Here is a 54565-nt window from a genome sequence, read left to right as displayed (position 1 = left end):
CGCCCCACAGCAGGGACCCGGCGACGAAGACCCCGCCGTAGGCGGCGAGGACGCGGGCGAAGTCGCCCTGCGGCTGGAGGGTGGCGACGAACCCGTACAGGCCGAGGGCGATCACCCCGGCGCCGATCCAGGCCCGGCCCTTGTGCTCCCGTACCCCCTGCCAGACCAGCCAGGCGCCCCCGATCTCCAGGAGGGCGGCGAGGGCGAAGAGGGCGGCGGAGCGGGCGATCGGCATGGCTCGAAGCCTACGCACGGGGGCGGGGCGGGGCCGCCGGGCGAATGGCGGACGGCTCGCCCTCATTCGTGTGATGGTCCGATCGGCGGTCGGGCGGGGTGGCTACGGTCCGCGCGAGGAGGTGGTGGCGGTGCGCCGTGGTGCCGTACGCAGTGTGGTGGTGGCGGGCTTGCTGGTGCTGTGCGGGGCAGGGCCGGCGGGTGCCCGGCCGGGTTCGGACGAGGAGGCCGACGTGGCCTACCACGGACGGGTCCGGCTGGCGCACGGGCAGCTGAAGGTGTGGATGGTGCCGCAGAACGAGGGGCCGGCCGAGGTGCCGAACGCGACCGTGCGGGTGCGGCTGTCCGCGGACCTCGCGGACCGGCACGAGCTGTCCGAGGGGTGCGCGCGGGTGGGCCGGCGGGAGGTGGTGTGCGAGACGGGCCCGCTGCCGCGGCACGGGCGGGGACGCCACATCGCGCTGCTGCTCGGGCTGCGGGAGCGGCCGGCGGAGGTGGCCGTGCGGATCGACACCCTGTGGGACGGCGGCACGGCCGACCGCAACCACGCCAACAACGAGCACGTGGTGCTGGCCCTCGACACGGGCGACCCGTACGCCTTCTGAACCGAACGGGGTCAGACGGTGGCGCCGTTGCCGAACTCGGCCACGGCGTCGCCGACGATCCGCTCCAGGCGGGAGTGGTGGGCTCCGCGCCAGTAGACGCGCTCGCAGTCGGCGCACTGGGCGAAGACGTCGTACGAGCGCTGCGTGCCGTGCTCCAGCCGGTCGCCCACGCTGTCCTTGTCGGCTTCCCGGAGCGGGCCGTTGCAGGCGGTGCAGCGGCTCCAGGGCGCGAGCTCGGGGGCGAACCGGCCGAGGACGTCGCGCAGTTGGTCGTCGGGGTTGTCGCTGTAGACGTACGCGCCGGCGAAGATCTCGCGGCGGCGCAGCAGTCCGCGGTCGCGGGAGAGCAGGACGCGCTGCTCGGCGGCGGAGCGGGTGGCGAGGGCGGGGTCGCCGATGTCCTCGTTCTCGTAGGCGGCGTCGACGCCGAGCAGGCGCAGGCGGCGGGCGAGGGTGCCGAGGTGGACGTCGAGGAGGAAGCGCAGCGGGGCGCCGGTGACCTGCTGGGGCCGGTCGATGCCGAACACCTCGACCGATTCGCCGGCTCGGGGCACGTACGAGACGGTGACCTCCTGCCCGTCCACGAGCAGCCGGCCCACTTCGGTGAGGGGGACGCCGGCGGATTCGACGACGTGTCCGAGGCTGGAGGCGCCGTCGGTGGCGGTCGGTACGCGGTCGACGCGCCGGCTGGGCGGGGCGAAGAGGCGCAGCTCGGGCGCGAGGGTGAGGTGGATGCCGGGACCGTTCACGGTCCCAGCATGCCATTGGGGGCCGGGGCGGCGCGGCCGAATTTCGGAGGGGGCTCAGGTGGTGGCGGCGGCCTCGTCGTAGGCCTCGCGGTGGGCGCTGACCTCGTCGAAGTGGTTCTCGGCCCACTGTTTGACGGAGGAGAGGAGGCAGCCGAGGCTGCCGCCGAGTTCGGTGAGGCGGTAGTCGACGCGGACGGGGACGGTCGCGGTGACGGTGCGGGTGACGATGCCGTCGCGTTCGAGGGAGCGGAGGGTCTGGGTCAGCATCTTCTGGCTGACGCCGGGGATCTTGCGGCCGAGTTCGCTGTAGCGCATGGAGCCCTGTTCGGCCTGGCCGAGGGCGCTGAGGACGAGGCCGACCCACTTGTCGCTGATGCGGGCCAGGAGCTGGCTGGTGGGGCACTCCTTGACGAAGGCGTCGTAGGCGGCGCGGGCCTCCTCGCGGAGGGCGGCGGCGGTGCGGGTGGCCATGGGGTGCCCACTTCCGGGTCGGGTACGCACTCCGCAGTGCGCACTTACGAAAAGAGAGTACCTCTCCATAAGTTAGTGGTCATCGGGAACGGCCGAACGAACACGACGGGGAGAGAACGATGAGCGAGCAGCAGCAGACCCAGACCCAGACCCAGACCCAGACCCGGACCCGGACCCGCACCCGGATCCGGACCATGCGGGCGGCGGTCGTCAGCACCTTCGGCGGGCCGGAGCGGGTGGAACTGGCCGAGGTGGCGGTTCCGGAGCCGGGGGCCGGCCAGGTCCGGGTCCGGGTCCGGGCCGCCGGGGTGAACCCCGTCGACGGCGCCGTCCGGGCGGGCGTCTTCGGCGGGGCCGGGCAGCGGCTCGGGCTCGGCTGGGACGTGGCGGGCGAGATCGACGCGGTCGGCGCCGGCGTGGACGGCTGGACGGAGGGCCGCCGGGTGGTCGGGCTGCACTACGGCCCGGTGAAGCCGCTCGGCACGCACGCCGAGTACGCGGTGCTCGACGCCTCGGCGGTGGCGGCGGCCCCGGAGTCGGTGGACGACGCGGCCGCGGCGGCGCTGCCGCTGAGCGGCCTGACGGCGGCCCGGGCCGTGGACCTGCTGGGGCTCGCCCCGGGCGACTCGGTGCTGATCACCGGCGCGGCCGGCCTGGTCGGCGGCCTCGCGGTGCAGCTGGCGGCGCGGGCGGGGCTGGTGGTGACGGCGCTGGCGGGCGCGGGGGACGAGGAGTTCGTGCGCTCGCTCGGCGCGGCGGAGTTCGTGGCCCGGGGTTCGGCGCCGGCCGGTCCGGTGGACGGGGTGCTGGACACGGCGGTGCTGGGCGCTCCGGCGCTGGCCTCCGTCCGCGACGGCGGCGCGTACGTCGGCCTCATCCCGGGCGCGGCGCCGGCCGCGGAGCGGGGGATCCGGGTGGCGGAGCAGGAGGTCGCCCCGGACGGCGCGCTGCTGGCCCGGCTGTCCGCCCTGGTGGACGCGGGCGCGCTGACGCTCCGGGTGGCGGACACCTTCCCCCTCGCGGAGGCTGCGAAGGCCCACGAAGCCCTGGCCGTCCCGGGCACCCGGGGTCGCGTGGTCCTGACCCCCTGACGCGCTCCGCCCCCCGCGCTCCGCCCCCCGCGCTCCGCCCCCCGCGCTCCGCCCCCCGGGCTGCGCCCGGACCCGCTTTCCCGGGGGCTCCGCCCCCAGACCTCCGCGCCTCAAACGCCGGCGAGGCTGAGATCGTCGGCGGGGCTGGAACGTCCAGCCCCGCCGGCGTTTGAGGCGAGAACGGGTGAAGGGGCGCCGTGTACATGGCGGCGATCAAGCCCTTCCGGTACCTGGGCGTGTACCCGGCGCTGGTCAAGGCGATCGGCCGCACGTGGCAGGAGAACGCTGCCGTGCGCGGCGAGGCCTGAAGGCCCCGGCCGCCCCGGGCAGGGCCGCCAGGGCCAGGCGAGGCGGTGCAGCCGGTGGCCGTTCTCGTGGAGGCGTTGGGAGGAGTCCGCAGCCCGGCCGTGGAGGCCGTCCTTGCGGTCGCTGTGGCCCTGCCCTGATTCCGCACGGCGCTGCCTCGTTGGCCCGGCAGCGGCCTCGGCGCTGTGTCAGTGGCCAGGAAGGGCGAGAGGGCGAGGTGCCGGCTCCCGCGCGGTGGTGGCGTGATTGACGGCCGCGATCAGGTGGGGCAGTCCCTGGGGGCCGGCATATTGCGCAGAAATTCATCGGAATGGGGCTCGTCGCGGTTGCTGCGCGGTCTGCAATTCGTATGGATGGGAATTTACGAAATTCAGGCCGCTCTGCGCCCGGCGCGAACCAATTGCACGACACGGGGTCAAGGTGGATCCACGTGCGCTGGCCATGGCAATCTGCTTGCCAGCGCAAGGGTTTCGAGCGGAGGTACACGGCCCGTGGGTGTCAATGTCAATCCCACCGTCAGCAGGCGCAGGCTGGGATCGGAGCTCCGTCGGCTCCGGGAGATGAGGGGCATGACGACGCCGCAGGTGGCCGAGAGCCTGCTGATCTCCCAGCCCAAGATCAGTCTCATGGAGAACGGCCGCCGCCTCATCAAGCCGCGAGACGTGCGCGATCTCTGCGGGCTGTACGGAGTCCAGGACCAGCGGCTTGTCGACCAGTTGATGCGGCTGGCCAGGGAATCGGGGCAGCAGGGCTGGTGGAATTCCTACGGCGATATCCCGTACGGCGCCTACATCGGCCTGGAGGCCGAGGCCGCAGCGATCCGGTGCTTCGAGCCCCTGGTGATCCCCGGCCTGCTGCAGACCCCCGCCTACGCTCGGGCGGTCATTGCAGGAACGATCCCTCAGGCCACCGCCGAACAGGCCGCCATGCGTCTCCAGGTGCGGCTGCGGCGCCAGCGCAGGCTGGGCGTCCCGGACAATCCGCTGCGCTTATGGGCCGTACTGGACGAGTCGGCACTGCGGCGCCTCGTAGGCAGCCGCGAGGTCATGCGCGAGCAACTGGAGCATCTGACCCACCTCGGAGCCCAGCCGCACATCACCGTGCAGGTCCTCCCCCACGACGCGGGCGCGCATCCCGGTGTCTCTGGACAGTTCGCGCTGCTGGAGTTCGCCGACGCCACCGACGTGAGCGTGGTGTATTTGGAAAGGTTCACCAGCGATCTCTATTTGGAGAAACGATCCGACGTCAGGATCTACAGCGATATGTATGCCCACCTGCAGGCCCAGGCACTGAGCCCGGACAGTACCCGTCACTTCATCGACGAAGCCATCAAGCTGTATGTCGCCACGGAATCCTGGGGAGACGCCCGCACGCCCTTCCCGCCGAAGCCGTGAGCGTCGTGCGGTACGCGTCCTGAGACAGAGGACCGAGCCCCTGGACGACGTGTCCAGGGGCTCGGCTTCGGGCGCTGTCGAGACGGATCGGTCAGAGGCGCGAGGCTGTCACACCGGCCTTGTGCCGGCTAGTGCTGTCGACGAGCCGTACCTCGGCGGGTTCTCTTCATCGCGAAGACCGCCGAGCCTCCGACGAATACCAGGGCGGCTGCGGAAGCGGCCATGACGCCGGTCCCGCTGCTCGTGCTGGTAGCGGCGAGGTCGGGCGACGCCGGCTTCGGCTGCCGGGCCGTGGCGGCGCTCACGTGGGCGAAGTTGACGTTCTTGGCCGCCTGGCCGGGAAGCATGTGGCCCAGGGCGTCGTCGAGGCCGCCCGGCAGGAAGTCGGCCCACGGGGGCTTGCCCTGGTCGTGGTCGTCGGGACCGTGGCCGGGCTTGCCCTGGTCGTGGTCGTCGGGACCGTGACCCTGCTCGCCCTCACCCTCATCGTCGTGGTCGTAGTCGTCGCGACCGTGTTCGCCCTCGTCGCCGCCGTCGTGGTGGCCGTGATGGCCGTGGTCGTGATCGCCAGAGTCACCCTTCTCGCCCTTGTCGCCGCGAGGGCCCTTGGGTCCGGCGGGTCCGGTGGGTCCTACGGGTCCGGTGGGTCCGGCGGGTCCGGCGGGTCCGGCAGAACCGGTGGGTCCGGCGGGTCCGGCAGAACCGGTGGGTCCGGCGGGTCCGGCGGGTCCGGCAGAACCGGTGGGTCCGGCGGGTCCGGCGGGTCCGGCAGAACCGGTGGGTCCGGCGGGTCCGGCAGGTCCGGCAGAACCGGTCGGTCCGGCGGGTCCGGCGGGTCCGGAGGGTCCGGGTGCGCCGTCGGGTCCGGGTGCGCCGGGGCTACCGGTGGGGCCGGCGGGTCCGGCGGGTCCGGAGGGTCCGGGTGCGCCGTCGGGTCCGGGTGCGCCGGGGCTACCGGTGGGGCCGGCGGGTCCGGCAGGTCCGGAGGGTCCGGGTGCGCCGTCGGGTCCGGGTGCGCCGGGGCTGCCGGTGGGACCGGGCGAGCCCGTCGGCCCGGGCGGCCCGGCCGGGCCGGTCGGGCCGGGAGACCCGGTGGGGCCGGGGCTGCCGGTGGGGCCGGGAGGTCCGGGCGGGCCGGAAGGTCCGGGCGGGCCGGCGGCGCAGGTCGGCACCGTAATGGTGTTGTTGTCCATCGTGACCGCGGCCTCACGCGCCAGGGCGCGGCCTTCGATCACGGCGCTGTTGTTCAGCGTGATGGACTGCATGGCCAGGATGGTGCCCTTGAACTGGGTGGTCGTGCCGAGGGTGGCGGAGGTGCCCACCTGCCAGAACACGTTGCAGGCATTTGCTCCGTTGATGAAGGCCACGGAACTCGACGAAGCCGTGGTCAGGGTCGAGGGGATCCGGAAGATGAAGACGGAGTTGGGGTCGCCCTGGCCGTCGAGGGTGACCGTCCCGGTGAGTTGCAGGGACGGCGGGGACGCCGGGGCCGTGTAGACGCCGGGCGCCAGCGTGAGTCCGCCGATCTCGTCCGAAGCGAGAATGGTCCCGGGCCCCCGGCCTGCCGCGTCGTCGTAGGCGACGACGAGGTCGGACTTCGCCTGAGCGGCGGCGGCGTTGGGGGCTACGCGAATCACTCCGTTGACGATGCCGGGAGGGAAGCCGGTCACCGACGTGCCCGGATAGAGCCCCAGGTCACCGTCGATGACCGTGTCGTTCGTGTTGGTGACCGTAGAGCCGGCCAGGACCCCGTAACTGGCGGTGGTCCCCAGCAGCACGGGGGCTTCTGCGGCGTGGGCGAGGGTCGGGATCAGGGTGGCCGCTAGGAGCGCTGTGGGGAGCAGGGCGAAGGCCCCCCGTTTGAGCAGTTTGTGGTGGGGACTTGTGTCGGGTGGAGCCGACCGGATGGCGTCCAACGCCATGGCAGGACCTTTCTTGTTGCTTCGGGTCTCAGTCCCCCGTAGGAGGATCCCGAGCGCCCGCGACGATGGCTGCTGAGGGCCGCAGGCCCCCTATCGGCGCCGGTGCGAAGGCTCACCCCGAGCGGGAGCCGCAGACCGTCCCTTCCAGAGATGTGATGCGCCGTCACATGAGAGTATTCACGCATATTTCGCGGCAATAGACCGCAAATCGGGAAAAATGGTCTGCATGGGTGACGCGACGTCAGGGACCCGTGTGCGTTGAACGGCCATGCAAATCTGTTGGGCCGTCAGAGCGGAGCGCGTCGGACGCATCCGAGAGGCCCGCCGCCGCTACCTCGACGGGCAGCAGCGCAAGGAGAACTTCGGGACCGGGGCGGCGGCCGGCAGCCGGGCTGCCGAGGTCGACGCCGAGCTGCGGCACGGCGCGTAGGTCGTCCTCAGCGCGACCGAGGAGATGCCCGCCGGCTACGCGCAGAAATGGCTGGACGCGAATTCCGCCGGCCCGACGACCGCTCTCCGGTGCGAGGCCACGGTCCGCAACCACATCACCGCCCGCCTCGGACGGCGCGAGCTGCGCTCACTCGACGACCGCCTGCTGCCCGAGAAGGGTGGCCCCGACCGCCTGACGGGCGGCTTCCGGTCCGGGGCGGGCCGCCCACGCGGAAGGCCGCCCACCGTGGATGAGATCCCGGGTCAGGGCCAGACGAGGCAGTAGGCCTGATGGCCGTTCTCGTGGAGGCGGTGGGAGAAGTCCTGCCACTCGTGCAGCAGCTGGTAGACGTTGAAGGCGTCGCGCGGGCCGCCCCGGTCGGGGACCGTCGACCAGATGAAGGCGGCCGCGCCCACCGACTCCTCGCCCACCCCGCGCAGCGGGTCCACCACCGTCATGGGCAGCTTGACCACCGCGTAGTCGGGGTGCAGGACGACGAGCTCCAGCGGGGGCACCTTGTGCAGGGGTATGCCCTCGATGCCGGTCAGGACCATCGCGGCCATGGTCTCCGGCTTGATCTTGGTGAACATGCCGCCCATGCCGAGCTCGTCGCCGCCCAGCTCCTCCGGCCGCATCGTCTGCGGTACCCGCGCGGCCGTGGCGCCGTCGGGGGCGCCGAAGTACTTGTACGTCACCCCCATGCCGCGGCCCTTGGGCAGGCCGCCGGTGTCCTCCGCGTCGTCCTCGCCGCCGGGCGCCCGGCCCGGACCGGGCCCCGGTGCGGGATCGGCGGCCTCGGCCGCGCGCCGACGGTGCTTGCCGCGGCGGCGGGCTTCGCGGGCGCGCTGCGGGTCGAGGCCGTCGGTACCCTCGCCCGGTCCACCACCGCGTTGCATATCTCCACCCGACACGTATTGCCTGCCCCGGCCCCGCGGCCCCCGCCACGCAGCCTGATCATCATGGCAGTGACCTCCCCCGCGGCGGCGCGGTGAAACGCCCGTCCGCAAGTCTGTCGCGGCCTCTGAGACCATGGCTGGTGTGAGCTACCCGTACCCGTATGAAGCCCCAGTTTCGCAGACGCTCTTCGAGCGCGCGTCCCTCGTGACCCCCGGCGGCGTGAACTCTCCCGTGCGCGCCTTCCGCGCCGTGGGCGGTACGCCCCGGTTCATGGTGTCCGGTACCGGTCCCTACCTGACCGATGCCGACGGGCGCGAGTACGTCGACCTGGTCTGCTCGTGGGGGCCGATGATCCTCGGCCACTCCCACCCCGAGGTGATCGAGGCGGTGCAGGCGGCGGTCGCCCGCGGCACCTCCTTCGGCACGCCCGGCGAGGGCGAGGTCGCCCTCGCCGAGGAGATCGTCGCCCGTATCGAGCCCGTCGAGCAGGTCCGCCTGGTGTCCTCGGGCACCGAGGCGACCATGTCGGCGATCCGGCTGGCCCGCGGCTTCACCGGCCGCGCCAAGGTCGTCAAGTTCGCCGGCTGCTACCACGGACACGTCGACGCGCTGCTGGCCGCCGCCGGTTCCGGGCTGGCCACCTTCGCCCTGCCCGACACCCCCGGTGTCACGGGCGCGCAGGCCGGCGACACGATCGTGCTCCCCTACAACGACCTGGAAGCCGTGCGGGCCGCCTTCGCCGCGCACCCGGGCGAGATCGCCTGCGTGATCACCGAGGCCGCGCCCGGCAACATGGGCGTCGTCACCCCGGCCGAGGGCTTCAACCAGGGCCTCGCCGACCTGTGCCGCGAGAACGGCGCGCTGTACATCTCCGACGAGGTGATGACCGGTTTCCGGACCTCCCGCGCCGGCTGGTACGGGGTGGACGGGGTCAAGCCCGACCTGATGACCTTCGGCAAGGTCATGGGCGGCGGCTTCCCGGCCGCGGCCTTCGGCGGCCGCGCGGACGTCATGGGGCACCTGGCCCCGGCCGGCCCGGTCTACCAGGCGGGCACGCTCTCCGGTAACCCGATCGCCACCGCCGCCGGCCTCGCGCAGCTGCGGCTGCTGGACGCGGCGGCGTACGAGAAGGTCGACGCGGTCTCGAAGGAGATCCAGGGCCTGGTGACGGCGGCGCTGGCGAAGGAGGGCGTGGCGCACCGGCTCCAGACGGCGTCGAACATGTTCTCGGTGTTCTTCACCGCGGACCCGGTCCGCAACTACGACGAGGCGAAGACGCAGGAAGGGTTCCGCTTCAACGCGTTCTTCCACTCGATGCTGTCGCAGGGCGTGTACCTGCCGCCGTCGGCGTTCGAGTCCTGGTTCGTGTCCACGGCCCACGACGAGCGGGCGGTCGAGCGGATCGCGGCCGCGCTGCCGGCCGCCGCGCGCGCCGCCGCGGAGGCGACCGCATGAGCGACATCACCGTCGTCCACGTGGTGCGGCACGGAGAGGTGCACAACCCGGAGGGCGTCCTGTACGGCCGCCGGGCCGGCTACCACCTCTCCGAGCTGGGCCGGCAGATGGCCGACCGGGTCGCCGAGCACCTCCAGGACCGGGACGTCACCTACGTGGTGGCCTCGCCGCTGGAGCGGGCGCAGGAGACGGCCGCGCCGATCGCGAAGGTGCACGGCCTGGAGCTGGCCACCGACGGCCGGCTGATCGAGGCGGGCAACGTCTTCGAGGGCAAGACCTTCGGCGTCGGTGACGGCGCGCTGCGCAAGCCCGGCAACTGGAAGCACCTGACGAACCCGTTCAAGCCGTCGTGGGGCGAGCCGTACGTCGAGCAGGTCGTGCGGATGATGAGCGCGATCGAGGCGGCGCGGGACGCGGCGCGCGGGCACGAGGCGGTGGCGGTGAGCCACCAGCTGCCGATCTGGATCGTACGGAGCTTCGCGGAGCGGCGGCGGCTGTGGCACGACCCGCGGCGGCGCCAGTGCACGCTCGCTTCGCTGACGTCGTTCACGTACCAGGACGACAAGCTGGTGTCGGTCGGGTACAGCGAGCCGGCGCGGGACCTCGTTCCCGTACACCTCCTCGCGGGGGCGAAGCCGGTCAAGGGCAAGTCGAAGGCCTTCGGGGCCTAGGAGTCCGCGCCCCCGGCCAGGCCCCGGCCCGCCCCCGGGGGGCTGGCGGAACCTTTCCGCCAGCCCCTGACCAGGGCCTTAACACCCCGTCGGGGGGTGCGGAAGATCCGCAAATCGGTCATGCGAAACTTTTCACATGAGCCTTAGCCGCGCGCGTTCACCTCGAACCAGCTGCCGCTCGACCAGCGGCCGCGCCGTCCTGCTGACCGCGATCACCCTCGCGAGCGCCCTGACCCTGTCCGCGTGCGGCGATTCGGACGGCGGCGGCAAGTCGGCCGGGTCCGCCGGCGGGAACTACGTGACCGGCCCCAGCGGCATCTCCACCGTCGCCAAGGCCGACCGCGTCGACGCCCCCAAGCTCGACGGGGAGACCGTCGAGGGCAAGACGCTCGACACGACCGCCCTCAAGGGCAAGGTCGTCGTCCTCAACGTCTGGGGCTCCTGGTGCCCGCCCTGCCGCGCCGAGGCCCCGTACTTCGCGAAGGTCTCCAAGGACATGGCCGACGGCGGCAAGGACGTCGCGTTCGTCGGCATCAACACCCGCGACAACAGCAAGCAGAACGCCGCCGCCTTCGAAGAGAACTTCGGGATCACCTACCCGAGCCTCTACGACCCGGACGGCAAGCTGATGCTCCGCTTCCCCAAGGGCACGCTCAACGCGCAGTCCATCCCCTCGACGATCGTCCTCGACAAGCAGGGCAAGATCGCCGCCCGCACCCTCGTCGCGGTCAACGAGGAGCAGCTGCGCTCGATGATCGACCCGCTCCTCGCGGAGCAGTGACCGCGTGACACCGCACCTCCCGCTGGCCGCCGAGGCGATCGGCGCCAACACCACGGTCCTGAACGGGGCGCTGCTGCTGGCCCTGCCGATCGCGTTGTTCGCCGGGCTGATCTCGTTCTTCTCGCCGTGCGTGCTCCCGCTCGTCCCCGGCTACCTCTCCTACGTCACCGGCGTCAGCGGTGCCGACCTCGCCGAGGCCCGGCGCGGCCGGATGCTGGCCGGGGCGAGCCTGTTCGTCCTCGGCTTCACCGCCGTGTTCGTCTCGACGGGCGCGCTCTTCGGGCAGTTCGGCGACGTCTTCCAGGGTGAGAACAAGGAGGTCATCACCCGGGTGATGGGCGGCCTGGTGATCGTCCTCGGCCTCTTCTTCATGGGCGCGATCCCGGGCCTGACGATGCGGGAGTTCCGCTTCCACAGGAAGCCGACGGCGGGCCTGGTCGGCGCGCCCCTGCTGGGCGTGCTCTTCGGCGTCGGCTGGACGCCGTGCATGGGCCCGACCCTCGCCGCCGTCCAGACGCTCTCCATCGACCAGGCCACCGCCGGGCGCGGCGCGCTGCTGACGGCCGTCTACTGCCTCGGTCTCGGCCTGCCCTTCATCCTCGCCGCGCTCGCCTTCCGCAAGGCGCTCGGCGCTTTCGGCTGGGTGAAGAAGCACTATGCATGGGTGATGCGGATCGGCGGCGGCATGCTGATCCTGACCGGCCTGCTGCTCGTCACGGGGATGTGGACCGGCATCGTGAACGAGATGCAGAGCTGGACCCAAGGCTTCACGGTGGGGATCTGAGGACTACACGGACATGAGTACGACCGACAAGGCGCCCGTGGAGGCGCCCACGGACAGCGTCACGGACAAGGACACGGACGGCGACTCCGTCGACGCCGCCGCCGGAGCGCAGCTCTCCACGGCGCCCGTCGAGGAGAGCGCGGCCGCCCCCGCCGGCATCGGGGTGATCGGCTGGGCCCGCTGGTTCTGGCGCCAGCTCACCTCCATGCGGGTGGCGCTGATCCTGCTGTTCCTGCTCTCCCTCGGCTCCATCCCGGGCTCCCTCGTCCCCCAGACGCAGGTGGACCCGATGAAGGTCGCCGACTGGAAGCAGAAGCACGAGTTCTGGGTGCCGGTCGCCGAGAAGCTCCAGCTCTTCGACGTCTACAGCTCGGTGTGGTTCTCCGCGATCTACATCCTGCTGTTCGTGTCGCTGATCGGCTGCATCGTGCCGCGCACCTGGCAGTTCGTCGGCCAGCTCACCGGCCGCCCGCCGGGCGCGCCGCGCCACCTGAAGCGGCTGCCGGCATACGCGACGTGGCGCACGGAGGCCTCCCCGGCGGAGGTGCTCACCGCGGGGAAGGCCCTGCTCCGCAAGCGGGGTTTCCGTACGGAGCCCGTCGGCGACGCCGTCGCCGCCGAGAAGGGCTATCTGCGCGAGGCCGGGAACCTGGCCTTCCACATCGCCCTGATCGTGATGCTCGTGGCCTTCGCGGCCGGCCAGCTCTTCAAGTCCGAGGGCGGCAAGCTCGTCCTGCGCGGCAAGGGCTTCTCGAACACGCTCACCCAGTACGACGACTTCAAATCCGGCAGCCTCTTCTCCTCCGACAACCTCCCGCCGTTCTCGTTCACCCTGGACAAGTTCGACGCGAGCTACGAGAAGACCGGCCCGCAGAAGGGCACCCCGCGCGACTTCAAGGCGTACGTCACCTACAGCGAGGGCGCGCACGGGGAGCCGGAGAAGGCCGAGATCGAGGTCAACAAGCCGCTGGAGATCGACGGCTCCAAGATCTTCCTGCTGGGCCACGGCTACGCGCCGGTCATCTCGGTGACCGACCCCACCGGCAAGGTGATCTACAAGGACGCCGTGCCGATGCTGCCCTTCGACGCCAACCTGAGCTCCTCGGGCGCGGTCAAGGTCCCGGACGGCTACCGCAACAAGAACGGCGACAAGGAACAGCTCGGCTTCAACGCCATGTTCGTGCCGACCTTCGCGGGCGAGGGCAAGGGCACGATGCTCTCGCAGTTCCCGGCCCTGGACTTCCCGGTCCTCGCCCTCAGCGCCTACCACGGCAGCCTCGGCGTCGACGCGGGCCTCCCGCAGAACGTGTACCAGCTGAACACCTCCAAGATGCAGGAGTTCAAGAACCCCGAGGGGCAGCTCTTCAAGCAGCGGCTGCTGCCGGGCGAGACGATGACCCTGCCCGACGGCGCGGGCACCGTGAAGTTCGAGGGCATCGAGCGCTGGGCGACCTTCTCGGTCACCCAGCAGCCCGCCAACGGGCTGGCCCTCGCCGGCGCGGTGATCGCCATCGGCGGTCTCGCCGCGTCCCTGTTCATCCAGCGCCGCCGGATCTGGGTCCGCGCGGTCCCGGGCGAGGACGGCCTGACCGTCGTGGAGCTGGCGGGCCTGGGCCGCAGCGAGTCGGCGAAGCTGCCGGAGGAGCTGTCGGTGCTCTGCGCCGCCCTGTACGAACGGGCGCCCAGCCCGGCCGAAGCGGTAACCACAGAGGAAGAAGGGGAGCGCGCATGACGACGCTGCTCGCGGCGGCGACGAACGAGAGCCTCGCCGATCTCAGCAACAAGCTGGTGTACGCGTCGATGGCGGTCTACACGCTCGCCTTCCTCGCGCACATCACCGAGTGGGTCTTCGGCAGCCGCAGCAAGGTGGGCCGTACGGCCGCCGCGCTGACGGCGTCGAAGGCGGCGGCCGGCGCGGCACCCGCCGTCCAGGTGCGCACCAAGGGCGGGGGGACGGCCGTCCTCGACAAGCCCGAGGTCGTCACCCGCTCCGCGTCGGGCACCCGGGACGTCCCGGACGGCCCGGGCGCGGCCGGCGGCACCGAGCAGGGCGACCTGTACGGGCGGATCGCGGTCTCGCTGACCGTGCTCGGCTTCCTCATCGAGGCGGCCGGCGTGGTCTCCCGCGCGATGTCGGTGGAGCGGGCCCCCTGGGGCAACATGTACGAGTTCTCGGTGACCTTCTCCACGGTCGCGGTCGGCGCGTACCTGCTACTCCTGGCGCTGAAGAAGAACGTCCGCTGGCTCGGACTGATCCTGGTCACGACGGTCCTGCTGGACCTCGGCATCGCCACCACCTGGCTCTACACCGACAGCGACCAGCTGGTGCCGGCGCTGCACTCGTACTGGCTGTGGATCCACGTCTCCACCGCCATCTTCTGCGGCGCGGTCTTCTACATCGGCGCGGCCGGCGCGGTGCTCTACCTGTTCCGCGACGGCTACGAGAGCCACCTGGAGCAGGGCCGCACCCCGGGCCGGTTCCGCACCTCGGTGCTGGAGCGGCTGCCCTCGGCGGCCTCGCTCGACAAGTTCTCGTACCGGATCAACGCGGCGGTCTTCCCGCTGTGGACCTTCACCATCGTCGCGGGCGCCATCTGGGCGGGCGACGCGTGGGGCCGCTACTGGGGCTGGGACCCCAAGGAGGTCTGGTCCTTCGTCACCTGGGTGGCGTACGCCTGCTACCTGCACGCGCGGGCCACGGCCGGCTGGAAGGGCCGCAAGGCCGCCTACCTGGCACTCTTCGCCTTCGCCTGCTGGATCTGGAACTACTACGGCGTGAACATCCTGCTCAGCGGCAAGCACTCGTACGCGGGCGTCTGACCCGGGGGAGTGGGACGCTGGTGGTATGTCTCCTGTGAGCCATGCCACCAGCGAGCCGCGCGGCCCCGGCCGCTGGATCATCCGCTTCGAGATGCACCTGCCGTACGCGTACGAGGCCCTGTGGCCCGCCCTGACCACGGCGGATGGGCTGCTCGGCTGGCTGGCGGCGGCGGACGTGCTGGAACGCCGGCTCGGCGGGGCCGTCACCCTGCGCTGGCTGAACACCGGCACCACCGTGTCCGGGCAGGTCACCGCCTGGGACACCGAGCGGGTCGCCGAGTACACGGTCTCCGAGCACGGGCGGATCCGCTTCCACCTGGAGGCGGTGGGCACCGACTCGACGGTGGTCCGCTTCCTGAACGAGCGCGGCGGCTCCGACGAGGAGCGCCTGGACTGCCTGGCCGGCTGGCACGACCACTTCGAGCGGCTGGAGGCCCTCCTGGCCGGGCACCCGACGGACTGGGCGGCCTGGACCGACGCCCGCTGGGCGGAGCTGCGCGCCTCCTACGCGTCCTTCTCCAGGACGTAGGCGCCGCGCGCCGGGCCGGTCCCGAGGAAGAAGCCGAAGTACAGCTCCAGCGCCCCGCGCCCGTCGCGGCGCAGCTCGAAGGTCCACGCGTACCGCTGCGGCGCGCCCGCCGGGGGGCCGGTGCCGGCGCGGGAGGCGGTGGCGGTCGGGGCGGGCAGCCGCAGCCGCAGGTGCTGGCCGAGGGTGCGGCCGGCGGGCTGTTCGGCGGTGAGCCGCCAGGAGCCGGGGCCCGAGAGCCGCCAGCCGGCGGCGTAGTCGCGCTCCTGGCCGTCGAGGAGGGTGACGGCGGCGCTGCCGTCGGCCCGGAATTCCACCTCGGTGCCGTCGACGCAGCGCCAGGTGCCGACGATCTCGGAGATGTCGGCGTCGTACACGGCGGGCACGGGGCCCGTGTCGTGGCGCTGCGGGTCCCAGCCGCCCGTCATGGCGAGCAGGGCGCAGGTCAGCACCCCGTACGCGAGCAGGTTGCGCAGGACCGTGTCGAGGATCCGGATCCGGGGCCGGGTGCGCGGCGGTGGCATGGGCCGATTCTGCCAGCGGTGTTGAACGTGTTCAATGATCTTTCCGGCCGTTTTTCGTCACGTCGCCGAGGGCACCCGCGTCCTGCCCTGGGCGCGGTGACGCCTACTCCTGGCCGGCGTCGCCCTTGCCCCGGTCGTCGCGGTCCCTGTCGCCGTCCTCGCCCTTGTCCTTGTCCTTGTTCCTCTCCTGCTCCTCGCGCAGGGACTTCAGGAACTCCGGGTTGTCGTCCGGCGCCACCCACTGCTGCCGGCGCGCCCGGCCGCCACCGCCGCCGACCGCCGAGCGCTTGCGGCCGGCGAAGAGCCACACCACCGGGCCGACGATCGAGAACAGCAGGATGATCAGCACCCAGACCGTCTTCGGGAGGTGCTTGACCTCCTCCTCCGGGGTGTTCAGGCAGTCGATGAAGGCGTAGATGGTCAGCGCCAGGATCAGCAGGAACGGCAGATAGCGCAGCACGGTGTGGGACCGACTCCCGGGAAGTGACGACGGGCCCGCGCGGGGCCCCGGTGACGGTTCCAGGGTATGGGGTGACGGATACTGGGCTCCATGGCTTACGACGATCTCCGCTCGCTGCTCCGGGCTCTGGAGCGGGAGGGCGACCTCAAGCGCATCAAGGCCGAAGTCGACCCGTACCTGGAGGTCGGGGAGATCGTCGACAGAGTGAACAAGGCCGGCGGCCCGGCCCTGCTCTTCGAGAACGTCAAGGGTTCGGCGATGCCGCTCGCCATGAACGTCTTCGGGACCGACCGCCGCCTCCTGAAGGCCCTCGGCCTCAAGTCGTACGGCGAGATCAGCGAGAAGATCGGCGGCCTGCTCAAGCCCGAGCTGCCCCAGGGCTTCATCGGCGTCCGCGAGGCCTTCGGCAAGCTCGGCTCGATGGTCCACGTACCGCCGAAGAAGGTGAAGGGCGAGTCCGCGCCCGTCCAGGAGGTCGTCCTCACCGGCGACGACGTCGACCTCGACCGGCTCCCGGCCCTCTTCACCTGGCCCAAGGACGGCGGCTCCTTCTTCAACCTGGGCCTCACCCACACCAAGCACCCCGAGACCGGTGTCCGCAACCTCGGCCTCTACCGCCTCCAGCGCCACGACAAGCGCACCATCGGCATGCACTGGCAGATCCACAAGGACAGCCGCAACCACTACGCCGTCGCCGCCGCGCGCGGCGAGCGGCTGCCGGTCGCCATCGCCTTCGGCTGCCCGCCCGCCGTCACCTACGCCTCCACCGCGCCGCTGCCGGGCGACATCGACGAGTACCTCTTCGCCGGCTTCGTCGCGGGCAAGCGGATCGAGATGGTCGACTGCAAGACGGTCCCGCTCCAGGTCCCGGCCAATGCCGAGGTCGTGATCGAGGGCTGGCTGGAGCCCGGGGAGATGCTTCCCGAGGGCCCCTTCGGCGACCACACCGGCTTCTACACCCCGCAGGAGCCCTTCCCCGCGCTGAAGATCGACTGCGTGACGATGCGGAAGCGCCCGCTGCTCCAGTCGATCGTGGTCGGCCGGCCGCCCACGGAGGACGGCCCGCTGGGCCGCGCCACGGAGCGGTTCTTCCTCCCGCTCCTCAAGATCATCGTGCCGGACATCGTGGACTACCACCTGCCCGAGTCGGGCGGCTTCCACAACTGCGCGATCGTCTCGATCGACAAGAAGTACCCCAAGCACGCCCAGAAGGTCATGCACGCCATCTGGGGCGCCCACATGATGTCGCTGACCAAGCTGATCATCGTGGTCGACAAGGACTGCGACGTCCACGACCTCCACGAGGTCTCCTGGCGGGCGCTGGGCAACACCGACTACTCCCGCGACCTGACCGTGGTCGAGGGACCGGTCGACCACCTGGACCACGCCTCCTACCAGCAGTTCTGGGGAGGCAAGGCGGGCATCGACGCGACCAAGAAGCTGCCGGAGGAGGGCTACACCCGCGACGGCGGCTGGCCCGACATGGTCGAGTCCGACCCGGCGACGGCGGCCCTCGTGGACCGCCGCTGGAAGGAGTACGGCCTGTGAGCCCCATCGCCATGGGCGGCCCCGCCCTCTTCATCGGTGACGACACCACGTACGTGGCCCTCGTCCGCCCCGAGCTCGACCCGGCCGACCCGGAGGTCCGCGAGGCCGCCGCGGAGGCGGGTGTCAGCCCCGAGGAGTTCGTCGGCCCCGGCGGCGTCTGGGCGCTGATGTGGGACGAGGAGGACGGCGGCGGCGGCTTCGAGCTGCCCGGGCTGCGGGACGCGGACGCCGACGACTTCGCCGAACGCCTGCTCGCCGAGCTGTCCTTCGCCGAAGCCGAGCCGTTCACCGTCGAGGCCGGCCCCGTGCTGAGCCTGGAGGGCCGCCCGGCCGGCGACGACTGCGCCTTCCGGGCCCGGATCACCCCGCCGGAGGGCGAGGAGGTCCCCCCGCTCACCCTGGAGATCACCCCGGAGGCCGTGGACACCCTCCGCGCCGACCTCGAAGAATTCCGCAGGAGCCTGGCGTGATGACCACAGCCGACGGCATCATCGGCTCCGGCCCCACCCCGCAGGCACCCGGCAGGGTCAAGGCCTTCCTGCGGCTCGTGATGATCGAGCACTCGGTCTTCGCGCTGCCCTTCGCGTACATCGCCGCGCTGACGGCGATGTACCGGCTGGACGGGCGCATGCACTGGACCGAGCTGCTGCTCGTCACCGTCTGCATGGTGGGCCTGCGCACCTTCGCGATGGCGGCCAACCGGATCATCGACCGCGAGATCGACGCCCGCAACCCGCGCACCGCCGGGCGCGAGCTCGTCACGGGCGCGGTCTCGGTGCGGTCCGCCTGGACCGGCGCGGGGATCGCGCTGGCCGTCTTCCTCGGCGCGGCCGCCCTGCTGAACCCGCTGTGCCTGGCGCTGGCGCCGGTCGCCGTCATCCCGATGGTGGTGTACCCGTACGGCAAGCGCTTCACGAACTTCCCGCAGGCCATCCTGGGCCTCGCGCAGGCCATGGGGCCGGTCGGCGCCTGGCTGGCGATCACCGGGGAGTGGTCGTGGGAGGCGGTGGTCCTCGGTCTCGCCATCGGCGTCTGGATCGGCGGCTTCGACCTCATCTATGCCTGCCAGGACGTGGACTCCGACCGCGCGGACGGCGTCAAGTCGGTCCCGGCCCGCTTCGGCGTCCCGGCGGCCCTGTGGGGCGCCCGCGGCTGCCACGTGGTCACCACGGCCCTGCTGGCCTGGTACGCCGTCCTCACCGACGGCGGCGTCCTCCTCTGGCTGGGCCTGCTGATCGTCGCGGCGGCGTTCCTCTACGAGCACACCATCGTCAAGCCGCACGACCTGTCCCGCCTGAACCGGGCCTTCTTCACGGTCAACGGGTTCATCGGCATTGCCCTGTTCGTGTGCGCGCTGGCCGATCTGGTGGTGCGGGGTCTGACGGTCTAGCTACCGTGCGGCCTACCATCGAGTGCATGGACAGGGAGGCCGACGTGACCGTCTCGGAGAGCGACCGCCTGCACTCGCAGCTCAGCCGGTTCGAGGACATGTTCCCGGGCTACCGGATGGAGATTGTCGAGGGCGCCATCGTGATGAGTCCGGTCAAGCCGCATCACAACCAGACCATCTGGGAGGTTCAGTCCCTCCTGAGGCCGCAGCTTTCACCGGAGTGGGGCTTCATCTCCGACGTTGCGATCCCCCTCGACGGCGACAACGAGTTCTGCCCGGACCTCGCCGTCATCCCGGATACCGAGCGGCGCAAGAACCTCAGCGCCTACGCGCCCGACCTGATCGAGCTGGCCGTCGAAGTGGTGTCCCCGGGCAGCGTCCGCAACGACTACGAGGTCAAGGACAGGGCCTACGCCCGGCGCGGGATCCCGCACTACCTGGTCTTCGACCCCTACAAGGCGCACTGCGTCACCATGTGGAACCCGGGCCCCGACGGCTACCGCGGCCGTGACGTGATCCCCTACGGCGACGCGGTCGTGGTGGAGACCGGCCTCGGCAAACTGACCGTCGACACCTCGGCGCTCCCCGTCGACCCCGGGGCCGTCAGCTGAGCGCTGCGGCCTGCCGGGGGGCCGGGCGGCGGAAGTACAAGGCCGTCAGTACGCCGCCCACCAGCCCGCACAGGTGGCCCTGCCAGCTGATCGTCGGGTCCAGCGGCAGCAGGCCGAGGAAGAGCGTTCCTCCCCAGTACGCGGCGACGGCCACGCCCACCAGGACGCCCAGCACCCTGCGCTCGACGAACCCGCGGACCACCACGTAGCCGAACAGGCCGTAGACGACGCCCGAGGCGCCCAGGGTCATGGCATCCGACGGGGAGATCAGCCAGGTGCCGATGCCGTCCGCCAGGATGATCAGCCCGCAGACGGCGAGGAAGCGCCGGATCCCGGACAGGGCCGCTATGAAGCCGAGGACCAGCAGGGGGACGCTGTTGGAGGCGACGTGGTCGAAGCCGTAGTGCAGGAAGGACCCGGTGAGGACGCCCGAGAGGGTGTCCGGGTCGCGGCCCACGACCCCGTACGCGTCCAGCACGTGCCCGGTGGCGTAGTCGACCGCCTCGATCAGCCACAGCAGTGCCACCCAGCCCAGCATCAGCTGCGCGGCGGCCTTGGCGCGGTCCGTGCGGGTCCAGGACGGTTCGGCCGTCGTCGTGCTCATGGTGTTCCCCCTCGTGCCGTCCCACCCCCTGGGACGTGCGGACACCTTACAGAGTGCCTCCGCGCCGTGGCCGGATAGTCTCGGAGGTATGACTGACGGCAAGCGCACCCCGTGGGTGGTCGGGGTTTCCGGGGCGTCCGGGACGCCGTACGCGGCGGCGGTGGTACGGGGGCTGCTGGCGGCCGGCGAGAGCGTGGACCTGGTGGTCAGCCGGGCCTCGCGGCTCACCCTGCTGGACGAGACCGGGATCGCCTTCCGGGACGCGCACTGGCGCGCGGACCTGGAGGAGTGGCTGGGCCGCGGTGCGGACGGCAAGCCGGGGACCTTCGCGGGGTTCGACCTCGACGGGGTGCGGTACTGGGGTGCCGGGGACCTGGCGGCCGGCCCGAGTTCGGGCTCGTACCCCGTCAAGGGGATGCTGATCGTCCCGGCCTCCACCGCCTGTGTGGCGGGGGTGGCGCTCGGGCTGTCGAAGGACCTGCTCCAGCGCGTCGCGAGCGTGACGCTCAAGGAACGGCGCAGGCTGGTGGTCGCGGTGCGGGAGACCCCGCTGAACGGACAGACGCTGAAGCATCTGGTGGCGCTGGACGAGGCGGGCGCCGTGGTGCTGCCCGCCTCACCGGCGTTCTACGCGGGCGCGACGCACATCCAGGACCTCGTGGACTTCGTCGCGGGGCGGGTGCTCGACGCGGCAGGTGTACCGCACGGGCTGTACCGCCGTTGGGAGGGGGAGCTTGGCAGCGCCCGCCCCCGTGAGTAGTGGCGCTAGCGCTTCTTGGCGCTGCCGGGGCGACGGGTCTTGTCGACGCGGCGGGCGGCGGCGGGCTGGTCGGTGCGGGATCGGTTGGCCAGCTCCTGGAGCTGTCGCATGTGCGCGTAGGCCGCCTCGATCGTGTACACGGTGAACCACTCCTGAAGATCGTCATTGATCTGTTGAAAGATTCACAGGGTGTTGACCCTGTGTGCCTTTGATTCTATACCTAAACTTGCAGGATCGCCGAATAATGGAAGGCTCCACGTAATGGACACGGTGGACAGGCAGCTCATCCAGGCGCTTCGGGAGAACGGCCGCGCCTCGTACGCGGAGCTGGGCCGTCTCGTGGGCCTCTCCGGCCCCAGCGTCACTGACCGCATCAACCGGCTGGAGACCGCCGGCGTGATCACCGGCTACCGCGCGACGGTCGCCGCCGCCGAGCTCGGCCTCGGCGTCACCGCGCTGATCGGCATCTCCCTCTCCGACGCCGCGGACCACGAGGACGTGGCCCGCCGGCTGCGCGACTTCCAGGAGATCGAGGACTGCTGGTTCATCGCCGGCGACGACTCGTACATGCTCAAGGTGCGCGCAGGCGACGTCGACGGCCTGGAGAGGATCATCCGCAAGCTCTCCGGCACCAAGGGCGTCTCCCGCACCCGCACCACGATCGTGCTCTCCACCAAGTGGGAGAACCGGGTCGGCGAGCTGCCCGAGGACGCCTGAGAGTACGGTTGGTGGCGGTTGTACACAGGTCTGGACAGGGACAGGTAGAGGAGACACCGGAATGGACGCGGGGCTCAAGCGTGAGCTGGAGGAGAAGGTCCGCTCCGGCGAGCGGCTGACGCGTGAGGACGGCATCGCCCTCTACGGGTCGGACGACCTGGCCTGGCTGGGCGGCCTCGCCCACGAGGTGCGCACGCGCAAGAACGGCGACGTGGTCCACTTCAACGTCAACCGCCACCTCAACATGACGAACGTGTGCACCGCCTCGTGCGCCTACTGCTCGTTCCAGCGCAAGCCGGGCGAGAAGGACGCGTACACGATGCGCATTGAGGAAGCCGTCCGCCTGGCCAAGGCCATGGAGAACGAGAACCTCACCGAGCTGCACATCGTCAACGGCCTGCACCCCACCCTCCCGTGGCGGTACTACCCGCGCTCGCTGTCCGCCCTCAAGGAGGCGCTGCCGAACGTCTCGCTGAAGGCGTTCACGGCCACCGAGATCCACCACTTCGAGACGATCTCCGGCCTCACGGCCTCCGAGATCCTCGACGAGCTGATCGAGGCCGGCCTCGAATCGCTCACCGGCGGCGGCGCGGAGATCTTCGACTGGGAGGTCCGCCAGCACATCGTCGACCACGACACCCACTGGGAGGACTGGTCGCGCATCCACCGCCTGGCGCACGAGAAGGGCCTCAAGACCCCGGCGACGATGCTCTACGGGCACATCGAGGAGCCGCGCCACCGGGTGGACCACGTGCTGCGGCTGCGCGAGCTCCAGGACGAGACCGGCGGTTTCCAGGTCTTCATCCCGCTGCGCTACCAGCACGACTTCGTGGACATGAAGGACGGCAAGGTCCGCAACCGGCTCCAGGCGCGTACGACGATGGCCACGGGCGCCGAGGCGCTGAAGACCTTCGCGGTCTCCCGGCTGCTCTTCGACAACGTGCCGCACGTCAAGGTCTTCTGGGTGATGCACGGCGTGCAGACCGCCCAGCTCGCGCTCCAGCACGGCGCGGACGACATGGACGGCTCGGTGGTCGAGTACAAGATCACGCACGACGCGGACAACTACGGCACGCCGAACAAGCTGGGCCGTGACGACCTCCTGGAGCTCATCCGCGAGGCCGGCTTCCGTCCGGTCGAGCGCAACACCCGCTACGAGGTCATCCGCGAGTACCCGGGTCCGGACGCCTCCCTGCGCGAGACCCCGCAGGCGATGCGCGTCTGACGCCGACTCGGCTCCGTCGAGGCCCCGGTCCCCTGTGGACCGGGGCCTCTTCGTGTTCGTGCGGCCGGTCCGCGAAAGCCCGTTGCCCGGCGGGGCGGTAATAGATACTCTCCATCTATGACCCTTACCTTCACCTTCGATCCGGTCGTCGACCCCGCCCTGCGCGACGGCATCGCACAGCTGTGGACAGAGGTCACCAACGCCGGCGGCGCGGTCGGCTTCGTCCCGCCCGTCACCGTCGACGACATCCGGCCCGCGCTGGTCAGGCACCTCGTCGCGCTGGCCGAGGGCCGCCACCGGCTGCTGGTCGGGCGGGACGGGGAGGGCGCGGTCCAGGCCGTCGCCTTCCTGGCCTTCGAGGCGCACCCGTTGCGGAAGCACTGGGTCTGGGCGTACACGGTCATGGTCGGGCCGGCCCTCCAGGGCAGGGGCGCCGGGCGGGAGCTGATGGCCGCCCTCGCCGACGCGGCGCGCTCGCTGGAGGGCGTCGAGGCCATCCGCCTGGAGTGCCGCGGCGGAGTCGGACTGGAGCACTTCTACGCGGCGTGCGGCTACAAGGAAGTCGGCCGGGTGCCCGGCGCCATTCGCGTGGCCCCCGGCGACGACCGCGACGACATCACGATGCTGCTGCCCCTGCTCTGACCCCACCGGGCCGCAGCGGGGGCCCGGCGTGCTTCACTGGACGGGCACGTGCCGACGTAAGAAGAGAGGGAGGGGTCACCGTGGCCCTCAAGCCGAGCGCGACGATCCGCTACACCGCGATGCGCCTGGGCATCTTCGTCGGGTGCCTGGTGCTCGTCGCCGTCCTGGTCAAGCTGGGCTGGGTGCCCGCCGGGCTGGGCGACGCCAACTTCGCCTGGATCGTGCTCCTCGCGCTGGTGCTCTCCGCCCCGCTGTCCTTCGTCCTGCTGCGCAAGCAGCGCGACGAGATGTCCGAGCAGATCTCCGGCCGCGTCGCGGGTGCGAAGGAGAAGCTCGCCGCGAACCGCAGCCAGGAGGACGCGGCCGACGACGCCGCGCGCGCCTGAGTCCTTCCTCACAGCCGCCCCGCGGCCGCCGCGCACACCGATACGCCCCAGCGCCGGGAACACCCCCCGCCACGCTGGGGCTTCGGCGTTTCCGGGGCCTTGCCGGGCCGCAGGTTCCACCCGCGCGCCATCCGTGCTCAAAGCATTTCTTTGAGTTTCTCAAAGCCCAAGTGTTAGCGTGTCCAACATGTTGACCGCAGCCGCGCACCCGATGAGCCCGAGCGTCCCGCTCGTGGCGCGCCTGCACGTCGACTTCTGCCGCCGCGTGTCCGCGGCCTGTTGCTGTCACTGCTGAGGCTGAAGCCCAGCCGCCCCAGCAGCGGTCCCCGGCCGGCCCGGCCCCTTTCCGGCTGCCGCCGTACCGCACCCCTTGCAGAAACCTTCCGCCGTACGTCCGTGCGTCCCCCGGAGTGTGTCGTGTCCGCGTCCCCCCAGGCCCAGGCTCCCGCCAAGGCCTCCTTCAAGTTCCCGTTCTGGGCCCAGATCGTCACCGGCCTCGTGCTCGGCGTCCTCTTCGGCTGGCTGGCCCGCAGCCAGGACGTCAGCTGGCTGAAGACCACCCTGGAGCAGGTCGGCGACATATTCATCCAGCTCCTCAAGCTGGCCGTCGCCCCGCTCGTCTTCTTCGCCATCCTGGTGTCCATCACCAACCTCCGGAAGGTGAACAACGCCGCCCGGCTCGCCTCCCGCACCCTGCTCTGGTTCATGGTCACCTCGCTGATCTCGGTGGGCATCGGCCTCGCGATCGGCCTGCTGACGGACCCGGGCGCCGGCACCGGCCTCACCCCGGCCGACGGCAAGGAGCCCAAGCGGCACGGCTCCTGGATCGACTTCCTGACCGGCATCGTGCCGAAGGACATCGTCACGCCCTTCACCGAGCTGAACGTCCTCCAGATCGTCTTCCTCGCCGCCGTCGCCGGCGTCGCCGCCCTCCAGCTCGGCGCCAAGGCCCAGCCCGTCCTGAACCTCGCCGAGTCCGCTCTGGAGCTCCTCCAGAAGGCCCTGTGGTGGGTCATCCGCCTCGCCCCGATCGGCACCGTCGGCCTCATCGGCACCGCCATCGCCAGCTACGGCTGGGACCTCATCGGCAAGTACGCCACGTTCACCGCCGACATCTACATCGGCTCGGCGCTCGTCATGTTCGGCGTCTACCCGCTGCTCCTCGCGACGGTCGCCAAGGTCAACCCGGTCCAGTTCTTCAAGGGCGCCTGGCCCGCCATCCAGCTGGCCTTCGTCTCCCGCTCCTCGGTCGGCACCATGCCGGTCACCCAGAAGGTCACCGAGCGCCTCGGCGTCCCGAAGGAGTACGCCTCCTTCGCCGTCCCGTTCGGCGCCACGACCAAGATGGACGGCTGCGCCGCGATCTACCCGGCGCTCGCCGCGATCTTCATCGCGAACATCTTCGACGTGCAGCTCGGCATCAAGGAGTACCTGCTCATCGCGTTCGTCTCGGTGGTCGGCTCCGCCGCCACGGCCGGCCTGACCGGCGCGACCGTGATGCTCACCCTGACCCTCTCCACCCTGGGCCTGCCGCTCGCCGGCGTCGGCCTGCTGATGGCGATCGACCCGATCCTCGACATGATGCGCACGGCCACGAACGTCGCCGGCCAGGCGGTCGTCCCCGTGATCGTCGCCGCCCGTGAGGGGATCCTCGACAAGGAGGCCTACGCCGCCGCCTCGTCCTCCCCGCTGGACGAGAAGGCCGCCGCGCCGGTCCCCGTCGCCGCCTGATCACGACCCCACGGCATACGCCGCGGCCCCCGCCCGGGATTCCGGGCGGGGGCCGCGGCGTTCGTGCGTCAGTCCAGGCAGAACTCGTTGCCCTCGGGGTCGGCCAGCACGATGATGCCCTCGTCGATGCCGTCCGGTTCGAGGCGGTACAGGCGTTCGGCGCCCAGGGCCTCCAGCCTGGCGGCCTCCACCTCCAGCGCGTCCATCCGCTCCGTGCCCTTCAGGCCCGGGGCCGAGCGGACGTCCAGGTGCAGGCGGTTCTTCACCGTCTTGCCCTCCGGGATCTGCTGGAAGAAGATCCGCGGGCCCTTGCCGTCCGGGTCAGTGATCGCCGACCGGCTGTTGTGCTGCTCGGGCGGCACGCCCCACGCCGTCAGCGCGGCCGGCCAGTCGGCGAAGCCCTCCGGCGGTGGCTGGACGTGGTAGCCCAGCACCTCGGCCCAGAAGGCCGCCAGCGCCGCCGGGTCCGCGCAGTCGTACGTCACCTGGAATTCCTTGGCCATGACCAACGTATAGCGCAGCCCGGGGCTTGCCACAAGATCACCACCGTGGTGCAGACTCGCCAACCTGAGCCGGACACAGGGGATTTGGGAGTACGGAATGCGTGTAGTGCTGTCCGCCTACGATTCGCGCGGGGGCGTCGAGCCGCTCGTCGGGCTCGCGGTGCGGTTGCGGGAGCTGGGGGCCGAGGTGCTGGTGTGCGCGCCGCCGGACGAGGAGTTCGCCGGCCGCCTCGCCGGGGTCGGCGTGGAGATGGTCCCGACCGGCGCGTCGGTGCGCGACCTGGTGACCGGGAAGGTGCCGCCGTCGCCGGGGGGCCTCCCGAAGCGGGCGGCCGAGCTGGTCGCCGCGTTCTACGAGAACGTCATGGCCGTGGCCGCCGACGGCTGTGACGTACTGCTCGCGACGGGCCTGGTGCCGGCCGTGGCCGGGGTGAAGGCCGCCGCCGAGAAGCTGGGCGTCCCGTACGTGTACGCGAGCTACCAGCCCGTCAGCCTGCCCTCCCCGCACCACCCGCCGATCCCGCGCCCCGGCAGGCCGCTGCCGCCGGAGATCACCGACAACGAGGTGCTGTGGGAGCGGGACGCCCGCGACGCGCAGGACGTCTTCGGCGACGCCGTCAACGCCTTCCGCGAGTCGGTCGGCCTGCCGGCGGTGGACGACCTCCGCGACCACGTCTTCACCGACCGCCCCTGGCTGGCCACCGACCCCGTCCTCGCCCCGTGGGTGCGGCCGGCCGGACTGGACGTCGTACAGACCGGTGCGTGGGTGCTGCCCGACGAGCGGCAGCTCCCCGCCGACCTGGTGGAGTTCCTCGACGCCGGCGAGCCCCCGGTGTACGTCGGCTTCGGCAGCATCCCCATGGCCGACCCGGCAGGACTCGCCCGGGTGGTCGTGGAGGCCGTCCGCGCGCAGGGCCGCCGCGTGCTGCTCTCCCGGGGCTGGGCCGACTTGGCCCCGGCCGACGCCGCCGACGACTGCTTCGTCGTCGGCGAGGCCAACCACCAGGCGCTCTTCCCCCGGGTCGCCGCCGTCGTCCACCACGGCGGCGCGGGCACCACGACGACCGCCACCCGCTCCGGCGCGCCCCAGGTGATCGTCCCGCAGGGGGCGGACCAGCCGTACTTCGCCTCCCGCGTGGCCGGGCTCGGCATCGGCGCGGCCCACGACGGCCCGACCCCGACCGCGGAGTCCCTGTCGGCCGCGCTGGAGACCGCCCTGACCCCCGAGACCGCCGCCCGGGCGGCCGCGGTCGCCGCCGCGTTCGACACGGACGGGGCGGCGGTGGCGGCGAAGCTGCTGGCCGGCCTCGCCGGGGCGGAGTCCTAGACCGTCAGCCACCGCCAGTACGCGACCCCGGCCAGGAGGAACGGCACGGCGTACCACCACCGCCCGAGGTTGCGGTGGAAGACGGGGACGGCGGTCAGGAGCAGCCCGAGGAACCACATCCCGACCGAGAGCACGGCGTAGACGCGCGCGTCGTCGCGCATCGGGTCGTACGGGGAGTCCGGCCGCAGCACCAGCGCGCCGTAGAGGAAGAACGTGGCCGGGAGGTAGAGGAGGGCCAGGGGTACGGCGAGCACCCAGCGCAGGCACCCCTGGTCCTCGGGCCGGTCTATGGACGTCATCCGGCCATCTTCGCTGCCGTCAGGACCGTTTCCACACCCGGATGCTGTCGTCCTCGCTCGCACTGACGAGGGTGTCGCCCCTCGGGCTGAACGCGACCGAGGTCACGGCCGCGCCGTGTCCGTTGAGCGTCGCGCGCGGCCGGCGGGAAGCGACGTCCCACAGCCGGACGGTACGGCCGCCGCCGCTGGCGAGGGCCTGGCCGTCCGGGCTGAACGCCACCGACCGGACGATGGTGTTGTGGCCGGTGAGGCTGCCCGCGGTGGTGCGGGTTGCGATGTCCCAGAGGCGGATGCTGGTGTCGCCGCTCCCGCTGGCCAGGATCTTGCCGTCGGGGCTGAACGCCACCGAGGCGACGGCCTTGGTGTGGCCTGTGAGCGTGGCCGTGGAGGTGCGGTTCGCGGTGTCCCAGAGGCGGATGGTGCCGTCGGCGCAGCCGCTGGCGAGGGTCCCGTCGGGGCTGAACGCCAGCGACAGCACCGGCTTGGCGTGTCGGGTGAGGGTGGCGACGGCGGCGGTGGAGCGGGTCACCACGTCCCAGAGCCGGACGGTGCCGTCGTCGGCCGCGCTGGCCAGGGTCTTGCTGTCCGGGCTGAACGCCACCGCGCGCACCAGCCCGGTGTGTCCCGCCAGGACGGCGAGGGACTCCAGGTTGTAGACGTCGTGCAGGCGCAGGGACTTGTCGCTCCCGCTGACGATGACCTTGCCGTCAGGGCTGTAGGACACGCAGGTCACGGCCGCGTCCTCGATCGGGGTGAGGGTGATGCTGCCCCCGCCGGCGAAGTTGAACAGCTGGACGCTGCGGTCGTTGCCGCCGCTGACGACGTACCTGCTGTCCGGGCTCACCGACACCGAATCCACCGAGCCGGCGTGCTTCCTGACCTCCTGCACCGTGCGCAGCCCGTCGGTTCCGACCGCGTCGCCCCCGTCGCCGGGGTCCCCGCCGGTGTTCTTCTTGCCGCCGGAGCCCGCGGAGACGTTCTTCCTGTCGCCGGTCAGCCGCCACACGGCGTACGTCCCGCCGCCGGCCCCCGCCAGCAGCCCGAGCCCGCCGAGCAGGACGTTGCGGCGGTTCGGCCCGGGGGCGTCGGTGACCGTGGGGGCCGCCCCGAGGTTCATGGTGGGCACGTCGCGCACGGCGGGCCCGTGCAGGAGCGTACGCAGCCGGTCGGCGACGGCGAGGGCGTCGGGGCGGGCGTCCGGCTCCTTGGCCAGCAGCGCGTCCACCAGCTCCACCAGCGCGGGCGGCAGGTCGGCCCGTACGGCGCCCAGGGCCGGGGGCGCCTCCTCCAGGTGCATCCGCATCAGCACCCAGGCCTGCTCGGTCCCCGCGAACGGCGGCGCACCGGTCAGCAGCGCGTACAGCACGCACCCGAGGGCGTAGAGGTCGCAGCTCCCGTCGACGTGCTCGCCCCGCCACTGCTCGGGGGCCATGTACGACGGCGTCCCGAACACCCGGCCCGTGACGGTGAGCCCGCCCGTGGCGTCGGCGGTGCGGGCGATGCCGAAGTCGCAGATCTTGAGGCGGCCGTCGGAGAGGAGGAAGAGGTTCCCGGGCTTCAGGTCCCGGTGCACCACCTTCTGCGCGTGCGCGGCCGCCAGGGCCTCGGCCGTCTGGAGGGCGAGGTCGAGCACCTGGGGGAGGGGGAGGCCCACGCCGGGCGTGCGGGCCAGGAGCCGGGAGAGGTCCTGCCCCTCCAGCAGCTCCATCACCATGAACAGCCGGTCGCCGTGGCGGCCGATGTCGTGGACGACGGTGATCCCGGGATGCTGGAGCCGCGCCCCGATGGACGCCTCGCGGCGGAACCGGCCGAGCAGCTCCTCGGACGCGTCGAACTCCAGCAGCACCTTCACGGCCACGGCCCGGTCCAGCTCGACGTCCTGCGCCCGCCAGACCTCGCCGATCCCGCCCTGCCCGAGCCGCTCGACGAGCCGGTACCGCCCGGCCAGCTGTGCCCCCGGCTGCATTCCGCCCCCCTGGCCGAAACGTCAACTACTGCGATTGCAAGGGGTCATTGTGCCGCAAGGAAGCCGGTCCAGGCGGAGGGGCCGAAGGTGAGGTGGGGGAGGGCGGTGTCCTTGGAGTCGCGGACGTGGATGCGGGTGGGCGTGCCCGACACCTCGACGCAGGAGTCGCCCTCGCTGCCGTCGCTGTAGCTGCTCTTGTGCCAGGCCACCTCGATGCAGTCGTTGCCGTCGCTGCTGTCGCTGTAGCTGCTCTTGAACCAGGCGTGCGCCACCTCGACGCAGGAGTCGCCTTCGCTGCCGCTGCTATAGCTGCTCTTGAACCAGACCAACCCGGGGTTGTGGATCATGTCTCTCCCAGCAGTTCTTCGACGAAGTCACGAGACTCCAGGGGTGTCAGCGCCTGGGCTCGGATCATGCCATAGCGGAGTTCGAGGATCCTGAGCTGCCTCGGATCCGAAACCGGCCGCCCCCCGAAGGCGCCTTCCGAGCGGCCCACCGCTGTGCCGTCCGCGAACTTCAGCACTTCGATTCCGCCGTCCATTCCGGCGTGCACTTCGCGGTCTGCCGGCATCACCTGGAACGACACGTGCCGCAAGCGGCTTAGTTCCAACAGTCGTTCGAGTTGCCGCCGCCACACCATTGTGCCTCCGATGGGACGCCGTAGGGACGCCTCTTCCTGGACGAAGGTGAGCGACGGGGCGGGCTGGCGATCGAAGACGGATCGCCGGGCCATGCGTGCGCTCACGTAGGTCTCGATCTCGTCCCGAAGATAGGCGGGTTGCCGCATCTCGAAGAGCGCGCGAGCGTGTTCCGGGGTCTGTAGCAGCCCATGGACGAGGTGAGTGCTGTAGACCCCGATCTCCACGGCCTTGGCCTCCAGCTTGGCCAGGTCCCGCACCTTCTTGGGGTACCGGACCTGCTCCGTGTCCTCTTTCATCGCGGCGATCTGGCCGCCTGCCCCCAGCACTTCGTCCGCCCTGTCCAGGTATTCCGGGCGCGGGATTCTCTTCCCTCCCTCGACCTTGCGGACCTGGTCCTCGCCGTACCCGATCTCCACCCCGAAGGCGGCTGCCTTCATCCCTGCCTTCTCCCGCCAGGCCTTCAGCTGGCGGCCGAGTGCGGCCAGCACGGCGATTCCCTGCTCGTCATCCGGGTCGACTTCCCAGCCCGCGTCTTCTGCCCCAACCGCCATGCGTGCCCCACCTCCGACGCACCGAAGTTCCTCAACGCCCCTTGCCCGTAAGGCTTCCAGGACAGCCCGGACAGCACCGGACAAGCGCCGGACAAACCCCGGACGCACCGGCGTTAACGCTTCTCACGGTAGCCACGCCGCCCCACGCTGGGTGACGTGACCAATCAAATCTGGTGCTCTGCACATCAGTTCGGCGTCCAGCTGCCCGCAACGCCCCGAAGTGCCCAGCAGGTGCGGCGGCTCGCCGTCGAGAAGCTGCGTGAGTGGGGGCTGCCGACGGACGGGCCCGCGCTGATCGTGGCGGAGCTGGCGGCCAACGCCGTGACCCACGGGCGGGTGGCCGGGCGGGACTTCCTGGTGGTGCTCAGTCTGGCCGACGGGGCGCTCCGGATCGAGGTGGCGGACACCTGTCGTGACCGGATCCCGCTCCTCCGGGATGCGGCGTTGGACGCCGAGGGCGGCCGGGGGCTAGCAGTGGTGGCGGCGCTGGCCGACCGGTGGGGGGTGGAGCAGGGGCCGCCGCCGCGCAAGGCGGTGTGGGCGGAGGTGGACCTGCCTACAGGCGGGACGCCAGCAGGATCGTGACCGGAACCGGGACCACCGCGATCCAGCCCGTCCAGCGTCCGGCGGTGAGCAGGGCCGGGCGGCGGCGGAGGAGCCAGCCGGCGAGGGCGAGCGGCGGGGTGGCCGCCCAGGAGGCGAGCCAGAACACCTTCAGCACGGCCACGGCCTCGGGGTGGACCTGTTCGGCCATCCCGCCCAGGGCCCCGAAGAGGAACGCCACCGGGACCAGTGCCAACGCCAGTGCCGTGGCCCAGGCCAGTGCGGTGCTCTTGGTTTCGCGCATGGGCCCAGCCAAGCCGCTGCGAGGCCGTCCCACCTGCGCCGCCGTACTCAGGATCCGCCGGTCCGTGTACTCATCCGGGACGTGGGCCGACGGGATCCGGTGACCCTCGACGTAACCCCGTAAGTACCGAGGTAAATCCACCCAACCCACCCCCCGGCCCCCGCTCACTCGCTCGGGTGAACTGTGCCAACTCGGCTGGATTTCGGGGTGGTTGCCGGGCATATGCTCGCCGCACAACAGCAGACATGAGACGGCCCCCGCCGGGAGTGGCATCCCGGGCGAGGGCCTGACCAACGAGGAAGTCGGACCTTCCCAATGGCGTTCAAGAACCCTAGCGCGCGCACGCGCGCCTCGTCCCGTGTTCGACGCGGGACCATCCCATCAGGTGTCATCCACGTCAACGTGCGGCACGCCGACCACTACGTGGTGATCGGCAACCACCTCGCCCAGCACCAGGTGCTGTCGCTGGTGGCGATCGGGCTCGCGGTGCACATCCAGTCGCTGGCCGCCGGGACCGGGATCGGCATCAAGGAGCTCACCGCCCGCTTCCCCGAGGGGGAGATCCGGATCGCCGCCGCGCTGCGGGAGCTGGAGGCGGCCGGGTACCTGGAGCGGACCCGCGTACGGACCCCCGAGGGCAGGCTGATCACCCGGACGGTGTCCTACAACCGGCCGCGCGGCACCGTCCCGCCGGAGGACGACCCGCCGCTCCCGCCCCCGGCCGAACGGGCCCCCGTACCGGAGCCGGAGCCCGTACGCGTACCCGTGCCCGAGCGCTCCCCGGCTTCGACCCCGGAGGGCCCGGCGCCCCGCCAGGACGCCGTCGACCTCCTCGCCCGGCTGCGCTGCGACGACCCCCGGCTGCTGCTCGCCGAGCGGGACGTACGGCGGCTCGCGCCCGAGGTGGTGGCCTGGCTGGACCGGGGGGCCGAGCCGGAGGCCGTACGGCGCGTACTGACCTCGGACCTGCCCCCCGACATGCGCAGCCCGGCGGCGGTGATCGGGTACCGGCTGCGGAAGGGGATCCCGCCGCACATGCCGGTCACGCCACCGCCGGCCGGGGATACCGCCCGGCGGCCGGACCCGATGCAGAACTGCGACGGCTGCGACCGCGCCTTCCGCGCCCCAGGCCCCGGCCGCTGCCGCGGCTGCCCGCCCGAGGGCTCCCTCGCGGCTTAGGCGGTGAGGGGAGCGGCAACGGCTGGGGGCCGGTGCCCCCGCGGGACAAGATGGTCTGACGAGCCGCCCACCCACGACACGGAGGCCCGTCCATGACCGCGCACCCCGCACCCCGGCCCACGTTCACGGCCCGCGAGCAGGAGCTCCTCGGACATCTCACGGAGGGGGCGACGGACCGGGCCATCGCCCGCCGCATGGCGCTGAGCCCCCACACCGTCGACACCTACCTGCGCCGCCTGCGCCACAAGACCGGTACGAGCAATCGCATCCAACTGGCCATCGTCGCCCATGCCGCCCTGCACTCCCCGTGAGGGAAACGGCAAAGGCAAGGAGCCCGCGAGCCCCTTGCCTTGATCAACTTATAGCCTGCGGGGGGACTTGCCGCAAGGCCCCGGTCATGGTCCAGAATCCCCACTCGTAGCCATGACCTGGGGAAACGGGGAAAAGTTGAAGACGATCGACGCGATCGACACCATCGACGTGGTCATCGCCGGCGGCGGGCCGACCGGCCTGATGCTGGCCGCCGAGCTGCGGCTCGCCGGGGTGCGGACGGTCGTGCTCGAACGGCTCACCGAGCCGGCCGGGCAGTCCCGCGGGCGCGGCATGCAGGTGCGCAGCGTTGAGATGCTGGACCAGCGGGGCCTGCTGGAACGGTTCCTCGCGGTCAGCGAGCCGTACCGGGTCAGCGACTTCGGGGGCCTCGTCAAACTGCGCCCGGAGCTGTTGGACACCGCGCACCCGTACGGCCTCGCCACCCCGCAGACCGTCACCGAACGGCTGCTGGCCGAGCGGGCCGTGGAGCTGGGCGCCGAGCTCCGGCGCGGCTGCGAGGTCGTAGGGCTGGACCAGGACGCGGACGGCGTGGACGTCGGACTGTCCGACGGGTCGCGGCTGCGGGCGCGTTACCTCGTCGGCTGCGACGGGGGCCGCAGCACGGTGCGCAAGCTGCTCGGCGTCGGGTTCCCGGGGGAGCCCGCCAAGGTCGAAACGCTGCTGGGCGACATGGAGTTGGCCGAGGACGCGGAGACCGTGGCCGCCGTCACGGCCGAGGTGCGCAAGGTCCACGTCCGGTTCGGCACCATCCCCATGGGCGAGGGCGTGTACCGGGTCATCGTGCCCGCCGACGGGGTGGCGGAGGACCGTACGGCCGAGACGACCCTCGACGAGGTCAAGGAGCGGCTGCGGGCCCACGCGGGCACCGACTTCGGGGCGCACTCGCCGCGCTGGCTGTCCCGGGTCGGCGACGCCACCCGGCAGGCCGAGCGCTACCGGGTCGGCCGGGTGCTGCTGGCCGGCGACGCGGCGCACATCCACCCGCCGACCGGCGGCCAGGGCCTCAGTCTGGGCGTCCAGGACGCGTTCAACCTCGGCTGGAAGCTCGCGGCCGAGGTCAACGGATGGGCCCCGGCCGGGCTCCTCGACACGTACGAGGCCGAACGGCACCCGGTGGGCGCGGGCGTCATCGCCAACACCCGGGCGCAGACCGCGCTGCTGGAGAACACCGCCGGGGCGGTCGCGCTGCGGGAGCTGTTCTCGAAGCTGCTGGACTTCGAGGAGGTCAACCGGTACGTGACCGAACTGACCTCCGCGGTCGGCGTCCGCTACGACCTCGGCGACGGCCACGAGCTGCTCGGCCGCCGGATGCGGGACGTCACGCTGAAGACCGGGCGGCTCTACGAGCTGATGCACGCCGGCCGGGGCCTGCTCCTCGACCGGACCGGCGGGCTGTCGGTGGCGGGCTGGGAGGACCGGGTCGACCACGTCACCGACACCGGCGGGGAGCCGGGCGCGCCGTCGGTGCTGCTGCGCCCGGACGGCTACGTGGCCTGGGCGGGCGAGGACGGGCGCGAGCTCCTCGCCCACCTGCCCAGGTGGTTCGGCGGCGCCGTCAGCTGATCCCGTTCCCGGGCGGGGAGCACTCCAGGGAGCGCCACATCCGCTGGGCCCAGGCCAGGCCGTCGGGGTCCTCGTGGGTGCAGAAGATCCCGGCGCCGCTGCCGGAGGGGTGCAGGGCGAACCCGTAGAACTCGTGGCGCGGCCGGCCGTGGTCCTGCGGGGTCATCCAGAACGCGTACCGCAGCCCGCCGTCGGGCAGTTCCTCGCGCACCCGCTGGGCGGGCCGGGTGTCGGGGGCGCCCGACATCAGGGCGGTGAGGAAGTCCGCCGGGGATCGGCCCGGGACGTCGTCCCGCTTCAGGCTGACGGACGCGGTGCGGTCGGGAGCGGTGTAGCGGTCGTGGCCGTCGGCGAAGCCGGCCGTGAGGCCGGCGGTGCGCACCACCGACCAGTGGTCGCCGAGGTCGGTGCGCACGTCCACCGGGAGCGGGTACGGGAAGCGGCTGAGGACCTCGTCGCGGTCCCAGACCTGCGTCAGCACGCGGGAGGCCACGCGGTGGCGCACGTCGGTGACGACGGGCAGTTCGTCCGGGTCTGCGACGCGGGTGGCGACCTCGGCGCCGAGCAGGTCGTCCCCCCAGGGCTGGATCAGGTTGGCGAACGTGCCGGTGAAGGCGAAGTCCGCGTAGCCGGGCTCCTCCCACAGCTCGTGGGCCCGCCGCAGGGTGGCGTCGTCCACCTGCACCCAGGCGCCGAGGACGAGCTCGGTGTCGTGGCTCAGCCGGACGGGCAGCAGGCAGCGGATGAAGGAGCCGACCCCGTCCACCCGGAGCAGGGCGCGCACGCCGGGCCGGTGGAGGGCCTCCTCGGGCAGGCCGAAAGCGGCCTCGGGCAGGTTGAAGCCGAAGTCGATGCGCCGCTCGTCGTCGAGCGCGTCACCGCAGCAGGGGCAGGTGGGGAGGTGGGTCGTCACCCGGGCACCCTACGGGGGCCGGCTTCCGGTCGGGGAGCGGCCCGGCACGGGGTGGAGTAGCCCCAGGTGCGCGGGCCCGGCGCGGCGCCCAGCCTGGGGGCATGGGTACGCGCAGGGTGGTGGTGCAGGCGCCGGACGCGCGCGGCCTGCGGGCGGTCACCGTCGACGGCGAGCCGGCCGGGAGCGCCTGGTCCCCGGGTGATCTGCGCAGGCAGCTCCGCCGTGCGGGGCTGCCGCCCGGCACGGACCTGTCGGACCGGGCCCGTGTGGCCTGGCGCGGGGCGGACGCCGCCACCTGGCCGGACCGCGCGGGCCGCCGGCGCGCCACCATGGCCGTGCTGGCCGCCGGGCTGCTGGTGTCGGCGCTGCTCCTGGCCCGGGTGGGGATGGTGGACGCGCTGGGGGCGCTGACCTTCTCGGGGCGGCTGGCGGGGATGCTGTTCGTGCTCGCCGGGGCCGTGCAGGCCGTCGCGGCGGCCGCGGTGTTCGACTTCTGGGGGAAGCGGGCGCTGCCGTACTCGGGTGCGCTGGTGCTGGTGGGGGTCCTCGTCACGATGGCGACCGAGGTGCTGCTGCTGGCGGTGTGGTTCGAGGAGCGGGAGTGGACTCCGTACCTGCCGGTGTTCCTCGCGCTGTCGGCGTGGACGTTGTGGGCGCTGTGGACGGTCTGGCGGGAGCGGGCCTGGAAGGGGATCCCGCATCCGAAGAGCTTCACCGCCGGTGTGGTGGCGACCGCGGTGCTGGCGTCGGCGAACTTCGTCTACTCGGCGGTGTACCAGCCGGCCGCGGCGCTCTTCCACTTCAAGGTGGAGGCGAAGTTCGGGACGCCGAGGAAGGATCCGAAGCGCCCCGTCGTCTACCTCCCGGTGAAGCTCCGCGTCACGAACGACGGGGTCGTTCCGGCGTACGTGGTCAACAGCATCTACTGGGTGTGGGGGAGGGAGGCGGCCTTCGACGCGGCGAAGACCGAGCTGGACCGGGACAAGTGGAGGGTGGACATGGAGTCCGCCACGGGCACGGAGATCCACGTGCGGCCCACGGGTTACAGGCTCGTCGACACCGGTCCGGTCGTCGCGGGAGCAGGCGCGTGGATCGCGTCCGGAACGGATTTCTCCTTGGAGCGGGTGATCCAGATCCCCACGGACAAGAAGTACGACGTCGTCATGACCCGTATGTCGATCATCTTCATGAGGGGCGACCGGGGGACGGTCGACAGCAGGTACTACCTTCCGATCTTCTCCTGGAAGGAGAAGCCGGGCCGGTACTTCGACTGCCCCGAGCCGTGCAACGACTACGTCATGCACCACGGGCGGGTGCGCCACAACAACAACATCGTCAACGTGACGCGCAGGCCCCGCTACCTCACGTCGACCCGGTGGGTGAACGGGACGGAGAGCGGGTTCACCTTCCAGATCTCCCCGCTGGATTCCAGGGGCCGGCTGTCGACGGACCTGGAGAACGCCGAAAGGTACGGCGTCACCCAGTACGACACCCCTTTCACGATGCTCCCCTACGCCGAACTCCTGGCGGCCCGTCCCTGAGGTCCGGGGAGGTCTTCCCCCTGGAACGGGCGGCGGAGGCCCATGCCTTGGGCGAAACGGGACGGACCACAGGAAAGATCGTCCTCACGGTCGGCTGAGCGGGGTGCCTGTGGCGCTCGGATTGTCACGGTCCTGCCACAAGGGTGAGTTGAATGTGTTCAAAACCTGGTGGTGCGGGCCTACGCTGGCCGCTCCGCAACAGGGGAGGGACCCGATGTCCGAGAACGCCGACAAGGCCGAAGAGGCGAAAGCGGGCGGGCCCGCCCGGACTCCGCTTACGCCGGCCGCCCAGCCCCCGGCACCGGGTCAGCCCCCGGCGCCCGCCGCCCAGGCCCCGGCGCCCGGCCGGGCCGCGTCGGCGGCCGGGCAGCCTCCGGCTCCGCCGGCCGGCCAGGCCCCGCCGCCTCCCGCGGCGCCGCTTCCGCCGCCCCTCGCGCCCGGGTTGATCGGGCACGACCCGGCCGCCTGGCACGCCTGGCAGATGGAGCAGCTCCGGCTGCGCCAGCAGCAGGCCCGGGACGCGGCCGCCGCGCGGGCCGCGAACTCGATGTGGCGCCGGATCCGCCCCGCCGACGCCGCGCCGATCCACACCGCCACCCTCGTCGCCGCGCTCGCGGCCGGCCTCACCACCGCCGTCGCCCTCGGGGACGGCATGGGCCCCGGCCTGCTGCTCGCGGTGCTGCCCGCCATGGTGGCCGCGTACGCCGCCGCCCGCGCGGCCGGGCGCAAGGCCCGCCCCTGGAGCCTGCTGTGGGCGGTCGGCTGCGTGGCGCTGCTCGCCGTTCCGGCGCTGCGGGACTCCGCCTGGCCGTCCACGCTCGCGGTCCTCGCCGCCGTGCTGCTGGCCGCCCTGGCCCTGCACGGAACCCGCCGCTGGCCCGGCGTACTGCTCGCCCCGCTCGGCTTCTTCGACAGCGCGGTCACCGGCGTCGGCTGGGCCTGGTCGGGCGTACGGTCGCGCGGCGGCGGGGCGGGCCGCGAGCGCTGGCTGTCCGTGGTCAAGGCGACGCTGGTGGCGGCGGCCCTGCTGCTCGTCTTCGGGGCGCTGTTCGCCTCCGCCGACGCGGCCTTCGCGGACCTGATCGGCGGCCTGCTGCCCGACGTCTCGGTGGGGGAGGGGCCGTTCCGGTTCCTGCTCTTCCTGCTCGGCACGGTCCTGGCGCTCGCCGCCGCCCGCACGGCCGCGGCCCCGCACCGCTGGGACCGGGTCAAGTCCCGGCAGTGGAAGGCGCGTTCCCGGGTGGAGTGGAGCCTGCCGCTGATCGTGCTGAACCTGCTCTTTGCCGGGTTCAACGCCGTACAGCTGGCGGTGCTGTTCGGCGGCTACGACAAGGTGCTGGAGAGCACGGGCCTCACGTACGCCGAGTACGCGCGCCAGGGGTTCTGGCAGCTGCTGTGGGCCACCCTCTTCGTCCTCGGCGTCATCGCGCTCGCGCTGCGCTGGGCGCCGCGCGGCGGGGCCGGCGACCGGCGCCTGGTCCGCTCGGTACTGGGGACGCTGTGCCTGCTGACGCTGGTGGTGGTCGCCTCGGCGGTGCGCCGGATGGACCTGTACGTGGACGCGTACGGCCTGACCAGGCTCCGCCTGTCGGTGGTGACCATGGAACTGTGGCTGGGCCTGGTCATCGTGCTGCTGATGGCGGCCGGGATCGCGGGCGGGCGCTGGCTGGCCCGCGCGGTCGTCGGCAGCGCGGCGGCGGCGGTACTGGCCTTCGGGCTGGCTTCGCCGGACGGGATCATCGCGGAGTACAACGTGAACCGCTACCAGCAGGACAACAAGCTGGACCTCGCCTACCTGCGCGACCTCTCCTCGGACGCCGCCCCCTACCTGGACCGCCTGCCCGAACCCCGCCGCTCCTGCGCCCTGATGGGCATCGAAGCCGACCTGCGTACCGCCCGCGACGCCCCCTGGTACGCGACGAGCCTCGGCGAACACCGGGCCCGGCAGATCCTGCGCGAGCGCCCGGTGACGGCGACGGTCCTGGAGTGCGGCCGGCTGGGCGCGTACGGCAGCCGCGTGGAGTAGGGGCTACTTCTCCCGGGCGGGGAGGGCCGGGACGAGGCCCTTCTTCCGGGCCTCTGCGATCCACCGTCCGGCGGTGGCCGACGGCACCAAGGTCACCTGCTCCTACGACCCCAGCGTCAAGCCGTACCGCTGGCAGTGGCGGCCCGCTTCTCCGGCGTTAGGCGCGGGAGTAGGAGCCGATGCCGACCAGGCAGTAGACGTACTCGTTGATGACGCTGCCGTTCATCGTGTAGCGGTACGAGAAGCCGTACTCGGTCTTGGGGTTCTCGTCGCAGCGGCTCATGTCCGAGGTGAAGGGGAAGCGCTGGATGACGCGGTAGTGGGCGTCGGAGGCCGAGCAGGAGACCTCCTTCACCCCGCGGACCGTCTGCGCGGTGGTGGAGTCCGGCAGCTGGCCGTTGAGGCACGTGCCCGTGTCGAAGGGGCTCGGGGCCTCGGTGGTGGGCGTGGGGGCCGGTGCCGGGTCGTAGGTCGGCGGGTCGTAGGTCGGCGGGTTGTACGTGGGAGGGCGGTACGTCGGCGGGGTGTACGGGGTGTACGTCGGCCCGGCCGTCGGGGTCGAGGACGCCGTGGTCGCCGAGTCGTCGTCGGAGTTGGCGACGACGAGGCTGACGACCACCGCGGCCACGACCAGGGCCACCAGGCACCCCAGCGCGCCGCTCTTCCCCGCCGGGGCGGGCGGCTGCGGGGCCGTCGGCGGTACGGGCGGGCCGGACACGCGTATGCGGAGCAGGACTTCGGTCTCACCGACGCGGGCCCGGACGAGGTCGCCGTTGCGGGCCGGGGGTATGCGCAGGCGCTGGGGGCCGGCCGGCAGGGTGACGGGGATGACCACGCCCGTGGCGGCCTGGGCGGGGGTGAGCGTCAACTCGATTTCCTGGGACGGCGACACCGGCTGCTCCTAGGGGTGGGGACGGACCCGACCGGAATTCTGCCCGGTGCGGCCCGGCTGACGCAGGCGTTCCGGCATGCGGGGCCGGCGTGTGTGCGCCGTCGACGGGGTGTGGAGCCGGCGGGGAGATGGTGTACGGGGGGTGGTCCGGGGCGCGGGGGCGTGCGTAGATTACCGGCGGTAACACCGCGACGACCGAGGAGAACGCCGTGGACGCAGCCGCGCCGAAGCCCGTCGAGCCCGTCAAGACGATCGTCGGCGGGGTGGTGCGCGAGGTGTCCGTGCCGCCGCTCGTCGGGCCGGCCGCGAGCGGTTCCCTCGGGGACATACCGTTCCAGAACGCCCGCGAAGCGCCCCGCGAGGCCGTGCTCGCCCGCAAGGAACGCGACGGAACCTGGCGCGACGTCACCGCCGCCGAGTTCGCGCGCGAGGTCCTCGCCGTCGCCAAGGGCCTGATCGCCGAGGGCCTCGCCGAGGGCGACCGGCTCGCCATCATGGCCCGGACCACCTACGAGTGGACCCTGCTCGACTTCGCCGGATGGGCCGCGGGCCTGGTGACCGTACCGATCTACCCGACCTCCTCCGCCGTCCAGGCCCGCTGGATCATCCACGACTCCGGAGCCGTGGCCTGCGCCGTCGAGGACACCGTCCAGGCCCGCCTCATCAGCGCCGAGCGCGCCAACCTCCCCGGACTCGCGCACCTGTGGGAGTTCGACACGGGCGCGCTGGCCCGGCTCGTCAAGGCCGGGGAGCACCTGCCCGACGCGATCGTCCACGCGCGCAGGGCCGCCCGTACGCCCGAATCCGTCGCCACGCTCGTCTACACCTCCGGCACCACCGGCCGGCCCAAGGGCTGCGTGCTCACCCACGGCAACTTCCACGCCGAGGTCGACAACGCCGTGGAGCTGCTGCACCCCGTCTTCCGGTCCGTGAGCAAGGACCCCGCCTCCACGCTGCTCTTCCTGCCGCTCTCGCACGTGTTCGGGCGGATGGTCGCCGTCGGCTGCCTGCGCGCCCGGGTCAAGCTGGGCCACGCGCCGAGCATCCGCACCGAGGAACTGCTCGCCGACCTCGCCGGCTTCCAGCCGACCTTCCTGCTCGCCATCCCCTACGTCCTGGAGAAGGTCTACAACACCGCCCGCGCCACCGCCGAGAGCATGGGCCGGGCCGCCTCCTTCGACCGGGCCGCCCGCATCGCCCGGCAGTACGGCGAGACCGTCGAGGGGAAGACGCCCGGGATGGGGCTGCGGGCCGCCCGCGCCCTGTACGACCCGCTCGTCTACCGCCGCATCCGGGCCGCCCTCGGGGGCCGGGTGCGCTACGTCCTCAGCGGCGGCTCCCCCCTCGGGCGACGCCTCGCCGCCTTCTACACCGGCGCGGGCATCGACGTCTTCGAGGGCTACGGGCTGACGGAGACCACCGCGGCCTCGACCGTCACCCCGCCCCAGCGCCCCAGGCTCGGCACCGTCGGCTGGCCGCTGCCGGGGACGGCGGTGCGCATCGCCGACGACGGGGAGGTGCTGCTGCGCGGCCGGCACGTCTTCGCCGGGTACTGGAACGTGGCCGCCCACCCGCCGGGGCAGTGGCTGGCCACCGGGGACCTCGGCGAGCTGGACGCCGACGGGTACCTGACCATCACCGGCCGCAAGAAGGACGTGATCATCACCTCCGGCGGCAAGAACGTCGCCCCCGCGCCCCTGGAGGACTGGCTGCGCGCCCACCCGCTGGTCGGCCAGTGCCTGGTCATCGGCGACAACCGCCCGTACATCGCGGCCCTCGTCACCCTGGAGCCGGACGGGCTCGCCCACTGGCGGCAGATGCACAAGAAGCAGGGCGTGCCGATCCGCGAGCTGGTCACGGACCCGGAGCTGCTGGCCGAGCTCCAGCGGGCGGTGGACGAGGCGAACAAGCTGGTGTCGCGGGCCGAGTCCATCCGCCGCTTCACCGTCCTGCCGGGGGAGTTCACCGAGGAGCGCGGCCACCTCACCCCCTCGCTCAAGCTCAGGCGCGGCGCGATCGCCCGCGACCACGAGAGCGAGATCAACGAGCTGTACCGGACGCCCCGCACGGCCTGACGGGCGCGCCCCGCACCGCCTGACCGGCGCGCCCCGCCCCACCCGACCCGGGCGGGCGTCCCGAGGGGCGGGGGCGCCGGGGCCCGCTTATGGTGGGCGGGGCCGACCGGTCCGGGGGGCGACCCGAGGAGGGCGCATGCCCCGTCCCCGTCCCCGTACCGTCACCGGCGCCGCCTGCGCGACGGGCGCGGCCTGCGCGGTGGTGCTGGCCGCCTCCCTCACCGCCGCCCCCGCCGCCCCCACGGCCGCGCCGGCCGCCGCCCCCGCCGTCACGGCGCCGACGGCCGGCCCGCGCATACGCTGGGGGGACTGCCCCCTCGAACGCGTGCCCGCGGAGATGCGGTGCGCGGAGGTGACCGTCCCCCTCGACTACGCGGACCCCGCCAAGGGCACCACCCGAATAGCCGTCGCCCGCCTTCCCGCGACCGCCCCCGGCCGCAGGCCCCTCGGCTCCCTGCTGCTGAACTTCGGCGGCCCCGGCGGCCCCGGGATCGCCTCCCTCGCCGCCGACCCCAAGCCCTTCGCGAAGCTCGGCGAGCGCTACGACCTCGTCGCCTTCGACCCCCGCGGCGTCGGCCTCAGCACCCCCGTCTCCTGCGGCGGATCCCAGGAGACCGGCGACGAGGTGCCGGGCGACGCCGCCTCCCAGCTGGCCGCGCTCCGCGCCGTCGCCGAGCGGTGCGCGCTGCACTCCGGGCCCGTGCTCCCGTACATCGGCACCGTCAACGTCTCCCGCGACATGGACCGCATCCGCGAGGCCCTCGGCGACAAGAAGCTCAACTACCTCGGCTTCTCCTACGGCACCCGGCTCGGCGCCGTCTACGCCGCCCAGTTCCCCGGACGGACCGGCCGGATGGTCCTCGACGGGGTCGACACCCTCACCGAACCGCTCACCGAGCAGGCCCTGGTCTCCGCCCGAGGCCAGCAGCGGGCCCTGGAGAACTTCCTCGCCTGGTGCGCCCACCAGCACGACTGCGTCTACGGCACCAACACCCGCACCGCCCGCGAGAAGGTCGAGGCCCTGGTCGAACGGCTCGACGAGCACCCGCTGGTCGGGGACGACGGCTCCCACTTCACCGGGCAGGACGCGGTGGGGGCCGTCGGCGCAGCCCTGTACTCCAGGAGTCTGTGGCCCGACCTCGCCGAGGCCCTCGCCCGCGTGGAGCGCGACCGTGACCCGGTCCCGCTGACGGAACTGGGCGGCCCGGCCGAACCGCCGCCCGCCGACGGCCCCGCCAAGGTCCCCGACGACAACGCCGAGGCCGCCCTCACCGCCGTGAACTGCGCCGACGACCCCGACCGGAGCAACGACAAGGCCAGCCCGGAGGCCGTCGAGCAGGAGATCCGCGACCTGCGGGACGAGTTCCACCGCACCTCGCCGGTCTTCGGGCCGGGCCAGCTGATGACCGTACTGTCCTGCTACGGACGCCCCGCGGGCACCGACTTCATCCGCCGCATCGACCACCCGGGCGCACCCCGGATGCTCCTCGTCGGCACGCGCGGGGACCCGGCGACCCCGTACGAATGGACCGAGGAGACGGCCCGCCGGCTCGGGTCGGCGGTGGTCATCGACCACAAGGGCGACGGGCACACCGGCTACGCCGCGTCCGCCTGCGTACGCGGGTACGTCGACGAGTTCCTGACCGCCGGGAAGCTGCCGGGCGGGACGCGCTCCTGCCCCGCCGGTGAGTGAACCGGCGGGGCAGTCGTGATGCCGCTCCCTAGCAGTCGGGGCGGGTGGCGCGGCCCGCGAAGCGGTCCGCCAGCCAGTTCCCGACCGCGAGGGAGTGCGTGATGACCCCGCTGACGTGCTCGCCGAGCACGATGGTGTCGAACTGGACGTCCGCACCCCGCGCGCACCACTCCGAGCGCAGCTGCCGCCCCACCGCGTACGGGATCAGCTCGTCGCCGAGCGCGTGGTACTGGAGCACCGGCGCGGCCGGCGCGGTCCGGCCCAGCCGGCTCTGGTTAAGCCGGGCCCGCCAGTCGGGCTGCGCGAGCGGGTCGCGGGCGGTCAGGTCGGAGATCCGCTTGAAGGAGCCGGCGATCGCGTCGACCGCCACGCAGTTCTCCTTCATCCCCGCCACCAGCGCCCGGCCCGCCGGGTTGAGGTACGAGTCGAGCTTCAGCTCGGGGAAGGCCGCGTCCTGCCCGGCCGCCGCCATGAAGATCAGCCCGGAGCCGTAGGAGCCGTCGTTGAAGGCGGCCACCTTCAGCAGGTCGGCGGGGACACCGCCCGTCGCGGTGCCCTTCACCTTCAGCTCGGGGGCGTACGAGCCCTGAAGCTCGGCCGCCCAGCTGCTGGCCTGGCCGCCCTGCGAGTAGCCGACGATGCCGACCGGCGTGTCGGCGGACAGCCCGGTCCCGGGCAGCCGGATCGCGGCGCGGGCGGCGTCGAGCATCGCGTGGCCCGCCGAGGGGCCGACCGTGTAGGTGTGGACGCCGGGCGTGCCGAGACCCTCGTAGTCGGTGACGACGACGGCCCAGCCGCGCTGCGTGTACTGCTGGATGAGGTTGGCCTCCATGGCGGTGCCGTTCGGGAGGTTGCCGCTCGGCGCGCAGGAGTCGCCCAGGCCCACGGTCCCGACGGCGTACGTGATCAGCGGGCGCGGGCCGGTGCGGCCGTCCTGCGGGACGATGACGGTGCCCGAGACCACGTTCGGGGCGCCGTCGGCGGTGGTCGAGCGGTAGTGCACCTTCCAGGCCTTGGTGCCGGTGGGCTGGCCGGGCAGCGGGTGGAAGGCGGAAGGGGCGCTGCCGACGACGTCGCCGGGCCGGCCGGCCTCTTCGGCGGCGGCAGCGGTGGGCGGCTGGGCGAAGAGACTCAGGGCGGCCGCGGCCGCGGCGGCGGCCAGGGCGGTGCTGCTGCGCAAACGCATGGGCGGGACTCCCAACGTGCGTAAGTGTGGGGGCAGGTGAGGCGAAGGTAGTGACCGACCGGTCGGCATGTCGCTGACCGGAAAGCTCACCTTTCCTGACCCCGCCTCCCACCCCCGCCCGCCGCGCCGCCGCCCGGCTCCGCAGGCCGTCCTGCCGCCGCCCGGTCCGCCGCGCCACCGGCCGGCGCAGCCGCTACCCGCCCGAGGCGATCCGGTACGCCCCCGGTGTCGTCCCCGTCCAGCGGCGGAACGCGCGGTGGAAGGCGGTGTCCTCCGAGAACCCCAGCCGGGCGGCGAGTTCCGCGATCGGCTCCCCGCCCTCGGCCAGCCCCGCGATCGCCGCGTCCCGCCGCACGTCGTCCTTGAGCTGCTGGAAGGAGGTCCCCTCCTGCCTCAGCCGGCGCCGCAGCGTCGCCGGGGACACCGCCAGCCGCGCCGCCACCTCCCCGAGCTCGGGCAGCCGCGGTGAGCCGCGCAGCCGCCGCGTCAGGGTCCGGCGTACCTGCTCGGCGACCGTGGTCCCGTACTCGGGGCGCGACAGCAGGTCGAAGGGGGCCCGGCGCAGCATCGCGTCGAGCGCGGCCTCGTCCCGCACCAGCGGCGCGGTCAGCCAGCGCGCGTCGAAGACGGCCTCCGTCCGCCCGGCCCCGAAGCGCACCGGACAACCGAAGAGGGTGTCGTACTCGTCCCGGTGCGGCGGCGGGGGATAGGCGAAGGCGGCGTGGACCAGCGGGATCCGCCGTCCGACGAGCCAGCTGCAGAGCCGGTGCCAGATCGCGAGCACGCACTCGGTCAGGAACCGCTCCTCGTCCCCGTCGAAGTCGTTGCGCACGCTGAACCGGGCCTGCCCGCCCGCGGTTTCCAGTGCCAGCTCCGGCCCGCCCGCGAACAGCCCGTAGAACGCCGCCGCCCGCTCCACGGCCGCGCCCAGGTCCCGGCAGCCCAGGCAGGCGTGGCACATCATCGCGAAGGTGCCCGGCCGGCTCGGCACGGCGGACAGCCCGAGGAACTCGTCCTGGGTGGTCCGGTACAGGGCCCGGAAGAGCCGTGCGAACTGCGCGGGCGTGATCCGCGCCCGGTCGTCGCCGAGCAGCAGCGGCGGGATCTGCGCCTCCTGGAGCAGCGGCACCAGGTCGAAGCCGGCGCGCCGCGCCCCCGCGAGCACGGCCCGGACGTGGTGCACGGTGATCGTCCGCCTCCCCATGGCTTCGAAGGTAGCCCCAATGAGCGCTGCGGTCAGCGGGGGTGACGCTTCCGGTCATGCCGGGCGGGGTCCGGGCGTGTCCACCATCGGGGGGTCACCTATCCCGGGAGGGCAAGCGATGGGCGGTCGTCCGAGCACGCTGGCGGTGTTCACCCAGTGGACCGAGGAGAGGTACGGGGACGCCACGGCGCTCCGCTTCCGCACACCGGAGCGCGACGGCTGGGAGACCCGTACGTACGCCGAACTCGGCGCCGCCGTACGCGGGACCGGGCGCCTGCTGCTCGGGCTGGGCGTCGGGGCCGGGGAGCGGGTGGCGGTGCTCGCGGAGACCCGGCCCGAGTGGACGTACACCCACTTCGGGATCCTGGCGGCGGGCGCGGTCCTGGTGCCCGTGTACCCGACGGCGGGGGAGGAGGAGCTCGCCTGGGTGCTCTCCGACTCCGAGGCGGTGGTGGCCGTCTGCGAGGACGCGGCCCAGGCGGCCCGGGTGGAGGCGCTGCGGCCCAAACTGCCCGCGCTGCGGGCGGTCGTGCGCATGGACGAGCCCGGCGCCCCGCCGGAGCCCTCGGACGCCGAACTGGCCGCGCGGGCCGCCGCCGTGACCCCCGCGGCGGACGCCGCGATCGTCTACACCTCCGGCACCACCGGCCTGCCCAAGGGCTGCCGGCTCACCCACGGCAACCTCGGGGCCGTCCAGGACGCCACCCTCCCCCTCGTCCAGGGCGGGCCCGGCGACTCCACGTACCTCTACCTGCCGCTGGCGCACCTGCTGGCGCAGCTGATCCAGTTCACCACCCTGCTGGAGGGCGGGGAGCTGTGCTACTTCGGGGGCCGGATCGAGGAAGTGGTGGCCGAACTGGCCGGGGCCCGGCCGACCCACCTCCCTTCGGTACCCCGGCTGTTCGAGAAGGTCCACGCGGTGGTGCTGGGGCTGGCGGAGGGGCGCGACGGCGGCCGGGAGCGCTTCGAGGAGGCCGTCCGGCTGGGCGTGCTCGCCGCCGACGGGGCCCTCCCGCAGGAGCTGCGCCCGGCGTGGGAGGCCGCGGAGGAGTCCCTCTACGCCCTGGTCCGGGCCGCGTTCGGTGGCCGGCTCAAGTGGGCCCTGACCGGCGGCGCCCCGATCGCCCCCGCCACCCTCGACTTCCTGCGCGCCTGCGGGATCCGGGTGTTCGAGGGCTACGGGATGACCGAGTCGGCCGGGGTGATCAGCCTCAACCACCCCGACGCCGTCCGGTACGGCACGGTGGGCCGGCCGGTAGCGGGCTGCGAGGTGCGGATCGCCCCGGACGGGGAGGTGCTCGCCCGGGGCCCGATGGTCTTCCCGGGCTACCACGCGAACCCCGGCGCGACGGCCGGCGTCCTGGACGCGGACGGCTGGCTGCACACCGGGGACCTGGGCGAACTGGACGCCGACGGCTTCCTGTCCATCACCGGCCGCAAGAAGGAGCTGATCATCACCTCGGCCGGCAAGAACATCACCCCGACCGAGGTGGAGTTCGCCGTCCGGGCCGCCTCCCGGTTCGTCTCGCGCGCGGTCCTGATCGGCGATCGGCGCCCCCACCCGGTGGCCCTGATCACCCTGGACGCCGAGGAGGTCGCCGCCTGGGCCGCCCGCGAATCCCTCGACCTCGGCCCGGCCCCGGCCGCGCACCCGGCGGTACGGGAACTGGTGGCCGCGGCCGTCGCCGAGGCCAACGCCGCCGTCTCCCGCCCGGCCCGCATCCGGGCCTTCCGCGTCCTGGACGAGGAGCTGTCGGTCGGCGCCGGCACCCTCACCCCGACGCTGAAGGTGCGCCGCGCGGAGGTGGCCCGGCGCTACGCGGCCGAGATCGAGGAGCTGTACGCCTAGGCGGACACCCCCTGGGAAAGGCCGCGGCGGAGCCGGTGCAGGCCCTCGGTGATCTCCTCCGGGGTGTGCGTGGTGAAGGACAGCCGCAGGGTGCGCGGGTCCGGGGCGACCGTGAAGAAGGGGGCCCCGGGCACGTACGCCACGTCGTGCTCGACGGCGGACCTCAGCAGGGCCACCGCGTCGTACCCCTCGGGCAGGCGGGCCCACACGAACATGCCGCCCTCGGGGCGGTTCCACTCCGAGCCGGCCGGGAGCGCCGAGCCGAGTCCCGCGAGGAGGGCGTCACGGCGGGCGCGGTAGGCGTCCCGGACCCGCTCGACGTGGGCGTCGAGGTCCTGGGCGCCGAGGTAGTGGGCGGCGGCCAGCTGGTCCACCGTCGAGGTGTGCACGTCCGCCGCCTGCTTGGCGACGACCGCCGCGCGGTGCAGGGCGGCGGGGGCGCGCAGCCAGCCCAGGCGCAGCCCCGGGGCCATCACCTTCGAGAAGCTGCCGAGCAGTGCGGTGCGGTCCTCGGCGCCCGGGTGGGCGGCGATCCAGGGCTCGTGGGCGCCCTCGTAGCGGAGTTCGCCGTACGGGTCGTCCTCCAGCAGCCACAGCCCGAGCCGGGCCGCGATCCGGGCCACCTCGGCCCGGCGGTCCCCCGGCAGGGTGCGACCGGTCGGGTTCTGGAAGGTGGGGATCGTGTAGAGCAGTTTCGGCCGCTCGCGTGCGGTGATCTCGGCGAGGGCGTCGGGGAGCAGGCCCTGCTCGTCGCAGGGCACCGGTATGACCCGGGCCCCGGCCAGGGCGAAGCACTGGAGGGCCGCCAGGTAGGTGGGGTTCTCGACGAGCACCGTGTCGCCGGGCTCCAGGAGGGCGGCGGCGACGAGGGCGAGCCCCTGCTGGGAGCCGGTGGTGACCAGCACGTCCTGCGCCGAGGTGGCAAGGCCCCGTGCGGCGGCCCGGGCGGCGACGGCCGAGCGCAGTTCGGGGGCGCCCTCGGTGGTGGAGTACTGCAGGGCCCGGGCGGCTCCGGCGCCGGTCAGGACCGCGTCGTACGCCGCGCGCAGGCCCTCGGTGTCGAAGAGCTCGGGCGCGGGCAGGCCTCCGGCGAAGGAGATCACCCCGGGGCGTTCGGTGACCGCGAGGATCTCCCGTACGGCCGAGCCGCCCACGGCGGCCGCGCGTGCGGCGAAGGCCGGCGGGGCGGCGGAGGCCGGAACGGTACGGAGCGGGGCGGCGACGGACGCGGTGCTCGGGGGCATGGGGCGGCTCCTTCGGTGGCGGGTGGCCGCAGCCTAACCGGGAAAGGTGCAGCGGGCACCTACCTTTCCGAGGGCCGAACGCCGTGCGACCCCTCCACAACTGACGTGCCATCAGATACACCGGTGGCATGACGAGAGACGAGCGGGAACGAGAAGACACCCGGGCCGGCGACTACGCGGAGCTCGCGGCCGTCGGCCCGTACGGGGTCCGTCCCGGCCACGCCCTGATCACCATGGTGGAGCCGCACCCGGGCCACGAGTACGCGTACAACCGCTGGTACGAGGACGACCACTACTACGCCGGCGCCATGGCCATGCCCTGGATGTACGCCGGCCGCCGCTGGGTGGCCACCCGCGAGCTCCAGGAGCTGCGCTACCCCGAGAAGTCGGCGGTCGCCCAGCCCGTCACCGCCGGCTGCTACATCTCGACGTACTGGGTCACCGAGGGCCGCTACGACGAGCACATGAAGTGGACCGTCGGCATCAACAAGCGGCTGAACCGTGACGGGCGGGTCTACCAGGACCGCACGCACGTCTTCACGGCCTTCCAGGACCACGAGGCCACGGTCTACCGCGACGGGGCCGCCGGCCCCCGGGACTTCCACGCCCTCGACCACCCGTACGCGGGGCTGGTCCTCCAGGTCGTCGACGCCGACGGGCCCGGCCGGCGGGCGGAACTGCTGGAGTGGCTGCGCTCCCGGGCGCTGCCGCGCCGGCTGCACGGCTCACCCGCGGCGATGGTGACGGTCTTCCGGCCGACCCCGCTGCCCGGCGACCGGATGACCTACGTCAAGCAGGTCGAAGGGGTCGACACCCGGCTCACGCTGCTGTGGTTCCTGGAGGCCGACCCGCGCACCTGCTGGGACCGCTTCCAGGGGCTGGACGCGGAGGTCGCGGAGTCGGGGCTGGGGCGGGTGGAGCTGGTGGCGCCGTTCGTCCCGACGGTGCCGGGCACCGACCGGTACGTGGACCAGCTGCGCTGACGGCCGCCGCGGGCGTCGGCGGACATGGCCGAGCCCCCTCGGCCAGGACGGCGGGCCGGTCGAGAGGGCTCCGTACGGGGTGCTGCTGTGTGGGGGGTTCGGACGGTTCAGGCGAGGCGTCCCAGTCCGCCCTCGACCACTCCGGTGACGAAGGAGGTCCAGGAACCCGGCGCGAAGGTGAGGGACGGGCCGTCCTGCACCTTCGAGTCGCGGACGGCGATGGCCTGCGTGACGGGAGACTTGACCTCGACGCAGGCCCCGTTTCCGCCGGAGTAGGAGGACTTGGTCCAGTTTTCCGTGCCGCCCTGACGAATAGCCATGTTCTTCTCCGGTTCAGCGAGTAGTTCCGGTTGCGTGCCGGCCGGGGATATCCCCGGCCGACGTGATCGACGCTACCGGCAGCTCCCGATGGCCGAAGGAGGCATTCACTCGACCGGGTGGCATATTCCATTCAGGCCTTCTGTGGCCGGGGACCGACGGTGTACCGTGCTGGCCCCCTCGCCACTTCCGTCCGCTTCCTGCTGCTCTGCAGAGTTCGCGGTCAGTTCGCCTTGCCCGCGTGCTGTTCGATGATCTCGGAGATGAACTGCCGGGTCTGGTCCACGTTGAGGGCCTGGGCGCGCAGGTGCTCGTACATCACGCTGTATTTCTGGACGTCGTTGGCCTTCTCCAGGTACAGGTCGCTCGTGACGCCCTCGATGTAGACGACCGTCGAGTCCGACGCGTCCGGGAATTCCAGAATTGCGTACTGCCCGTTCATTCCCGGATGGGCGCCCATCGTGAAGGGCATCACCTGCACGGTGATGTACGGCTGCTGCGACTGCTCTATCAAGAACTCCAGCTGCCGGATCATCAACTGCGGATCGCCGACGTGCCGGCGCAGCGCCGCCTCGTCGATGACCGCCCACAGCCGCAGCGGACCCACGTCCGGGTTGTTGTTCTCCGTCTCGGACAACCGTTTCTGGCGGTGCATGCGCACTTGGACGCGCTTCTCCACATCGCCGGGCGCCGTCTCGGGCAGCGCGCCGCGGATCAGCGCCTGGGCGTACTCGGGGGTCTGGAGCAGGCCGGGCACCATCTGCGGCTCGTAGGTGCGCAGGCTGGCCGCGTCCGTCTCCAGGCCGATGTAGACGCTGTAGGGGATCTCCCCGAAGGCGTGCCACCAGCCCTGCTGGCGGGAGTCCTTGGCCATCTGCATGAGGGAGTCCACGAGCCGGGGGTCCTCGACCTCGTACACCTCGCACAGGTCTCGGACGTCGCGCTGGCTGATGGACCGGCGGCCGTTCTCCAGACGGCTGATCTTGGACTGGGAGACGAGGAGGCGCTCGGCGACCTGCTCGGCCGTCATGCCCTTGTCCTCGCGGAGCTTGCGCAACTCCATGCCCAGTCGGCGGCGTCGGACGGTGGGATTGACATTGGACGCCACGTGAACGGCACCTCCGCCTTCTTCTGTCGCTGTCTCGCTGAGTGTCTGGTGTTCAGCAGACTGCCACCGAAGGGTGCGACGGCGCTGGGGAACGCGGGAAAGCGGCACGCGGGGTGGCGAAGCCGTCTCGTCGGCTTCGCCACCCCGCGCGCGAGCGGCTCCGGGGCCGGGTCTTGGGGGACCTCCGGCCGCGGTGTCGTTGGATCTGTGGATCTGTGGATCTGTGCCCCGCTGGCGGATCAAGGGGTGTCGCGGGTCGTGCGGGTGCTGCGGGTGCTGCGGGTCGTGCCGTCGCTCAGTGCGCGGCCGCGCGGGCCATCGCACCCGTCCGGCGCGGCTGCAGCGGAACACCGCCGGTCGCCGTGGCCCGGACCGCCGGCTGGGGCTGCGGCTGTGCGGCGCGGTCGCGGCGCGGCTGTGCGGCCACGCCGTTCTGGACGTCCATCACGGCGTGCGCGACGAGACCGCCCATCGGGTCGTGCCGGATCAGGTCCCGCAGCCGGGACCTGGACGACCGCCCCTCGTTGCCGGGGTACAGGTGCTTGCCGAGTCCGACCGCGTGGGCCAGCGCGGCGAGCGCCGCGGTCCGCGGGTCCGGCGGTACGCCGGTGCGGATCGCACTGTCGAGCCGGGCACGGATCTCCCGGCTGATCGCCGTGTCGGTCGCCTGGTAGCGAGTCGTCGGCAGCACCCCGCACATCTGTCCCGCGACGGCGTGGACCATGCCGCAGCGCTCCAGGTGCGCGAGGTAAATCTGGCGGAGCCCCAGCCGGGGTCCGCCGATCCAGTGGACGGCCCGTACCGGGCTGCCGCGCCTGCGCAGCAGTTCCAGTGCGGAGTCCAGAGTCGGATCTCCTGTCGGCCGTGGCATCACCACGGCTATACGATCCCCGTCAGGGGCTATCCGTCCTGCCAGAGCCAGCTCCACTAGCTGTGCCCCGGCCAGGCCGAGGTCGAGCGACTGCGGCTGCGCCGTGGTACCCGTGGCCGGGTCCAAAGCGAGCAGCAGAAGCTCCTCCGGAATTGTTCTGCGGCTCCTGCCCATCCATGCCTCCCCGCGTGGATGAGTGACAGGGTGACGCCTCTCACATTCATCTGTCGAGAGCGCCTGGACGCTTTGTATGGGAACCAGTAGCTATGTCGTTCTCGTCTAGCGGTTGGGCGATGCCCCCTAGACGGGACACTGTTAGACGGTTCGGACAGTGACCGGACAGCGATCGAGGAGGAACGGTGGCGGGCGAGTCCCCCGACAAGTCGGTAGATGAAGGAGCGTCCGGGGAGCAGGACCCGAGGCTGTCGGTCTTCCAGCCGCGAGACCCGCTGAAGGAGGCCGTGGCGGCGTGGGTCGCGACGACCGAGCCGGACGAGCAGGCGGAGGACGCGGACTCGGATGCGGACGCGGACTCGGACTCGGACGCGGACTCGGACGCCGAGCCGGAGGCCGCTGCCCCGTCGAGGCCGTCCCCCGGTCGGGTGGACCCGAAGACCCCGGTGGCGGGTGTGGTCCGTCAGTCCCCGCCCCGCGAGCCGGCTCCCGAGGGTACGGAGACGCCGGACCGCGCTGCGGAGGCGGAGAAGCCGCGTTCCGCTTCGCCGGACGCCGACGTGCCTGCGGCGGACCCGGCCGAGGACGCGGAGAAGGCCGAAGCCCCCGAGAAGCCGGCCGCGAAGCCGTCCGGGGACGTACGCACCACCGCGTTCGGTGTCGTGACGTCCGACCCCGCTCCGGAGCCGGACAAGCCGGCCCGGGACCCGCGTACCGCGCCCGCCGACAGCGAGCGCACCGCCGTCTTCCGTACCGCGAAGCCGGGTTCCGCTTCGGCGGACGCCGACCCGCGTGCGGGTGTGGAGAAGGCCGACGCCTCCGTGAAGCCGGCCGGGGACGCACGCACCACCGCGTTCGGTTCCGTGAAGCCCGACGCCGATGCCGACGCCAAGGCCGACAAGCAGCCGGCCACGCCCCCCGCTGCCGCCGACAGTGAGCGCACTGCCGTCTTCCGTACGGTGAAGCCGGGTTCCGCTCCGCAGGACTCGGACAAGCCGTCGCGGGACGCGGAGAAGCCCGCCGACGAGCCCGTCAAGGACCCGCGCAAGGCTGCCGCCGACAGTGAGCGGACCGCCGTCTTCCGTACGGTGAAGCCGGGTTCCGCTTCCGCGCCCGAAAAGCCGTCTGCGGACGAGGAGGAGCCGTCCGCGCCGGAGGCCGGGAAGCCCGCCGCCGACAGCGAGCGGACCGCCGTCTTCCGTGCCGTGAAGCCGGGTTCCGCTTCGGCTGGCGCCGGGAAGCCCGCCGAGAAGCCGTCTGCCGATGTGCGTACCACCGCGTTCGGTGTCGTGAAGCCGGACTCCGGTTCGGACGCCAAGGGCGACAAGGACGCCGAGGCCGACAAGAAGCCGGCCGCCACGCCCCCGGCGGACTCCGACAGCGAGCGGACCGCCGTCTTCCGTGCCGTGAAGCCGGGTTCCGCTTCGGCTGGCGCCGGGAAGCCCGCCGCGAAGCCGTCTGCCGATGTGCGTACCACCGCGTTCGGTGTCGTGAAGCCGGACTCCGGTTCGGACGCCAAGGGCGACAAGGACGCCGAGGCCGACA

At 72.5% G+C, this 54565-nt stretch carries 55 protein-coding genes and 2 pseudogenes (1 of these 57 running past the window's edge); 34 read left to right on the top strand and 23 right to left on the bottom strand.

Features of this window, described 5'->3' with window-relative positions:
• Positions 1-235, bottom strand: partial view of a YnfA family protein gene (locus ACZ597_RS34475; protein ID WP_471339130.1) — the 5' portion only. The gene continues 98 nt to the left of window position 1, outside the view; the window shows 235 of its 333 coding nt (coding positions 1-235); it begins with the start codon at positions 233-235; its stop codon lies off the left edge, out of view.
• Between the two features lie 73 nt (positions 236-308).
• On the opposite strand from ACZ597_RS34475, the gene ACZ597_RS34470 reads away from it, so the two are divergent.
• Positions 309-839: a hypothetical protein gene (locus tag ACZ597_RS34470; protein WP_471339128.1), complete on the top strand. Its 531-nt coding sequence runs from the start codon at positions 309-311 to the stop codon at positions 837-839.
• Positions 840-850: 11 nt separating this feature from the next.
• On the opposite strand, the gene ACZ597_RS34465 is transcribed toward ACZ597_RS34470, so the two are convergent.
• Together ACZ597_RS34465 and ACZ597_RS34460 are read right to left on the bottom strand one after the other, a co-directional pair.
• Entirely contained in the window at positions 851-1588 is a 738-nt protein-coding gene (locus tag ACZ597_RS34465) for a Mut7-C RNAse domain-containing protein (RefSeq protein WP_471339126.1), read from the bottom strand.
• A 54-nt stretch (positions 1589-1642) separates the two neighbouring features.
• Positions 1643-2059, bottom strand: a complete 417-nt coding sequence (locus tag ACZ597_RS34460) for a winged helix-turn-helix transcriptional regulator (RefSeq protein WP_471339124.1) — start codon at positions 2057-2059, stop codon at positions 1643-1645.
• Positions 2060-2253: 194 nt separating this feature from the next.
• Between ACZ597_RS34460 and ACZ597_RS34455 the strand changes: the two genes are divergently transcribed.
• The gene (locus ACZ597_RS34455; protein ID WP_471339138.1) at positions 2254-3150 is read left to right on the top strand and encodes an NADP-dependent oxidoreductase; all 897 of its coding nucleotides are present in this window, start codon (positions 2254-2256) and stop codon (positions 3148-3150) included.
• Between the two features lie 797 nt (positions 3151-3947).
• Positions 3948-4850, top strand: coding sequence for a helix-turn-helix domain-containing protein (locus ACZ597_RS34450; protein WP_471339122.1), 903 nt, complete (start codon positions 3948-3950; stop codon positions 4848-4850).
• 128 nt (positions 4851-4978) lie between these two features.
• On the opposite strand, the gene ACZ597_RS34445 is transcribed toward ACZ597_RS34450, so the two are convergent.
• Positions 4979-6772, bottom strand: a complete 1794-nt coding sequence (locus tag ACZ597_RS34445) for an ice-binding family protein (RefSeq protein WP_471339120.1) — start codon at positions 6770-6772, stop codon at positions 4979-4981.
• Between the two features lie 268 nt (positions 6773-7040).
• Between ACZ597_RS34445 and ACZ597_RS34440 the strand changes: the two genes are divergently transcribed.
• The gene (locus tag ACZ597_RS34440; protein ID WP_471339118.1) at positions 7041-7202 is read left to right on the top strand and encodes a hypothetical protein; all 162 of its coding nucleotides are present in this window, start codon (positions 7041-7043) and stop codon (positions 7200-7202) included.
• A gap of 263 nt (positions 7203-7465) precedes the next feature.
• Here the strand turns inward: ACZ597_RS34440 and ACZ597_RS34435 are convergent, their stop codons facing one another.
• Entirely contained in the window at positions 7466-7903 is a 438-nt protein-coding gene (locus ACZ597_RS34435; RefSeq protein WP_007264729.1) for a hypothetical protein, read from the bottom strand.
• Positions 7904-8231: 328 nt separating this feature from the next.
• On the opposite strand from ACZ597_RS34435, the gene hemL reads away from it, so the two are divergent.
• The 7 genes from hemL (at position 8232) to ACZ597_RS34400 (ending at position 15139) form a co-directional block, all read left to right on the top strand.
• Complete coding sequence (hemL, locus tag ACZ597_RS34430) at positions 8232-9554, top strand: glutamate-1-semialdehyde 2,1-aminomutase (RefSeq protein ID WP_471339116.1); 1323 nt, start codon at positions 8232-8234, stop codon at positions 9552-9554.
• The gene (locus tag ACZ597_RS34425; RefSeq protein WP_469115508.1) at positions 9551-10225 is read left to right on the top strand and encodes a histidine phosphatase family protein; all 675 of its coding nucleotides are present in this window, start codon (positions 9551-9553) and stop codon (positions 10223-10225) included. Before hemL ends, ACZ597_RS34425 begins: the two co-directional genes overlap by 4 nt.
• Positions 10226-10361: 136 nt before the next feature.
• Positions 10362-11006, top strand: coding sequence for a TlpA family protein disulfide reductase (locus ACZ597_RS34420; protein WP_471339114.1), 645 nt, complete (start codon positions 10362-10364; stop codon positions 11004-11006).
• A 4-nt stretch (positions 11007-11010) separates the two neighbouring features.
• Entirely contained in the window at positions 11011-11790 is a 780-nt protein-coding gene (locus ACZ597_RS34415; RefSeq protein WP_471339112.1) for a cytochrome c biogenesis CcdA family protein, read from the top strand.
• Between the two features lie 13 nt (positions 11791-11803).
• Entirely contained in the window at positions 11804-13522 is a 1719-nt protein-coding gene (gene resB / locus ACZ597_RS34410) for a cytochrome c biogenesis protein ResB (protein WP_471339110.1), read from the top strand.
• Positions 13519-14610: a c-type cytochrome biogenesis protein CcsB gene (gene ccsB / locus ACZ597_RS34405; RefSeq protein WP_471339108.1), complete on the top strand. Its 1092-nt coding sequence runs from the start codon at positions 13519-13521 to the stop codon at positions 14608-14610. The genes resB and ccsB overlap by 4 nt, the downstream gene beginning before the upstream one ends.
• 25 nt (positions 14611-14635) lie before the next feature.
• Positions 14636-15139, top strand: a complete 504-nt coding sequence (locus ACZ597_RS34400) for an SRPBCC domain-containing protein (protein WP_471339106.1) — start codon at positions 14636-14638, stop codon at positions 15137-15139.
• Here the strand turns inward: ACZ597_RS34400 and ACZ597_RS34395 are convergent.
• Together ACZ597_RS34395 and ACZ597_RS34390 are read right to left on the bottom strand one after the other, a co-directional pair.
• A complete protein-coding gene (locus ACZ597_RS34395) occupies positions 15115-15660 on the bottom strand; it encodes a hypothetical protein (protein ID WP_471339104.1) in 546 nt (181 codons plus the stop codon). The two genes, ACZ597_RS34400 and ACZ597_RS34395, sit on opposite strands and share 25 nt — an antisense overlap.
• 103 nt (positions 15661-15763) lie before the next feature.
• The gene (locus tag ACZ597_RS34390; RefSeq protein WP_471339102.1) at positions 15764-16120 is read right to left on the bottom strand and encodes a PLD nuclease N-terminal domain-containing protein; all 357 of its coding nucleotides are present in this window, start codon (positions 16118-16120) and stop codon (positions 15764-15766) included.
• A gap of 90 nt (positions 16121-16210) precedes the next feature.
• On the opposite strand from ACZ597_RS34390, the gene ACZ597_RS34385 reads away from it, so the two are divergent.
• The 4 genes from ACZ597_RS34385 to ACZ597_RS34370 are packed head-to-tail and all read left to right on the top strand — an operon-like array spanning position 16211 to position 19669.
• Positions 16211-17668, top strand: coding sequence for a menaquinone biosynthesis decarboxylase (locus ACZ597_RS34385; RefSeq protein WP_125595376.1), 1458 nt, complete (start codon positions 16211-16213; stop codon positions 17666-17668).
• Positions 17665-18138: a hypothetical protein gene (locus ACZ597_RS34380; RefSeq protein ID WP_471339100.1), complete on the top strand. Its 474-nt coding sequence runs from the start codon at positions 17665-17667 to the stop codon at positions 18136-18138. The genes ACZ597_RS34385 and ACZ597_RS34380 overlap by 4 nt, the downstream gene beginning before the upstream one ends.
• Positions 18138-19058, top strand: coding sequence for a menaquinone biosynthesis prenyltransferase MqnP (mqnP, locus tag ACZ597_RS34375; RefSeq protein ID WP_471339098.1), 921 nt, complete (start codon positions 18138-18140; stop codon positions 19056-19058). Before ACZ597_RS34380 ends, mqnP begins: the two co-directional genes overlap by 1 nt.
• Positions 19059-19084: 26 nt before the next feature.
• On the top strand, positions 19085-19669 hold the full coding sequence (locus ACZ597_RS34370; RefSeq protein WP_471339096.1) for a Uma2 family endonuclease: 585 nt from the start codon (positions 19085-19087) through the stop codon (positions 19667-19669).
• On the opposite strand, the gene ACZ597_RS34365 is transcribed toward ACZ597_RS34370, so the two are convergent.
• A complete protein-coding gene (locus tag ACZ597_RS34365) occupies positions 19662-20273 on the bottom strand; it encodes a rhomboid family intramembrane serine protease (protein ID WP_471339094.1) in 612 nt (203 codons plus the stop codon). The two genes, ACZ597_RS34370 and ACZ597_RS34365, sit on opposite strands and share 8 nt — an antisense overlap.
• A gap of 88 nt (positions 20274-20361) precedes the next feature.
• Between ACZ597_RS34365 and ACZ597_RS34360 the strand changes: the two genes are divergently transcribed.
• Positions 20362-21033: a UbiX family flavin prenyltransferase gene (locus ACZ597_RS34360; protein WP_469115520.1), complete on the top strand. Its 672-nt coding sequence runs from the start codon at positions 20362-20364 to the stop codon at positions 21031-21033.
• A gap of 5 nt (positions 21034-21038) precedes the next feature.
• On the opposite strand, the gene ACZ597_RS34355 is transcribed toward ACZ597_RS34360, so the two are convergent.
• On the bottom strand, positions 21039-21173 hold the full coding sequence (locus ACZ597_RS34355; protein WP_260613643.1) for a hypothetical protein: 135 nt from the start codon (positions 21171-21173) through the stop codon (positions 21039-21041).
• 121 nt (positions 21174-21294) lie between these two features.
• On the opposite strand from ACZ597_RS34355, the gene ACZ597_RS34350 reads away from it, so the two are divergent.
• From ACZ597_RS34350 to ACZ597_RS34330, 5 genes are all read left to right on the top strand, one after another.
• On the top strand, positions 21295-21750 hold the full coding sequence (locus ACZ597_RS34350; protein WP_007264709.1) for an Lrp/AsnC family transcriptional regulator: 456 nt from the start codon (positions 21295-21297) through the stop codon (positions 21748-21750).
• 61 nt (positions 21751-21811) lie between these two features.
• Positions 21812-22975, top strand: a complete 1164-nt coding sequence (gene mqnE / locus ACZ597_RS34345) for an aminofutalosine synthase MqnE (RefSeq protein ID WP_471339091.1) — start codon at positions 21812-21814, stop codon at positions 22973-22975.
• A 117-nt stretch (positions 22976-23092) separates the two neighbouring features.
• Positions 23093-23617 (top strand): GNAT family N-acetyltransferase, encoded by a 525-nt coding sequence (locus ACZ597_RS34340; protein ID WP_471339089.1) that lies wholly within the window; start codon positions 23093-23095, stop codon positions 23615-23617.
• A gap of 119 nt (positions 23618-23736) precedes the next feature.
• Positions 23737-24003 (top strand): DUF4229 domain-containing protein, encoded by a 267-nt coding sequence (locus ACZ597_RS34335; protein WP_471339136.1) that lies wholly within the window; start codon positions 23737-23739, stop codon positions 24001-24003.
• A gap of 417 nt (positions 24004-24420) precedes the next feature.
• Complete coding sequence (locus ACZ597_RS34330) at positions 24421-25734, top strand: dicarboxylate/amino acid:cation symporter (protein WP_471339087.1); 1314 nt, start codon at positions 24421-24423, stop codon at positions 25732-25734.
• 68 nt (positions 25735-25802) lie between these two features.
• Here ACZ597_RS34330 and ACZ597_RS34325 read toward each other — a convergent pair whose 3' ends face one another.
• Complete coding sequence (locus tag ACZ597_RS34325) at positions 25803-26237, bottom strand: VOC family protein (protein WP_471339085.1); 435 nt, start codon at positions 26235-26237, stop codon at positions 25803-25805.
• 97 nt (positions 26238-26334) lie between these two features.
• Between ACZ597_RS34325 and ACZ597_RS34320 the strand changes: the two genes are divergently transcribed.
• Positions 26335-27564, top strand: a complete 1230-nt coding sequence (locus ACZ597_RS34320; RefSeq protein ID WP_471339083.1) for a glycosyltransferase — start codon at positions 26335-26337, stop codon at positions 27562-27564.
• Here the strand turns inward: ACZ597_RS34320 and ACZ597_RS34315 are convergent.
• The 4 genes from ACZ597_RS34315 to ACZ597_RS34300 are packed head-to-tail and all read right to left on the bottom strand — an operon-like array spanning position 27561 to position 31021.
• Complete coding sequence (locus ACZ597_RS34315; RefSeq protein ID WP_471339081.1) at positions 27561-27863, bottom strand: hypothetical protein; 303 nt, start codon at positions 27861-27863, stop codon at positions 27561-27563. The two genes, ACZ597_RS34320 and ACZ597_RS34315, sit on opposite strands and share 4 nt — an antisense overlap.
• A 19-nt stretch (positions 27864-27882) precedes the next feature.
• Positions 27883-29829 (bottom strand): WD40 repeat domain-containing serine/threonine protein kinase, encoded by a 1947-nt coding sequence (locus tag ACZ597_RS34310; protein WP_471339079.1) that lies wholly within the window; start codon positions 29827-29829, stop codon positions 27883-27885.
• A gap of 44 nt (positions 29830-29873) precedes the next feature.
• Complete coding sequence (locus ACZ597_RS34305) at positions 29874-30176, bottom strand: DUF397 domain-containing protein (protein ID WP_471339077.1); 303 nt, start codon at positions 30174-30176, stop codon at positions 29874-29876.
• On the bottom strand, positions 30173-31021 hold the full coding sequence (locus ACZ597_RS34300) for a helix-turn-helix domain-containing protein (RefSeq protein ID WP_471339075.1): 849 nt from the start codon (positions 31019-31021) through the stop codon (positions 30173-30175). The genes ACZ597_RS34305 and ACZ597_RS34300 overlap by 4 nt, the downstream gene beginning before the upstream one ends.
• Positions 31022-31177: 156 nt before the next feature.
• Here ACZ597_RS34300 and ACZ597_RS34295 point away from each other — a divergent pair, with 156 nt between their 5' ends.
• Positions 31178-31606, top strand: coding sequence for an ATP-binding protein (locus tag ACZ597_RS34295; protein WP_471339073.1), 429 nt, complete (start codon positions 31178-31180; stop codon positions 31604-31606).
• Here the strand turns inward: ACZ597_RS34295 and ACZ597_RS34290 are convergent.
• On the bottom strand, positions 31578-31868 hold the full coding sequence (locus ACZ597_RS34290; RefSeq protein ID WP_471339070.1) for a hypothetical protein: 291 nt from the start codon (positions 31866-31868) through the stop codon (positions 31578-31580). The two genes, ACZ597_RS34295 and ACZ597_RS34290, sit on opposite strands and share 29 nt — an antisense overlap.
• A 402-nt stretch (positions 31869-32270) precedes the next feature.
• Between ACZ597_RS34290 and ACZ597_RS34285 the strand changes: the two genes are divergently transcribed.
• The 3 genes from ACZ597_RS34285 to ACZ597_RS34275 all read left to right on the top strand — a co-directional run bounded on the left by ACZ597_RS34285 (position 32271) and on the right by ACZ597_RS34275 (position 34943).
• Positions 32271-33047: a helix-turn-helix domain-containing protein gene (locus ACZ597_RS34285; RefSeq protein WP_471339068.1), complete on the top strand. Its 777-nt coding sequence runs from the start codon at positions 32271-32273 to the stop codon at positions 33045-33047.
• 92 nt (positions 33048-33139) lie between these two features.
• The gene (locus ACZ597_RS34280; protein WP_471339066.1) at positions 33140-33358 is read left to right on the top strand and encodes a response regulator transcription factor; all 219 of its coding nucleotides are present in this window, start codon (positions 33140-33142) and stop codon (positions 33356-33358) included.
• Between the two features lie 136 nt (positions 33359-33494).
• Complete coding sequence (locus ACZ597_RS34275; protein WP_471339064.1) at positions 33495-34943, top strand: FAD-dependent monooxygenase; 1449 nt, start codon at positions 33495-33497, stop codon at positions 34941-34943.
• Here the strand turns inward: ACZ597_RS34275 and ACZ597_RS34270 are convergent.
• A complete protein-coding gene (locus tag ACZ597_RS34270) occupies positions 34936-35856 on the bottom strand; it encodes a DUF2199 domain-containing protein (RefSeq protein WP_471339061.1) in 921 nt (306 codons plus the stop codon). The genes ACZ597_RS34275 and ACZ597_RS34270 overlap by 8 nt on opposite strands.
• 101 nt (positions 35857-35957) lie before the next feature.
• On the opposite strand from ACZ597_RS34270, the gene ACZ597_RS34265 reads away from it, so the two are divergent.
• The 3 genes and pseudogenes from ACZ597_RS34265 to ACZ597_RS34255 all read left to right on the top strand — a co-directional run bounded on the left by ACZ597_RS34265 (position 35958) and on the right by ACZ597_RS34255 (position 39423).
• Positions 35958-37397: a hypothetical protein gene (locus ACZ597_RS34265; protein ID WP_471339059.1), complete on the top strand. Its 1440-nt coding sequence runs from the start codon at positions 35958-35960 to the stop codon at positions 37395-37397.
• Between the two features lie 11 nt (positions 37398-37408).
• Positions 37409-37495 (top strand): annotated as a pseudogene (locus ACZ597_RS34260) (zinc-binding dehydrogenase); the annotation flags it as partial.
• A gap of 116 nt (positions 37496-37611) precedes the next feature.
• Positions 37612-39423 (top strand): DUF4153 domain-containing protein, encoded by a 1812-nt coding sequence (locus tag ACZ597_RS34255; RefSeq protein WP_471339057.1) that lies wholly within the window; start codon positions 37612-37614, stop codon positions 39421-39423.
• Between the two features lie 157 nt (positions 39424-39580).
• Here ACZ597_RS34255 and ACZ597_RS34250 read toward each other — a convergent pair whose 3' ends face one another.
• Positions 39581-40315 (bottom strand): LppU/SCO3897 family protein, encoded by a 735-nt coding sequence (locus ACZ597_RS34250; protein ID WP_471339055.1) that lies wholly within the window; start codon positions 40313-40315, stop codon positions 39581-39583.
• A gap of 209 nt (positions 40316-40524) precedes the next feature.
• Here ACZ597_RS34250 and ACZ597_RS34245 point away from each other — a divergent pair, with 209 nt between their 5' ends.
• Positions 40525-42390: an AMP-dependent synthetase/ligase gene (locus ACZ597_RS34245; protein WP_471339052.1), complete on the top strand. Its 1866-nt coding sequence runs from the start codon at positions 40525-40527 to the stop codon at positions 42388-42390.
• Positions 42391-42526: 136 nt separating this feature from the next.
• Complete coding sequence (locus ACZ597_RS34240) at positions 42527-44083, top strand: alpha/beta hydrolase (RefSeq protein WP_471339050.1); 1557 nt, start codon at positions 42527-42529, stop codon at positions 44081-44083.
• A gap of 28 nt (positions 44084-44111) precedes the next feature.
• On the opposite strand, the gene ACZ597_RS34235 is transcribed toward ACZ597_RS34240, so the two are convergent.
• On the bottom strand, positions 44112-45269 hold the full coding sequence (locus ACZ597_RS34235) for a lipase family protein (protein ID WP_471339047.1): 1158 nt from the start codon (positions 45267-45269) through the stop codon (positions 44112-44114).
• A 193-nt stretch (positions 45270-45462) separates the two neighbouring features.
• Positions 45463-46473: an AraC family transcriptional regulator gene (locus ACZ597_RS34230; protein WP_471339045.1), complete on the bottom strand. Its 1011-nt coding sequence runs from the start codon at positions 46471-46473 to the stop codon at positions 45463-45465.
• Positions 46474-46591: 118 nt separating this feature from the next.
• On the opposite strand from ACZ597_RS34230, the gene ACZ597_RS34225 reads away from it, so the two are divergent.
• Entirely contained in the window at positions 46592-48322 is a 1731-nt protein-coding gene (locus tag ACZ597_RS34225; RefSeq protein ID WP_471339043.1) for an AMP-dependent synthetase/ligase, read from the top strand.
• On the opposite strand, the gene ACZ597_RS34220 is transcribed toward ACZ597_RS34225, so the two are convergent.
• Positions 48319-49566, bottom strand: a complete 1248-nt coding sequence (locus ACZ597_RS34220) for an aminotransferase-like domain-containing protein (RefSeq protein ID WP_471339041.1) — start codon at positions 49564-49566, stop codon at positions 48319-48321. The two genes, ACZ597_RS34225 and ACZ597_RS34220, sit on opposite strands and share 4 nt — an antisense overlap.
• Positions 49567-49694: 128 nt before the next feature.
• On the opposite strand from ACZ597_RS34220, the gene ACZ597_RS34215 reads away from it, so the two are divergent.
• Positions 49695-50549, top strand: coding sequence for a hypothetical protein (locus tag ACZ597_RS34215; protein WP_471285738.1), 855 nt, complete (start codon positions 49695-49697; stop codon positions 50547-50549).
• 107 nt (positions 50550-50656) lie between these two features.
• On the opposite strand, the gene ACZ597_RS34210 is transcribed toward ACZ597_RS34215, so the two are convergent.
• The 3 genes from ACZ597_RS34210 to ACZ597_RS34200 form a co-directional block, all read right to left on the bottom strand.
• Positions 50657-50869: a DUF397 domain-containing protein gene (locus ACZ597_RS34210; protein WP_125601481.1), complete on the bottom strand. Its 213-nt coding sequence runs from the start codon at positions 50867-50869 to the stop codon at positions 50657-50659.
• Positions 50870-51090: 221 nt separating this feature from the next.
• Positions 51091-51975 carry a helix-turn-helix domain-containing protein gene (locus tag ACZ597_RS34205; protein ID WP_471339039.1) on the bottom strand — a complete coding sequence of 295 codons (885 nt, stop codon included), beginning with the start codon at positions 51973-51975 and terminating at the stop codon, positions 51091-51093.
• Between the two features lie 295 nt (positions 51976-52270).
• Positions 52271-53020 carry a GOLPH3/VPS74 family protein gene (locus tag ACZ597_RS34200; RefSeq protein WP_471339037.1) on the bottom strand — a complete coding sequence of 250 codons (750 nt, stop codon included), beginning with the start codon at positions 53018-53020 and terminating at the stop codon, positions 52271-52273.
• A gap of 185 nt (positions 53021-53205) precedes the next feature.
• Between ACZ597_RS34200 and ACZ597_RS34195 the strand changes: the two are divergent.
• Positions 53206-54565, top strand: a pseudogene (locus tag ACZ597_RS34195) (hypothetical protein); the annotation flags it as partial.

This window comes from Streptomyces sp. NPDC040718 (assembly GCF_055593565.1).
The sequence above is the reverse complement of the archived record's forward strand: the minus strand, read 5'-3'. Positions and strand labels throughout refer to the sequence as shown.

Excerpts from the sequence above, each read along its gene's own strand:
- ACZ597_RS34470 (WP_471339128.1), top strand. The coding sequence starts at position 309 with ATGGTCCGATCGGCGGTCGGGCGGGGTGGCTACGGTCCGCGCGAGGAG.
- ACZ597_RS34460 (WP_471339124.1), bottom strand. The coding sequence starts at position 2,059 with ATGGCCACCCGCACCGCCGCCGCCCTCCGCGAGGAGGCCCGCGCCGCC.
- ACZ597_RS34455 (WP_471339138.1), top strand. The coding sequence starts at position 2,254 with ATGCGGGCGGCGGTCGTCAGCACCTTCGGCGGGCCGGAGCGGGTGGAA.
- ACZ597_RS34445 (WP_471339120.1), bottom strand. The coding sequence starts at position 6,772 with ATGGCGTTGGACGCCATCCGGTCGGCTCCACCCGACACAAGTCCCCAC.
- ACZ597_RS34440 (WP_471339118.1), top strand. The coding sequence starts at position 7,041 with ATGCAAATCTGTTGGGCCGTCAGAGCGGAGCGCGTCGGACGCATCCGA.
- ACZ597_RS34435 (WP_007264729.1), bottom strand. The coding sequence starts at position 7,903 with ATGGGGGTGACGTACAAGTACTTCGGCGCCCCCGACGGCGCCACGGCC.
- hemL (WP_471339116.1), top strand. The coding sequence starts at position 8,232 with ATGGCTGGTGTGAGCTACCCGTACCCGTATGAAGCCCCAGTTTCGCAG.
- ACZ597_RS34425 (WP_469115508.1), top strand. The coding sequence starts at position 9,551 with ATGAGCGACATCACCGTCGTCCACGTGGTGCGGCACGGAGAGGTGCAC.
- ACZ597_RS34420 (WP_471339114.1), top strand. The coding sequence starts at position 10,362 with ATGAGCCTTAGCCGCGCGCGTTCACCTCGAACCAGCTGCCGCTCGACC.
- resB (WP_471339110.1), top strand. The coding sequence starts at position 11,804 with ATGAGTACGACCGACAAGGCGCCCGTGGAGGCGCCCACGGACAGCGTC.
- ccsB (WP_471339108.1), top strand. The coding sequence starts at position 13,519 with ATGACGACGCTGCTCGCGGCGGCGACGAACGAGAGCCTCGCCGATCTC.
- ACZ597_RS34400 (WP_471339106.1), top strand. The coding sequence starts at position 14,636 with ATGTCTCCTGTGAGCCATGCCACCAGCGAGCCGCGCGGCCCCGGCCGC.
- ACZ597_RS34395 (WP_471339104.1), bottom strand. The coding sequence starts at position 15,660 with ATGCCACCGCCGCGCACCCGGCCCCGGATCCGGATCCTCGACACGGTC.
- ACZ597_RS34385 (WP_125595376.1), top strand. The coding sequence starts at position 16,211 with ATGGCTTACGACGATCTCCGCTCGCTGCTCCGGGCTCTGGAGCGGGAG.
- mqnP (WP_471339098.1), top strand. The coding sequence starts at position 18,138 with ATGACCACAGCCGACGGCATCATCGGCTCCGGCCCCACCCCGCAGGCA.
- ACZ597_RS34370 (WP_471339096.1), top strand. The coding sequence starts at position 19,085 with ATGGACAGGGAGGCCGACGTGACCGTCTCGGAGAGCGACCGCCTGCAC.
- ACZ597_RS34365 (WP_471339094.1), bottom strand. The coding sequence starts at position 20,273 with ATGAGCACGACGACGGCCGAACCGTCCTGGACCCGCACGGACCGCGCC.
- ACZ597_RS34360 (WP_469115520.1), top strand. The coding sequence starts at position 20,362 with ATGACTGACGGCAAGCGCACCCCGTGGGTGGTCGGGGTTTCCGGGGCG.
- ACZ597_RS34350 (WP_007264709.1), top strand. The coding sequence starts at position 21,295 with ATGGACACGGTGGACAGGCAGCTCATCCAGGCGCTTCGGGAGAACGGC.
- mqnE (WP_471339091.1), top strand. The coding sequence starts at position 21,812 with ATGGACGCGGGGCTCAAGCGTGAGCTGGAGGAGAAGGTCCGCTCCGGC.
- ACZ597_RS34340 (WP_471339089.1), top strand. The coding sequence starts at position 23,093 with ATGACCCTTACCTTCACCTTCGATCCGGTCGTCGACCCCGCCCTGCGC.
- ACZ597_RS34335 (WP_471339136.1), top strand. The coding sequence starts at position 23,737 with ATGCGCCTGGGCATCTTCGTCGGGTGCCTGGTGCTCGTCGCCGTCCTG.
- ACZ597_RS34325 (WP_471339085.1), bottom strand. The coding sequence starts at position 26,237 with ATGGCCAAGGAATTCCAGGTGACGTACGACTGCGCGGACCCGGCGGCG.
- ACZ597_RS34320 (WP_471339083.1), top strand. The coding sequence starts at position 26,335 with ATGCGTGTAGTGCTGTCCGCCTACGATTCGCGCGGGGGCGTCGAGCCG.
- ACZ597_RS34315 (WP_471339081.1), bottom strand. The coding sequence starts at position 27,863 with ATGACGTCCATAGACCGGCCCGAGGACCAGGGGTGCCTGCGCTGGGTG.
- ACZ597_RS34310 (WP_471339079.1), bottom strand. The coding sequence starts at position 29,829 with ATGCAGCCGGGGGCACAGCTGGCCGGGCGGTACCGGCTCGTCGAGCGG.
- ACZ597_RS34305 (WP_471339077.1), bottom strand. The coding sequence starts at position 30,176 with ATGATCCACAACCCCGGGTTGGTCTGGTTCAAGAGCAGCTATAGCAGC.
- ACZ597_RS34300 (WP_471339075.1), bottom strand. The coding sequence starts at position 31,021 with ATGGCGGTTGGGGCAGAAGACGCGGGCTGGGAAGTCGACCCGGATGAC.
- ACZ597_RS34290 (WP_471339070.1), bottom strand. The coding sequence starts at position 31,868 with ATGCGCGAAACCAAGAGCACCGCACTGGCCTGGGCCACGGCACTGGCG.
- ACZ597_RS34280 (WP_471339066.1), top strand. The coding sequence starts at position 33,140 with ATGACCGCGCACCCCGCACCCCGGCCCACGTTCACGGCCCGCGAGCAG.
- ACZ597_RS34265 (WP_471339059.1), top strand. The coding sequence starts at position 35,958 with ATGGGTACGCGCAGGGTGGTGGTGCAGGCGCCGGACGCGCGCGGCCTG.
- ACZ597_RS34255 (WP_471339057.1), top strand. The coding sequence starts at position 37,612 with ATGTCCGAGAACGCCGACAAGGCCGAAGAGGCGAAAGCGGGCGGGCCC.
- ACZ597_RS34240 (WP_471339050.1), top strand. The coding sequence starts at position 42,527 with ATGCCCCGTCCCCGTCCCCGTACCGTCACCGGCGCCGCCTGCGCGACG.
- ACZ597_RS34235 (WP_471339047.1), bottom strand. The coding sequence starts at position 45,269 with ATGCGTTTGCGCAGCAGCACCGCCCTGGCCGCCGCCGCGGCCGCGGCC.
- ACZ597_RS34230 (WP_471339045.1), bottom strand. The coding sequence starts at position 46,473 with ATGGGGAGGCGGACGATCACCGTGCACCACGTCCGGGCCGTGCTCGCG.
- ACZ597_RS34225 (WP_471339043.1), top strand. The coding sequence starts at position 46,592 with ATGGGCGGTCGTCCGAGCACGCTGGCGGTGTTCACCCAGTGGACCGAG.
- ACZ597_RS34220 (WP_471339041.1), bottom strand. The coding sequence starts at position 49,566 with ATGCCCCCGAGCACCGCGTCCGTCGCCGCCCCGCTCCGTACCGTTCCG.
- ACZ597_RS34215 (WP_471285738.1), top strand. The coding sequence starts at position 49,695 with ATGACGAGAGACGAGCGGGAACGAGAAGACACCCGGGCCGGCGACTAC.
- ACZ597_RS34210 (WP_125601481.1), bottom strand. The coding sequence starts at position 50,869 with ATGGCTATTCGTCAGGGCGGCACGGAAAACTGGACCAAGTCCTCCTAC.
- ACZ597_RS34200 (WP_471339037.1), bottom strand. The coding sequence starts at position 53,020 with ATGGGCAGGAGCCGCAGAACAATTCCGGAGGAGCTTCTGCTGCTCGCT.